Source organism: Moorena sp. SIO4G3 (assembly GCF_010692305.1).
GTDB lineage: Bacteria > Cyanobacteriota > Cyanobacteriia > Cyanobacteriales > Coleofasciculaceae > Moorena > Moorena producens_A.
In genome coordinates, this window is the sequence record NZ_JAAHIG010000001.1 from 33,220 (window position 1) to 86,193 (window position 52,974).

Consider the following 52,974-nt stretch of genomic DNA (forward strand, 5'->3'; position numbering starts at 1 on the left):
GGACCAAAGGGGTTGAGGGCAAAGTTATCTCCGGCACCATTTGCGCCATTGACTTCTACCACATCAAAGCCAGCACCCCCTTCCATGATATCGCTGCCATCACCGTTATTCCAAATCAGTCGGTCATTACCATTTGCGCCATTAATATTGTCATCACCGCGATCGCCAATCAGGGTATCATTGCCTTCACCACCATCTAGAAGATCAATACCATCACCACCGCTTAATAAATCATTGCCAGCTCTGCCATCAAGTACATCTTCCCCAGCAGCCCCTGCTAGGGTGTCATGGTCAGCACCCCCATCAAGAAGGTCATTGCCACCCAAACCTAGTAAGGTGTCATTGCCAGCACCCCCGATCAGGTTATCATCATTGTTGTCTCCTACTAGAAAGTCATTACCTGGACCGCCGATTAATGTACTCATGAAAGTTGCTCCTAAATTTTTGAGAGGTTGTAATTAGGTATCTATAAGAGCTATCCACCTCTGTTTGGATAATTATGCAAGAAGCCTAATATTTTTTTTTCCCTAGAAGTTAACTTTGTGTATATGTATACTAAAATAATGGAAAAACCTGGTAATAAACGGTTTAGAATTCCCCGGCAGGAGACAGTTCCATGATGGAGTCAGTGATTGGATCTACTGTAGACACTACTGGTTCAAGGTTAGAACCCAGACTGAGTTGATTCTGTTCACGGTACATACGGGCAAGAGCACCAGTGAAGCCAGCGTTGTAGTCAAGAGCGACTTCATTAATGGCATAGTTAGTTCGATCATCGACATAGGCATTATCGTCTGGTTCAGAGGGACCACCTACCAATGCACCATAGAGAATGTTGAGGTTGTCCGTTGGTGATTCGATGTCATTGGTGGTGGAACCATGGGCTCCACGATGGTGGGGATTCTTGGGAGAATTGTGGCCAAAACCCACGACATAACTGAAATTATTGGGATTATCCCCAAGAATGTAGTCAATTTGATCAGCTGCGAAATCGGAGTAACGACCATTACCATCATTAACGGTATCACTATAAATACCAGCAAGGAAAGCGGTATTGGCAGCATATCGTAGGGAACCCCAGTCATTGAACCAAGCTAGTCCACCCTCAGTATATTCGATCCCTTCACCACTGTCGTCACTCCAGTAGTCCAGCCAGCGTTCTACTTCGATACGGTACCTATCCTGGTCAGTTTCCTGAGCAAGGAGGATGCCAGTACCATAGACTTTTTGATCCCAGGATTGAGTCTGAGTCGGATCAATACCTAGATAGTAACTTTCGGCTTTATCCAAGTAGGTCTGGTCACCGGTTGCTTTGTACAGCCAACTTGCAGACCAGGCTAGTTCGTCTTCGTAGCCACTCCAAGAATTGTAGAAAATAGCAGCATCGGCGATAGAGTCAGAGTAGTTACCCTGATAGGTCTCGGCAAAGTCAAATAGGGCTTTGGCGTTTGTGAGTAGTTCATTAGCGTAGCTGCTGTTTGTGGATTGGAAGGCAATTGAGGCAGCAGCTAAGGCCGCAGCGGATTCACCAGCTAGGTCAGAACCTGGATTTAAAGGATCAATTTTGAACGCTGGTCGCGCCATGGTCATGGTTTCCGGCGGTGCCCAGACGCTGTGGTCGATTTCACCGGATCCCACCTGTCCCCAGAACTCTTGGGTTTGACCGTTACTGTCTGTGATGTGGGCTTTGAGTATGTAATCGGTACCCCACTTAATGGCATCCAACGCCTCATCCCATTGACCCATTTGCTGGTAGGCATCTTGATATTCGATTGCCCCCCAAGCTAGCATAGTCATGGCAGCAGCCATGGGGAAGCCGAACTTGACGTGGTCCCCAGCATCGTAATAACCGCCAGTGAGGTCAACTCCTACATCAGCACCATCGTTGAGGCCAGAATCCCCGCGCCATCGGATGCGATTGTCCTCTGGAAGTTTACCAGAGCGCTGAGCTTCATAAAATAAGAAGGACTTTTCGACAGCGTCACCATAGTTAAACTGTGTTGATACATTGGTTGATAAATTGCTGCTGATGATACTAGGTACAGTCTCACCATTTCCATTGGATGGGTTTATTTTAACAGGAGTAGATGCATTCATTAGTAATTAAAATTTAGTAAGTTTTTAGTAATTGTTGAGAACCAATCAAGTCAAATCACCCCTGTTTACTACTGGAAAAATAAAACAGGTCACATTACCATTTATTGTGCTTTATTCTTTTGTTTGTGACTATAAAAATAACGAAACAGGGTAAATCATACCTGTGTAATAAAGGGAAAAAGAACTAGTCTCTAAGTCTCCGTCAATAAAGGAGATAATAGGTCATTCTATTTGATTTACAAAGGCACTTTAAATTTGAGTAGTATTACTCTCAATGGCGACACCGAAATAGTTTTATTTGGTAACGATAGCTAATACTAGTTTACAACTGTCAAGATATTAGTGTTAAAGAAAATTAGAAGATATTGTTAATTTTTAGTAAAGAATTAAAATGCCTAACACACAGTATCTTGAACTAATCAGTTTTAAATTAGGTGAGGTACATTTTTATAGGGAACAGGGAACGTAAGTATTCAGCTATCAGCTATCAGTTATCAGCTGTCAGCTTATGTGCTACGCACACGGGTGCGCGTTCAGCTTTCAGCCATTAGCTTATGGGCTATGGGCACGCTACTTTACGAATAGCTTTTGAATACAATCAGCTGACCACTGACCACTGACCACTGACGGCTGAATGCTTACCAGGGAACAGGGAACTTCGGATCAGGGAACAGCGGATCACCGGAACAGGGAGCAGTGATGCAGCGCTATACTTTATTAACTCTTGCCTCTTGGCTCTTGCCCTACTTTTCGGTATCTCCCCATCTCCCCATCTCCCCATCTCCCCATCTGGTTAATCTGGGGGACAGAGGAAATTTTGGAGTTTTTCCGGCATTTCCTCAAAATTCTCTAGAAGGAAGTCTAAGGGAAGGAGCCAGAAGCCAGCGCCAGTTGTCGAATCTTCGCGCTGGCTTCTGGCTCCTTCCTTTTGTAATAATACAAAAAGTATAAATAGGATAAAAACCTTAAAAAACTTAAAAAACTAATTTGGGAGTTTGTAGGGTGGGCAAAAAGCGATGCAGCGCCTTCATGCGGGGGTTTCCCCCACTCGCGCTTTGCATCAAGACACAGTTTGGTTCAAATGAGTCTTCTAGATAATATTACTTTGCCCACCCTACTTGAATTGGTATTTTTTTTTACACGCAAGTCCCTTAGTTGTTCATATGACGGTGTCTTACCTACTGAGTCGCCTAGTTTGTAATATGTGTGTAATACAATAAAGTTGTGAAAATTTAATCAATAAAGTTGTGATCTTATCAACTTGTTGAGGTCACTTAAACGGCGGTACGTTAAGCATAGTAAAGCGATGCAGCGCCTTCATGCGGGGGTTTCCCCCACTCGCGCTTTGCATCAAGAAGCGTTGATAGACTTTGGTACTATCTCAAATATAATTCCTTAAAATGCAATTTTTAAATAAAGCTAAATTTTGACAATAAAATAGGTTTTGCTATATGGTATTTAAGGCTCATATTGTTTAAAATTTTCATTGCCTTGACAACAGTATAAGATTAGTGTTATAGACATTGATTAAACTTGTGATAACAAGTTTTTACTCAGATTTACTTATGTTGTATTAGGAAACTATTTTCTCTATCTAAATAAAATTTAATCATGGAAATATCTATGAAAAAAAATTCTATTTTGTGAGTATTTATGACAATCCTCTGGACGTTGAGCCAATGGATATCATTGATATCAAGGTGCAGGAAACTATTTTCAGAGGCAAGACTATTTTCCCAGTTGACTAACCAAAGTAATTTAAACTATGCTCAATTGCAACAGATTAGGTTGTTTGTGCCAGACCAGCGTATCTCTGGGTAAGGTTCAGCGGTTGAAGAGAGTGATCATCTTAATCACAATCTTTGCTGTACTCGAAATGGTTGTCGGCTTTGTTAGCCACAGTTTAACTCTCAAAGCTGATTCGGCTCACATGCTGGCAGATATTGTAGCAATGAGTATTGCTTTGCTTGCTGCATGGCTGGCTCAAGGCTCCTCGAAGTCTCGAAAGCAAATGAGCAATCAACCAATTGAGGTTTTGGCTGGTCTGATCAATAGTATCGGTCTAGTGGCTATGTCTGTATGGATTGGGCGAGAAGCGATCGCCCATCTGCAAGGGACACCTGAGGAAATCCTCAGTTTGCCGATGCTAGTCACTGCCTTAATTGGCGTAGTGATCAACAGCATTAACCTCTATTGGCTAGGGGAAAATACTGAGCAAGACCTCAATCTGCGTGGTGCATTTTTGCATGTACTGGCAGACGTAGTTGGCTCAATCGGCACTATAATAGCTGCTTTGGCGGTTGGAATTTTCAACTGGCCTCAGGCGGATGCGATCATCAGCTTTAGTGTAGCTATTTTAATTGGCTTAAGTAATCTTCCGCTGCTGGGGCAAACCCTGCAACTAACTAGGAGGAGGGCGATAGAACCCCCCCCTCATGAGTTAGGCTGGCTAGAGTTAGGAAAGACCGATTTAGTGTCTTTGATAAAACTCAAAGAGGATTGAAAATTACTGGAGAGCTATTGATTTTGAAATGATAGTTTTCGGTAATTTTTAGGTAACCATTTAGTGGTCAGCGGTCAGCGGTCAGCGGTCAGCTAATGATACAACCACTACTAAACCAGAGTGCGATCGCATAAATTATGCCATCGAAGTCCCGATAGTTGGATAATCCTGCTAAGTTGCTGACCCAATGGGGAGTCCAAAGCCTAGCACTAATACCAACTAACCCGGAAATAATACCTAAACTACAGAAGCTGACTGCCGCTGCAATTCGCCCCTGTCTCTGCTTCTGGTCTTGGCAACGAGACACACGGAAGTGTAGCTGAAAGGGGTAGGTTTTTTACCTCAGGGTCAAACGGTTCCACAACTTGGCTTCTGATTTGGCCTACCCATTTCTAATTTCTTCCGGATCGAGACAGGGCCATGAAGGATTAAGAAATAGTAGATGCACCCTGACTGATCCCTCAGCTACTCGCTGGGGATTTTTTTTTGTTCAATTTTGTCTCAAGTTATCTATTAGTTATATGTGGGATAGCCATCTTGGCTGTCTCCTTGGCATAAGCGTTTTTAATTTCTTCCGGATCGAGACAGAGTCATGAAGGATTAAGAAATAGTAGATGCACCCTGACTAATCCCTCAGCTACCCGCTGGGGATTTTTTTTGTTTAATTTTGTCTCAAGTTATCTATTAGTTATATGTGGGATAGCCATCTGGGCTGTCTCCTTGGCCTAAGGGTTTCTAAATTCTTCCGGATCGAGACAGAGTCATGAAGGATTAAGAAATAGTAGATGCACCCTGACTAATCCCTCAGCTACCCGCTAGGGATTTTTTTTTGTTCAATTTTGTCTATCTTTTATCAATGGGTAAGGGTTTCTAATTTCTTCCGGATCGAGACAGAGTCATGAAGGATTAAGAAATAGTAGATGCACCCTGACTAATCCCTCAGCTACCGGCTGGGGATTTTTTTTGTTCAATTTTGTCTCAACTAATCTATCAGTTCTATGTGGGATAGTCTCAATTTAATTCTCTCGAAGACATTCCCAACTGATATCCCAGAGCCTTTTTCTTCATGGTCTGGAAAATGTTGTAAAATCCATTAGCGCGAGAAGGGGTTAAACTAGCATTCAATCCGATGTCTTGAATAAAGTCAGGAGATAGGTTGACAATCTCTGTTGGCGTCAGTCCATTCAAGCCTTCAATTAACAACGCCACTAATCCTTTAACCAATTGGGCATCTGAGTCTCCCTGATACAAGACTTTGCCATCATCCAAGTTAGCGGTGATATAAACCTGGGACACGCAGCCAGGAACTTTGTTTTCTGGTACTTTATCGGTTTCTGGCATTGCCTGAAGCTTCTTGGCGTACCACAGCAACTGCTGATACCGTTGCTTGGGGTCTTTGCGCCGCTGAAAACGTTCTACAATCCGAGCAAGAGCTTCTGGTAAAGGGCTTGAGGTGGCTGACATACCCAATGTTTAAAAAGGATTAACCATTTTATTTATAGCAGTTATCAATACCGAATTGATAACTGCTATAAATGCATATTAGCTGATCAGGTAAGACCCAGAGGAGCACAGAGTTTGTGAGCCAAGATAAATCGTCAACCTTTGATAAACAAAATCCTCGCCAGTTAGCATTCCTAGCCCTCCGGGATATTCATCGGCGGGGTGCTTTTGCTGATATTGCCCTGAATCGAGTGCTACACACTGCTCAGTTAACTGGTGTTGATCGGGGCTTAGTGACAGAATTAGTTTATGGTAGTGTCCGACGACAGCGCACTCTGGATGCTCTACTTGACCAGTTGGGCAAAAAGAAAGCGAATCAACAACCTCCAGATTTGCGCACTATACTTCACCTTGGACTATATCAGCTGCGCTATCAAGGCCGAATTCCTGCTTCAGCAGCGGTCAATACCACGGTTGAGCTAGCGAAGAACAATGGTTTCAAAGGACTGGCAGGGGTGGTTAATGGTTTACTACGAAACTATGCCCGTTTAGCTGCCAATTCCCCTGACCCTTTGCAGTTGCCAGAAGGGGATATCGAGCGTTTGGGCATTTTACACAGTTTTCCCGATTGGATGATCGAGCTGTGGTTACAACAGCTGGGAGCAGAGGAAACAGAACAGCTGTGTCAATGGTTTAACCAATCTCCTACCATTGACTTACGGGTAAATCCCCTCAAGGTGTCCATGGAGGACGTGGAGGCAGGGATGCAATCTGCTGAACTGGCTATTCAGCGGGTACCTCCCTTGGTCTCGCACCAGGACGAGGAGAATGGTGAGATTATCCCTATGTTCAGCAACCCAGCTCAGCTCCCCCAAGCACTGCGGGTTGTGGGTGGTGTTGGTGCCATTCAAGAGCTACCGGGATTTAAGGAAGGTTGGTGGACTGTTCAAGATTGTAGTGCCCAGCTGGTCAGTTATCTGCTGGACCCTCAACCTGGTGATGTGGTGATTGATGCCTGTGCTGCACCGGGGGGCAAGACAACTCATATTGCGGAATTAATGGCAGATCAGGGCAAGATTTGGGCATGCGATCGCTCAGCTTCCCGCCTCAAAAAAGTCCAACAGAATGCCGAACGGTTACAATTACAATCGATTCAGATCAGTACTGGTGATAGTCGGGATTTACCTGAATTTACTAACATCGCTAATGCTGTGTTATTAGATGCTCCCTGTTCGGGTAATGGTACCCTTCACCGACGTCCTGATATTCGTTGGCGCATGACTCCAGAAAAAGTCCAGGAACTTACTGTTTTGCAAAAAGAATTGTTAGAGCATACCGCAACTTGGGTCAAGTCCGGAGGTGTGTTAGTCTATGCTACCTGTACCTTAAATCCTAAAGAAAATGAGGCGGTAATACAATGGTTTCTGGAAGGTCATTCTCAGTGGCAAATTGAACCCCCTACTCTTTCCTTTCTTAAGGGGTTTTCAACACCGGAAGGTTGGCTGAAAGTTGTGCCCTATCGAGACCAGATGGATGGTTTTTTTATGGTGCGGTTGAAACGAATGGTATAGCCAAGGGAGTAGGGAGTAGGGAGTAGGGAGTAGGGAGTAGGGAACAAAAATTATCACAATTGATTTAGTTACCCTATAGCTACCTTTAGTTAGAGTGCTCTTGCAGCCAGTTGAGTAAGTCCTCACTGGTGTTAAAATCCCAGATGGCTTTTGATAAACGGTCTAGGTCTTGGTTGGTCAAGGCTTCGATTAATGCGATCGCATTCCTGGTTAGTTGTCCAAAACGGCTCTCAAGCAGTCCCAATAGTAAATTTCTTTTCCCTTCTAGTCTGCCTTCTTCTCGTCCTTGTTCTCGTCCTTCCCTTTTCGCGAAACTCCATGCACGTCGCGCGTCCTCCAAGGCCATCTCCTGTTTGCGGAGTTTTTCCACTTCTGAGACACTAAACCCCGCTTGATTCGCTATAGTTAAAGCTTTTTCTAGCTGTGGGATTTCTTTGAGCTGGTCAGGAATGATTTCTAAGTTGGGTGCTTCTTTGATAAAAAAGATCCACTTATCGATCACACTTTCCAAGTCTTCCAGTTGCTTAGTAAATTTAGGGAGTTCCACAAACACCAACTTTAATTCATTTTCCTGATAAGGCAAGTGGTCTTCTTCCTCTTGAAAGTAAAAACAGCTAATGACTTTTTCGGTTGAGGGGAATAACTTAAAATCCGTGATGGTTAAAGCAATGACCGGATTGAGATCGAAATATCCCTGTCCCGATTTAAGTTGATTTCCATAGGTTTTGCACAAGTTATAAACCACTCGCTTCTCGAAAGCCTCCACATTCCAGAGTTGCATCTCAATGATGACAGTCGTTTTATCTTCTAATACTGCCTTCACATCTAGATAAGTGTCTTTTAAATCTACTACATCCCCGGCGCTATAAGGGTCAATAATTTCTAAATCCTGGATGACGGAATTACCAGAGTATATCATGGCATTGAGAAAGGAAATCAGAATATCCTTACTCTGATCTGAGCCAAAGATTTTCTTGAAAGCAAAGTCAGTTTTCGGGCTGATGAATCTCATGGTTTTACAGGTTTATATAGGGAACAGGGAGCAGGGAATAGGGAATAGGGAGTAGGGAGTAGGGAGTAGGGAGTTGCGTAGGGTGCGTTAGGGGCGGGCTAGCCCTAATTTTCCGCCTCTTCGTTCCTGCTTGAAACAGCCCGCCCCGTAACGCACCATCAGAGCTTGTAGGGTGGGCAAAAAGCGATGCAGCGCGGTCTTGGGGGTTTCCATCATGAGCGACTGCATCAAGACACAGTTTTTTTTTTATTATTAATGATTATACTATTTTGCCCACCCTACGTTAATTGGTATTTTTTTGAACTTTTTATTAATCTGTTAGGACAACTGATTAATTTCATCGATACTCAACCCCGTATATTGAGCAATATCACTCAGGGGTAACCCAGCGGCCTTCATCTGTTTAGCAATCTGGTATTTTCCTTCAAGTCTACCTTGTTCTCGTCCTTCTAGCCTTCTTTCTTGTCGTCCTTCTTCTCGTCCTTCCCTTTTCGCAAAATTCAATGCACCTCGCCAGTCCCACAAGGCCATTTCCTGTTTCCAAATCTTTTCCAATTCTGACTCACTCAACCCCGCTTGATTCGCTATAGTTAAAGCTTTTTCTAGCTGTGGGATTTCTTTGAGCTGGTCAGGAATAATTTCTAAGTTAGGCGCTTCTTTGATAAAAAAGATCCACTTATCTATCACACTTTCCAATTCTTCCAGTTGCTTAGTAAATTTGGGTAGTTCCACAAACACCAGCTTTAACTCGTTCTCCTGATAAGGCAAGTGGTCTTCTTCCTCTTGAAAGTAAAAACAGCTAATGACTTTTTCGGTTGAGGGGAATAACTTAAAATCCGTGATGGTTAAAGCAATGACTGGATTGATATCGAAATATTTCTTTCCCGATTTAAGTTGATTTCCATAGGTTTGGCTCAAGTTATAAACCACTCGCTTCTCGAAATCCTTTACATTCCAGATTTGCACTTCAATCAGGACAGTTGTTTCATCCTCTAATACTGCCTTAACATCCAGATAAGTATCTTTGAAATTTACCAAATACTCGTCACTATAGGAATCAAGGATTTCTAAATCCTGGATGACTGACTTACCGGAGTATATCATGGCATTTAGGAAGGAAATCAGAATATCTTTACTCTGATCTGAGCCAAAGATTTTCTTGAAAGCAAAGTCAGTTTTAGGGCTGATAAATCTCATGGTTTTACACCTTTACGAAGTTTATACCGTTTCTCATAGCTATGAGGTACACATTATTTTCTCACTCTTGCCTATTGCCTATTGCCTGTTCCCTATTCCCTATTCCCTATTCCCTTGTCTATACTCAATCAAACTCCGGTGCCCACACTTCAACAATAGGTAATTCCCAACCAGGAAGCAATTCTGGTACTTGCAGCACATCCCCATCCCCCAGCACAACTTTATCCTGATTGAGGCGATAAACTTCCATGGTGCGAGTTCTCGGATCCACTAATACCCCAACTGTAGTTCCCAATTCCAGAAATTGCTGTATCTTCTGGCGCAATTTTGGTAGGCTATCGCTCTTAGATTTAACCTCAAATGTCAAATCAGGGACTAATTCGGCGTAATCTTCTGTAGTGCGAGGTAGACGTTCAGCTAAGATAAAAGACGCATCCGGGGCGCGAACATCCCCATCTTTATTGGGTAAGCGAAAACCACCACTAGAACCAGAAACTCTTCCTAATTTGCAGGGTCTTACCCAGTTACGAAGTTGAGCAGCGATTTCTATTGCTACTTCATCGGATTCTAACCCTGAAGGACTCATAAAAATAATTTCTCCCTCTATTAATTCCATCCGATAATCAGGATGCTGTGCTTGCAGCGTTTCTAAATCTTTGACCGTTAAATTAGGCATTATTAAAATCCTCCATCTACAGTTTTTTTTAGGGAGTAGGGAGTAGGGAGTAGGGAGTAGGGAGTAGGGAGTAGGGAGCAGGGAGCAGGGAGCAGGGAGCAGGGAGCAGGGAGTAGGGATTATCGCTTTTTGAATTAGGCAAAAAATCTAATATATTTTTTGATTGCTACACTAAATACCCTACCCATACTAACCACATTACTCTCTTATTTATGCCCTATTTACTATTATAGCAATTTTAAATTTCGTAATAAAAAAAAATTCCTAAACCCCTTGACTATTGATTAATTTATTTATATATTAATAATATACACCATTTAAGGATACTGTTGAGCATGACAAAAAACATTCCGCCTAACTCCGATGACAATCAAACTCCTGAAAACCCTGGTCGTAAACCTAAGAAAGTCAAGTACGTTTTGATCGGTTCTCCTGAACAAGTTCGGAATACGATTAATGCCATCTATGGCCTGAAATACGCCTATCCCGACGAGTGGAGCACTCCAGAACCTACTGAAAAGCCTGGTGAGGTTATGACGTTTTTGATTCGATATTTCTATGTAGACTAGGATAGGGTTTTGCCAGGGTTTTGACGCCCTGGCGACCAGGAATTGTGGAGGTTATGTTTAAGCTATCAGCTTATGGGTTAGGTCACAGGCTGGAAGCCTGTGCCACAAAGCTGACCACTGACCACTGACCACTGACCACTGAGGAATTTATTCGTTGATCAACAGTATCTAGATTTGAGCTCCGCTGTATTTGTGGTGGCTTACACAATAGAATTCGGTCAAGTATTGGGGTTAACCACAACTTGACCGATTTTTTTTATTGGTATAGTTAGAGGAGTTATAATTTGGTAGGGAGTAGGGAGTTTGTTACACTCTTTACCCTATTGCCTTTTTCGGCCTAAGTCTTGTCATAAATCATGATTTTACTGTCCAATTAAAAAGAATGCTCCCCAGTAGTAGGGGCTTTGGAAGGGTTGCTCATCGGGTTCAAACAAATCCAGTGATGCTTTAATCATTCTGATCGAAGATTTGTTTATGGGTAACTGCTTACTCCAGGCTAACAACTGAGACACGGTAATATCCCGGAGCCAGAATTGCGCTCGATTAAGGGCAACTGCTAAAGACATCTGCTCTCGCAGATTCTGATAAAATTTAATCATCAACAACGTTGTAGACAATTCGTTTACCGTCCACAAGCTACTAACTACCGCTGGACTACCGGCAACTATAAAACCACTGGCTAAACTAATGTATTCATCGCTGGTGTTGGTGTAATCTATTAATCCTGTTTCGGAAGCAGAAAGAGTGACAAGGCGACATTGGTCTAATTTCAGGGCAAAGATGTCATCTAAGGTGAGGCATTTGTCTAAGTCAATCACTTCACCGTTATCCAAAGGTAGATGTTGTTCTGGATTGAGTTCAGCCGGTGTAGGGCTATGGAGAACATTTGCCAGGATTAAGGCGGATTTCTGAGGCTGGTTAAGGTTAAAGTAACCGTGACAGCTAAAATGTAAGCAGTGGTAAGTGTTGAGCAGTTTGCTATCTATGGCGGCTTTGGTGGCAGCGTATTCCACAAGAACCTCTGTATCTGGTGGTGGATTGAAGTAGCTTTTGATTACTTCTACTTCCATGTTGGTATAACTTAAGTCACCTGTGGGGTTTTGAACCGCAAACAGGTGAGTAAAGTCCGGACGTCTTCTGGTTTGAACCAGTTGGAGTAGTTGACAGCTAGGGGCATAACTTACTCCTGCTGGAAAGTGATCCATTAGAATTCCAGATTTACCTTCTCCCTGCTGACTGTTGATAGGTAAAGCATGAAGTGGAAACAAATGTAAATACAAATGGGGGATTAAAATTAAGCGATCGCAATTTCTTGGAATTTGCTGAATGATGTCATCAATATGAAGAATTTGACTCAGCAACTGTAGGCGGTTACTCAGGTCGTTCTGCCAATCAGATTTATTGGTGTGGTAGCTTTGAAGATATTCATTTCTCCAATTTACCAATTCGTCTAAGTCTTGTGGAGCAGATTGCAAAACTATTGGCTGTTGAGTTTGGCGGGTAAAGATGAAAGTGAGCAGCTTATCCCCTGTAATGTAAAACTCTACAATGGCAGTGTGGTCATCTAAATTGTTCTGAAATTGCTGAAAGTTAAAACTAGAACCAATAGGTAAATAGTGGTCTCGTAAATCATTCCGCTGCTGTCGCAATTGTTGGAGATGTTGTGCCAGGGCGGTTGAATTGCCAGCTTTGCTATGTTGGATTTGATATTGACCTGCTGCTATTTTATCCCTGTATTGTTCTAATTGAGTGACAATATCTGGAGGAAAGATGGTGTTCAGGTCACGGCTGAGGATCTGTTCAACTAAATTGCGGGTTTTGCTCCGTTCAACATATTCAATTGCTTCTCTGATATTACCTAATTCTAAACAGACTTCCACCATGCCTTGATAGACTTTATTCCATTCTTCAGCTAGTTTGGTCTTGTATTCTTCCACTCCAGAACCAAAAATCATTTCCTCGCGCAAGTATTCTACTGTTTTAATGGCATCATCAAAAGCATTGTAAGCTTTAGGTAAATTTTGAGCATCTTGGTACGCGAAAGCCAGGTTATTTAGAGTATCTAGATAGTCTCGGGGAAAAGCTTCACGGGTGTGAACTTCTAAAGCCAATTGGTAGCAAGCGATCGCATCTTCTAGATTCTGTGCTTTGGGACCTGTGATTCTGTCAGAGTAAGCACTACCGAGATTTTTTATAGTCGATGCCCATTCATAGGGAAAATCTTCACGGGTGTAAACTGATAAAGCGGATTGGTAGTAAGCGATCGCATTTTCTAGGTTTTGTGCTTTGGGACCTGTGATTCGGTTACGGTAAGCATTACCGAGATTGGTTTGAGTCTGTGCCCAATCCATAGGAAATGCCTCAAAGGTTCTGAATCTAAGAGCCTGTTGGCAATAAGCGATCGCTTCTTCTATATTCTGTGCTTTCTCACCTATGATTCGGTTACGGTAAGCAACACCGAGATTGTTTTGAGTCGTTGCCCAATCCATAGGAAATGCTTCATAGGTATAAACTCTAAGAGCCTTTTGGTAACAAGCGATCGCATTTTCTAGGTTTTGTGCTTTCTCACCTTTGATTCGGTTACGGTAAGCATTACCGAGATTAGTTTGTGTTCTTGCCCAATCCATAGGAAATGCCTCAAAGGTATAAACTATAAGAGCTTCGTGGTAACAAGCGATCGCCTCTTCTATATTCTGTGCTTTCTCACCTTTGATTCGGTCACTGTAAGCAAGACCGAGATTAGTTTGTGTCATTGCCCAATCCATAGGAAATGCCTCAAAGGTTCTGACTATAAGAGCCTGTTGTAAACAAGCGATCGCTTCTTCTATATTCTGTGCTTTCTCACCTTTGATTCGGTCACTGTAAGCAAGACCGAGATTATTTATTGTCATTGCCCAATCCATAGGAAATGCCTCAAAAGTATAAACTATAAGAGCCTGTTGGCAACAAGCGATCGCCTCTTCTATATTCTGTGCTTTCTCACCTTTGATTCGGTCATGATAAGCAAGACCGAGATTAGTTTGTGTCGTTGCCCACTCAATAGGAAATGCCTCAAAGGTTGTGACTCTAAGAGCCTGTTGGTAACAAGCGATCGCCTCTTCTATATTCTGTGCTTTCTCACCTTTGATTCTTTCTAAGTAAGCAACACCGAGATTGTTTTGAGTCGTTGCCCAATCCATAGGAAATGCTTCAAAGGTATAAACTATAAGAGCCTGTTGGCAAAAAGCGATCGCTTCTTCTATATTCTGTGCTTTCTCACCTTTGATTCGGTTACGGTAAGCAAGACCGAGATGGTTTTGAGTCTCTGCCCAATCAACAGGAAAAGCTTCACGGGTAAAAACTGTTAGCAACTGTTCGTAACCAGCAATGGCGATTTCTATGTTACTGGCTTTATTACCGAGAGTAAAATCTCTGATCAGGTTACTTAATTTTTCAATAACTCTAGCAATGCTTTCTTTTGTTTCTGATTCCACTTCTGAGAATCTATCACTTGCCCAGGTTTGCAGGACATCGATCAAGTTATCATCCAGTTTATCTAGGTTGGCTTCCAGGAGTGGGTAGACAACTTTGGGGTCGCCTTTGCTGTTGTCAGTTGCTTGCAATACTTCCTCTAAGAATTGCAAATAGTCTTCGGATGAAGGATGATATGAAGTAGGACTTTCTGATATACTAGCAGCAGTTTGATTATTCTCACTATTGTCTTCTTCTACTAACTCTTCATTTTTGAGCAGTTGTTCAGCCAAACGAGCATACTCCCCTCCTAATCGCCCTAAAACTTCAGCCTTTATCTGTGCAAAGGGACGAATTTTTTCTTCTAACCAATCATTACTTGCAGTTGCCGGTTTAAGTAAATACGCTTCAAAGTCCTTTACTGATAACCCTAATTGATTAGCAATAAACTCAGATACCTTATCAATAACTGAAAGGGTTTTACTAATGGGTACAGAATCTACTAATAACTCCCTTACCCCTCGCCTAAATTCGTACTCAATATAATCGGGATAATCGGGATTTGAATCTTGGTATACAGGGGTTATAGACTGGAGCAGTCCACTCATAAACACCTCCGCTACATGAATTTGTGCGGATTTTGGTAGCAGGGTTTGCTGAATTAGTTGCACTACAGGTAAACTAACCGGAGCAGCTGCCATTAATCCAGCTAACCGACGCGCCATAGGAGAAGCCGTAGCACGAAATCGACTAACTAATGCTGGTGCTTCGAGTTGGGGACTGGGTTTACCATCTACCGCTGTTTTCTGTGGTTGGGGGTCTTGGGATACATCAAAATTAAACCCCACTGTGGTAAGATTTCCTTGACCAGCTATTACCTGTGACCAGGCCAGTAGCGGGTAGGGTTCTAACGTAACGACGGGAACATTGACAGAGGAAGATTTATTCTGAATAGACCTACTGTCATCTTCATCCCAAAGTTTAACAATCAACTGACCATTGACAACTTCACGACGAGGAGGATCCCGTTTCACTGGTATTACTGGTATTTCTGAACCTAAAGCCGTGCGTTCCCAAAGCCGTTCAGGAAGTAGCTGAAGGATAGTCACTAAACCATTGCGTCCCCACAACTCTAGCACTGGATGAATTAATTTTGTGCGCCAAGCCACAGAAATACAATCACTCACCAAGAGAATTAAACGTTTTTTATTGGTATCAATTAATACCCGGGGAGGATAGGGAGTGGAATTATAACCTCCCGTGCTAGTTTGAGGAAATAAGTCTACTTTTGTTTTAGTAATCCTTAATTCCCACGTGCGTACATCCCGAAATGCACCAAGATGCTTGACTAAATGTTGCAGTTCAATGATTGTCTGTTTCCAAACCGCAGTTGAACTAGTTTTTTCAACCACCAATGCTAACTCTAACCATCGTTCGGAAGCGGGTTTCAGAACTGGCAGCCAAATCTTTGATTTTGATTCGGCAATTTGGTAAACAGTAGCTTCTACATCCAATATCTTTTCTGTAGCAGATGGAACTTTCCGCATTAACGGACGAAGTGCCCGTCCCAACGCCAGACTATTTCTCAATGCTACCGCTGCTGGCACTTTAATCGGAATTGCTTCTCCACTTTGTTTGGTCTTTTTAGGTTTGGAAGAGGCAAGAGCAACCTCAGCACCAGGTTCTTTGACTTCAGCTAACGGTGATTCTTCGGTATCTGGTTGGATATCTGGAGTTTTATTTGGGGGTTGCTGTGATTGGTCTTGGGATACCCTTGATGGTCGCGATGGCGGCTGTGGTTGCTGTGATTGGTCTTGGGATACCCTTGATGATTGCGATGGCTGCTGTGGTAATGGCTGCTGTGCTTCCTCTGACTGCTCTATGGACTGGTCTAGATGAACAGCCAACCAGAAAATTTCTGCTATTTCCCGAGCAGTTAAATCAAATCCTGCTTGTTGTAGAATAGCGATCGCTTCTTCAAGCATATCCCTTAGGTACTACTGAGGTACTGCAGCAATCGGTCAATTAACTTTGCTTTTTTCTGGTCTTTGTCTTCGTCTTGAGAGTCAACCATGGGATCATCGTCTGTATTAACTGTGTTAGTTAATATATAAATGGCATTGAGCAATTGGTCTGTAGCCAAGTCTCCTTTCTGCCGTCGCTTGAGAAACGTTTTAATAATCGGTTCTGCTTGTTCAATACTATCCCCTAAATGAGCTTTGACAATCGCTTCTAATTCGTCAGGAGTTGGTTCCGGTAAATCTAATCGTAAACACCGTCGTAAAAAAGCTGGGGGAAATGCCCTCTCTCCGTTACTCGTCAGAACTACAAATGGAAATGCTTTACAGTTCACCTTTCCGTTGCGGATGGCTGTGCTTTTATTATCCCAGGTTTTGACAACCATGCCTGGAAACTTGTCACTGATTCGTGTTAATTCCGGGATTTCAAATTCTCCTTCTTCAAAAATAGTCAATAAATCATTGGGTAAATCAATATCGCTTTTATCCATTTCATCAATTAATAATACCCTGGGCTTAGTTGAAGATAGTAACGCTGTTCCCAAGGGACCCAATTGAATATACTTACCAATTTTCGCTAAATTATCCTTGCCGCTTCCTTGAGCATCTTGTAATCTACCAATGGCATCATAACTATAAAGTCCTTGCTGTAAATGGGAGCGAGTGGTAATATTCCAACGTAACACTTCTCCTAATTGTAACTCTTGAGCAACTGCATAGGCCAATGATGTTTTTCCTGTGCCTGGCTTTCCGGTTACTAATAAGGGACGACGCAGATATAAAGCTGCATTGACTAAGTCTATTTCCTCTGGCCTGGTCTGATAGGTTGTACCCCGTTCTTTTCTGTCAAATTTCCGCCAGCTAGGAGGCTCAGGAAGGCGTTCAATGCCATTGTGGGGTTGTTCGGGAGTTCCGCGAAATATTTTCCAAGATTTATTATTCATGGCGTTGTACCGTCATTCTGGGGTGGTAGTAGGTCATTCTGGGGTGGTAGTAGATAGGGGTCTTCCCACAAAAGAGCAATATGGTGTCCGATATGTTCTTGTTTCTTCTTTGCTTTGGGAAAAGCTTGTAACCGTTGTTGTTTTACCTTTTGAGGAAGCTCATTTATTTGACAATTCAGTAATTGCTCCAGAGCCTGTTTAAAATTGATAGTTTTAAAATCATTCTTCCTCAGCCATAAAACAACTGGTATTGCCGTTCGGTCAATCATTCCCAATATCTGCTCACATGGGGGTTTATGTAATTTTACCCCTATCGCATTTTTTTCTTCCCAATCAGCATATAATTCTTCCCAAGTCTCACAATCACTAAAAGCAAAATTATTTAAGCAGGATATAGTTGTATTATTATTTTGGAGCTGTTTCCATTTTATTAACCATTGGCCTTGATAATATTTTTTTTCCAAACGTTTAACCGATCGAAAAATAACACAATACTCGCTACCAATAGGAATTGGTGAATTATCATCATCTTCAGTCTCAATTCTTTCAAATGCATAGTTAAATAGTTGATAAGGTAAAAAAAATACAATGATTGGTTTATGAAAAAGTTTAATTATTCCTTGAAGATAAAATCTCTTGACCTCTTCGTTTATAATTGACTTAGACTGTTTTATCAAAAACAATATTAAATTTGGTAAGTCTTCAATAGAGAAGAGATGTTGTTCAGATTTATCATCATTTTGTGGAGTCTTTAAAATTTTACAGTCTTGATGATTTCGTAAGTAATTATAATTACTTCTGTCAGCAATGAACCAAGCCTCGACTAGATAACTTTGACGTTGTTGGTGATATTGCTTACTGGATTCTAGCTTGACAAGCAGATAAGGTTGTGCGTCTAAGTTTGTTTGCTGATCATTTTGAGAGTCACTGCTAGTCTTAGGTAATAAATCAGAAGGGTTATTAGGATTTTTTTTTATCCATTGCTTGAGTTTATCAGCAGTTTGGTCAGGAATATCTCCAGTTGCTAATAAACGAGCGACAAATTTTACAATAATTTCTTCATCCTCATTTGCTTGAGGTATATCATCTAAATTTCCTAGAATTTCAAATAAAGTATCAGGGAGTTCATCTTCCCAATCATCCAAAAATTCATCGGGACAACAAGCTTGATAAGCCTGTTGCATTTGGTTGATAAATTTTTTTTCTAAAGGAAGCAATATCTTGAGTAAACAAGTCGTAATCTTAAACTTTATCTGGATTGCCTTTAAGTCAGGATTATCTGAATTTTCTTTAAGGGCCCCATTAATTAAATTTCCTAACTTCTTTTTATTATCAAAATCTAGTAATAAATTATAAACAATTTGATTCAAATTGCCACCAATAACAAGCTTATTAAGATTTATATTGAATTGATATCGTAGCATCCTTGCTAAGTCATCATCACTAGGGAAAGCACTACACAGTGCTGACTCTATCTGCGCGAGGAGATAACCAGGGGTATTTCCACCATTCATTTACGATTACTTCAATACTTGTGAAACATAGAACTTAATACTCTGACTGCAATTAAGTATCTACACCCTGATGATACCTACTTCCGTGAAGTTTCCTTTATTTACTGGTATTTGGCAACCTGGTGCTGGCTTACAGCTTTGCACAAGCATTCACTACATTACTTCACCCTTACGTAAATCTGTCAATAACCCTTGCTTCTCTAACCGCGCACAAATAGCACTGAAAGGACTACCAGCATTATAACTAGGATTCCAGCTTGGGTCACCACTATGATGCAGCGCTACTAAATTCCAGTTAATATCAAAACATGGAGAACCAGAGGAACCGGGTTCGGTATTGGTTTTATACTTAACCATGGTACCATTGTCATTAATAGTAATAATAGCCTCGGTGTCAAAGGCTAATTTTAAAGGTTCGGCCTTGGGATGCTGCAGGATAAACAGTGGAGTATCGGGCACAAACTGATAAGGCTCTTGTGGTAACTCAATCCACTGGCGCTGTGGAGAATTGGGATCGGGATTTTTCCCAATTGGTTCTTCCCCAGGAACTCCATCTACTCTCAGCAAGGCATAATCCAATTCGTCAGGGGTTGGTAATGGATTGTTAGTATAAGGACTTTGATCAATTAACCAGTCATCCTCTACTAAGCGATACTCTGTACCAGGATTTATAACTTTACCATCCCCTAACCGCTTGTAGTCAAAACGCAGGATAACATTGCTAGACGTTGCTTGTTCTAAAATTACCGATTCCACCACATGGAAATTAGTAATAACCACATTGGGCGCAATCAGAAAACCTGTCCCAAATTCAGGACTATTATCGTTATTCGTAACTTCGACACGACAGACTTGCCCTTCAATTTGACCTAACTTCTCCCGCCACCGATTTACGTCTAAAAAAGAATTGGTTTTCTTAATAAGTTTTTCTAATCCACCTCTTGCGGATAGGGGGTGAGGCAGAGTAATAGCAAGATTCAACTCCAGAGCAATGGCGAATAACTTTGGGTTACCTGGATTTGATTGATGGGCACGGTGAATTAATTCATCAACCCATCCTTCGGCTTCTGCGGTTTCAATTAACCTAAACACTATTGCTTGTAAATCATTACCCATTGCTATGGCATTCAGGTTTTTATTAAACCTGAATCTTACTACTTCAGCCAATCTTTGCTGATTGGTAAATGCATCAATTAAAGCATTCGTTAATTGTTGATATTGCTGTCCAGTTAGTTTCATTTAGCATTTACATGTGAGTTGTGAACAGAATCCCTTAGGAAAAGACAAGAGGCAAAAAAAACTCTGTACCTAATTAACCTTATAAATTTTATAGCAATTCTGATCAATGTTTTTTACACAACAGCATCTTGACATTACTATTTTATGAATATATAGTTATAAAATATAGTAGGTAAGGATATGTCCCCTCAACACTAGGGTTTTTGACCTACAGCACTTTAAATTCTTAACTACAGTAAAAAAAGTTAGCTTAAGGACAGACAGCGATGTCAATTCGTCAACTGTTTGATCAAGACACCTGGACATACACCTATTTGGTAGCTGACTCCAGCACAAAGGAGGCTGTTCTGATTGACCCTGTTCTGGAGCAGGTGGAGCGTGATTCTCAGCTAATCCAAGAACTCGGTCTCACCTTGAGATTTTGTCTAGAAACTCACATTCACGCCGATCACATTACTGGAACTGGAAAACAAAAAATTAACGAGCGAGAGTTAGCCACCTAATTTATTGGGTGGGCGTGGAGCGAGCCGGGATTTATCCCGGCTTTTGTGTTATTTGCCTTTTTGATTCTCTATATACCTTTTGACGGTTTCTGTGAAGCGCGTTTCCGGTGGTTGAGCAAAAATAACTAGGAGACCAAAGGGTTGGGAGTTTTAGCAATTCAGGGAACTCTCTTCTAAGATAATGGGAAGCTCGCCCTTTTACTATGCATGATTATTACTGACGGAGCAAAAGTAGGATCGACTTCCAAGAACATGTGAACGTGATCTGGCATTATCTCGCTTTGCGATCAGTCGCCAGTTGTTTTCTGTGCATAAGTCAAAAATAATATCTTGTAGTCTCATTTTAATTTTTCCAATGAGTACAGATTTCCTCCTTTTAGGGCACCAGACGAAGTGGTAATTCAGCAATGTCACCGAGTGTGGATTCGTCCTGAAAATATTTTCAGATATCGTAGTCATAGGCGTTGACAGCGGGTGTATATTCAATATATACTATATACAATGAGGAAGTAATAAGATGTACGGATGTCAGCAACACCTAATAACTACGACGCCAGAGAATCAGGCAGTTATAGAGTTTATATGCTCAGAAGCCAATAAGCTGACTAATTGCGGTTTGTATTACTGCCGTCAAATGTTGTTTAAGAACGGTAAATACCTCAATAATGCTGATCTCGACAAAGTGATGAAGACAAATGTCCACTTTAAAGCCATGAGGTCTGCCTGTGCTCAGCAAACACTGCACGGAGTTGTTGAATCTTTTAAGTCTTACAAGGCCCTCAAGAAAAAGTACGACAAAGGGCAGTTGACAGACAAACCTAGAGTACCAAAGTACCGCAAGAAGGGAGGTCTGGCTGTAGTTAGTTATCCCGCTCGGTGGGTAAAGCTAGTAAAAGGTCAACTCAAATTTACCTTAGGGAAACAGATCAAAGTTTGGTTTGGCATCGACCATTTCTTGTTGCCCATGCCATCCAACATAGACCACAAGTCAATTAAAGAATACCGTTTTGTTCCTAAAAATGGTTGCTTTTATATAGAGTTTGTCTACGAAAGGCCAGCTCCTGAAGCGGTAGAAGTAACAAACAATGTCTTAGGGATCGATCCAGGTCTCAATAACTGGCTGACTTGCGTCTCTAATGTGGGAAAATCTTTCATTATAGATGGCAAAAAAGCTAAATCCCAGAATCAGTGGTACAACAAGCGTGTAGCTGCGATAAAGAAAGGTAAATCTCAAGACTACTGGGATGAACAATTGGCATCTTTGACTGAAAAGCGCAACCGGCAGATGCGTGACAACGTGAACAAGGTTGCCAGATTGGTTATTAACTGGTGCCAAAGAAACTTAGTCAGTACGATCGTATTCGGCTGGAATAAGCGGAATAAAGACAGTATTAACATTGGCAAAAAGAATAACCAGCAGTTTGTACAAATCCCTACAGCTAAATTAAAAAGTAGGATAGAACAACTGTGCATTGAGTACGGTATTAAATTTGTTGAGACCGAAGAGAGTTACACCAGTAAAGCTAGCTTTTTAGATCGTGACTTCCTACCTGTGCTCGGCGGAAAACCTGAGGGGTGGGCAGCAAGCGGAAAAAGAGTAAAGCGTGGACAATATCTGTCAAGCAAAGGTAGTTTGATTAACGCCGATTGCAATGGGGCTGGTAACATCCTCAGAAAAGTAGAGACACAGCTAGGGTTTCCCCTAGCCAAGGTCTGTAGAGCAGCTTTGAACCTGCCACAACGATACAGATTGGACTCTTTATCTAAATCGTATCGTGAAGCAACTTCACGGAGCGCGGTTTTAACCCGCGAAGTGAAATCAGCTTAGAATCCCTGTGTTTTTAAACCAGGGAGAGTTCAATTCGAGAATTGACTGGGTGCAAGGGGATGGTTCCAGAAAATGCAACTGCTGCTTGTGCAGATGGACATGTTAAAGATGGTGAAGTTTTACAGGTCGGCAGCTTAGAAATTAAGGCAATTGAAACCCACGGTCATACCGATAGCCACATGGCCTACTTGGTAAACCAGACTCACCTGTTCACAGGAGATGCCTTGTTTATCCGAGGCTGTGGTAGAACCGATTTCCAAAATGGTGATGCCGGCAAACTTTATGATAACGTCACCCAGCGACTGTTTACATTGCCGGATCACACATTGGTTTACCCAGGACATGACTACAAAGGGCATACTGTATCCACCATCGGTGAAGAAAAGCGTTTTAATCCTCGTTTTGTAGGTAAGGATCGCAATAGCTTTATCGAGTTTATGAACAATCTCAATTTGCCAGATCCTAAAAAGATGATGGAAGCTGTTCCAGCCAATGAAGAATGTGGGCAACTTCCACAAGTTGTATAAGATGCCTGGTCTCTAGGGATACAGCACATATGACAGTTGCTCCCCACCCTCCCGATTCCCGATTCCCGACTCCCGACTCCCTATTCCCTATAGCCTATTCAAAAAATAGCTTTCAGGAAAATATTCACTAATCATCATCACCGATTGGCGATTAGAAAAGACGCAATAGGTACGAAAAAGTAAATTTGCTTCCGGTTCAATATCGAAATAATCAGCTAATTCCTTAGCAGGCTTTTTTCCAGTATCCACAATTTCTTTAAAGGTCTCGAATCTCTGCTCTCGCCAGATTTTGCCGATGGGGCTTTTAGTTTTTAGTAAATCTTTTTGAAAGTAATCATCTAGACGATCAATAACAATAATTGACTCAGCATAGATATAATTCTTGCGACTTATTTTACCCTGTAATAGTATTTTCCTATCAAGTACTGAGCTTCCTTTATCTAATTCCATTGGGTCGATATTATCAGTTGTTGTCACCAATTCCTCAGACAACTTAACTAGACGAATTTGTTCAAACAGATAGGCTTCCAACATATCGGTTACTGTGCCATCTGTCGTTAATAGAATTCTTTGGAAAATACTCAGAGTCGAGGGGTCTATATAACTTCGACTTAGGGATTGCTGTAGATCATTTCTCATGGTTTATAGCAATTATTATTTGGGTGAGGTATTAATTCTTGGGTTTTAGGGAGTAGGGAGTAGGGAGTAGGGAGTAGGGAGTAGGGAGTAGGGAGTAGGGAGTAGGGAGTAGGGAGTAGGGAGTGGGGGGAGGGTGAGAAGTGTCGGTAGCAACAGTTGTGAAAACCCCCTTTGGCCGACTGCATCGCTTTTTTATAACACCAAAAAATTATCCAAACTCTTTCCTACTGCTCCCTGCTCCCTGCTCCCTGTTCCCTTGATAGAAACGCTATATATCCAGCGCCACCTTTAGCTATTTGCGATTTTACAAATACTTCTGCAACAACAACTCCAACTTCTCCTTAGTTGCTTCTGGAGCTTGATCTAAGGGAGTGAAAATAGCATACTTCAAAGCAGAGTGGGCTTTAGAAACCGGTGGATTTTCAACTAACCGGCGCACTGTCTCTTGAATCACCTTCTGAGCATTAATCGCATTGCGATTTAGATTATCAATTATCATCTCCACGGTGACATGGTCATGCTCTGGATGCCAGCAATCATAATCGGTAACTAGGGCTAGGGTAGCATAGGCAATTTCTGCCTCCCGTGCTAACTTGGCCTCTGGCAAATTGGTCATGCCAATTACTTTTGCGCCCCAACTCCGGTAGAGATTAGATTCGGCCATGGTGGAAAATGCTGGCCCTTCCATGCACAGATAAGTCCCACTGTTATGTACGGTCACCTCTGGTAACTCCAAACTTGCGATCGCATCCACTAAAATTCCGGCCAGTTGGTTGCACACCGGGTGTCCAAACCCAATATGAGCCACAATCCCGTCCCCGAAAAAGGTCGAAACCCGATTCTTCGTGCGGTCAATAAACTGATCCGGTACCAGCATATCTAAGGGTTTGACCTCTTCCTGGAGAGAACCCACTGCTGAGGCAGAGATGATATACTCCACGCCTAACTGCTTCATGGCATAGATATTGGCTCGGAAGGGTAACTCGGAAGGCATCAAATGATGATTGCGACCATGACGAGCTAGGAAAGCTACAGTAGTTCCTTCTAAGGTTCCCACCATCAAGGCATCGGACGGAGGACCAAAGGGGGTGTCAATCGGTACCTCCTGCACATCCTGGAGAGCAGCCATTTTGTAAAGTCCGCTACCGCCAATAATCCCAATTTGTGCTTTTACCATGGTGTTTGTGCTTGCTGTGCCTCAGTCCAACGCTTTGTTATTTTACCTGAAACAGTATAACTGTATGAATTTTTGTTAAGAGATTTTAAAATACAGACTGATGTTCCGATGAAATAGTTGTGCCTTATGTCTCACCAACCGCTTGGTAAACCCCGTCCTCTGGTAAAAGTGATCCTGCTATCGGTAGCCACATTAACGCTGTATTACGGTTGGTACAAGTGGATCATTCAGGAAGAGTTGCGAAACTATAACAGCTATGGCTGGTCCGGTACCCTTTGCTTACTACCTTTTGTTTTAGGTGTCGCCGTTCCACAAGCGCTATGGATATTAGATCCCGATGTGCCTGGGTGGTTTGGTTGGTTTTCCCTGGTCGGTATCGTTTGGATTTACATTGTGCAGTTTAGGCTTTACCGCACAGTAAACGAACTGTATCGACGAGAAGGACTCACAGAACCTCTGGTAGTGTGGTGGATTTTTATACCTGGCTTAAATTTAATAGTGGGATTAAAGCAAATTCATGTCCTGAGCAAGTTTTGGGCAATGAAACAGGAAACTATACCGGACGGGGCTATTTTGAATTGAAGCAAACAGGGGGAAGAGTTTGCGGAGAAGGGAGGCGTAGTTTTCGCTCTGTGTTGACAACAACGATAGACAACAACGATAGACAGACATCAGCCATGTTGGTAATCGTTTATTACTAGATTCAAGACTTCCGAGCAAATATTCCCTGTTCCCTATTCCCTGTTCCCTATTCCCTGTTCCCTATTCCCGACTCCCGACTCCCGACTCCCGACTATTGAAACTAAAATCTTAGACCAAATCCACCTTGAACAGAAGCAGCGACGCCGCCACCCTCCCGATAGGCATCAAAAGCAATAATCGCATTACCAAACAAAACCGTTTGGCTATTAGGGATCATAAAATCAATACCAGGTTGTATAGCAAAACTGGTTTTATCTCCTACTGGTGAGGGAGAGTGACCGCTAGCAAATACAGCCCCTGCTCCCAAGTAAGCATCGGTTTGCCAGTTAAGGGGGAAATCGTAAGAAATTGTTGGCACAATAGCAGTGCCAGCACCAATCAGGGCTTGTGTCCGGAAGGAAATGGGGATTTCTAGGAATTTGTAGCGAAACGCAATTACCCCACCAATTTGCTGACCGTCTCCATCATCATCCTTAGTAATACCAATCGTAGGACCAATTCCCACATAACTTCCGTAGGCAGCTTGAGCAAATGCTGGTTGCGACTTAATCATTAAACTAGCCAGACTCCCCAGCACCAGCGTTCCTACTGTGGACAATAATCCAATAGTATTACCCATTTCCTCAACTCCTCAATACCTAAATCTAATGATGGCTGCTTTCTCGCTCATATTAGCTTAATTGCTGCGGTGAAACTAATATAGCAAAGGGAACAGGGAACAGGGAACAGGGAACAGGCATGCTAGCAATAGGCATGCTAGCAATAGGCAATAGGCATGCTAGCAAGAGAGTAAAAATTATTTGATTAGAATAGAAACCGCTATATACAGGTTGATGTTTTGTTCACTGTTGATAGTTAACTTTAAATTAAGGCAATCCATTAAGCAATCTATTCTGGTTAAGCGGGTTTTAAACTGAAGTCAACTCGAAGATAGTGAATCGACTCAGTAGCTTTTTAATTTATGGGTTTGCGTAGCGGATCTTTCAGAGCATAGCTAATTTTTTGACAAGAGAAAAAATTGAGCCTACTTTATTTTTTACCACTTCTTTCTTCCCACTTGTTTCTTACTTGCTGGGTGCATCTCCTAAAAGCTTTTTGATCCGGTGGGTGGAACGGGCATCTTGCCCGTTACAAAATGACGGCGAGCCTTTTGGTGGTGCGTTACGGGGCCGACTATCCCAACGCTGGCTACGAGGCGAAAAATAAGGGCAAGTCCGCCCCTACGGACTTTCTAAACTCGCGAAGAGGCGGAAAATGAGGGGGAGCCTTTTGGTGGTGCGTTACGGGGCCGACTATCCCAACGCTGGCTACGAGGCGAAAAATAAGGGCAAGTCCGCCCCTAACGCACCCTACGCACTTCCCACTTGTTTTTTCCTTGTTCCCTATTCCCTATTCCCTATTCCCTATTCCCTATTCCCTATTCCCTACTCCCTACTCCCTACTTAAAATAAAATTACAAACATCTAGGATGAAGTCCACCATAGGTACAAATATAGCGAAGTTGCTGCTCATCTAAATTTTTAACATTGGTAAAATCAACCCCCCTAATCCTGGCTAAATGCGATTTAGGTGGAGGCAAAGTAATAAATTGATTAGCCTTGGTCTGTTTAGCCATAGCAAAGGTAACTCCCTTAAAATCTGCTCCAGCTAAATTAGCCCCTCGCAAATCTGCAGCACTTAGATTAGCGTAACGTAGCTTAGCATTGTACAGCTTGGCATTGCGTAAATTAGCCCCTACCAATTGGGTTGAATTTAAATCAACATTTTTGAGATTAGCATTACTCAAATTTGCCCTAGAAAGATTCGATCCTTGCCAGCTTGATTGACTTAAATCAGCAGAAGAGAAATCACTCCCCACAGCACTAACTTTGCCCAAACGAGCACCATGAAGACTAGAGAGACTGAATTTTGCTTCACCCAAATTGGCTCCTGTGAGGCTAGCATTTTCTAAGATAGCTCTACGGAAATCAGCATTAATCAGCTGAGCACTGCTGAGATTCGCACCGATCAGGCTGCCGTTATAAAACCTTGCTCGGTTCAGGGTTGCCCCAATTAAATTAGTGCGATTCATCAAGACATTATCGAGAATAGCGCCAGTCAGGTTAACTTCCCTGAGATCAGCTCCGCTAAAGTCGCTGACCCAATCATCAAACGTGCCAAAATGTTCATCTTCACCAGGGCCATAGAAGCGACTACCCTGCAAATTAGCACCGGACAAATCAGCGTAGCGGAAATTAATGCCCGACAAATTCAGGTTATCCAGAATGGGATTAAAATAGCCATAACCCTGATTAACCTTACTGAGGTTAATATTACTCAGGTTAGCATTATGCACTTGACCGTCGTAGATAGTCAGAATTTTCGAGATAGCTTGCTTAGTTGCTCGGTGCCGCACCGCTAGCACTTCCCCAACCCCTGGTTTACCTTCCCTGGTTAAGGTTTTCTGGTCGTTTGCCAAGGATTGATTCAATACTCGTAAATGGGGAAGCGGTTGAACGCCTTTACTGACCAAGGTTTGTTGGAGGGTATCAATTAAGCTAGGGGTATTTTCCTGACCCAGCAAATCCACCAGAAACGGTACAGCACGATGATCGTCTATCCTACCTAGAGCCAGAATTGATCCCAAACGTTCTTCTTGAGCCGTGCTCTCAGTGGAGCTTAATTGTTTCACTAAGGTCAGAAAGACCTGATTCTTCTGCTGATTGAACGCTCGCCAATTTGCTTGACTTTGAATATAGATTTGGGTTCCCACAAACGTGCCAAGTACAGAACCCATACCACCAAAGGTAACAATTACCAGAGTAAGACCGGGATGTCGGCGCATCCACAACCAAAGATTGGGGGAGTGCTGTTGAGATTTTGAAATCAGGGTAATGGTAGTAACTGTTCCGCTACGGTAACCCGAGGTAGCTTCCTGGTGATTAGACCATTGCCCATCAGTGTCCTCCTCTAGCTCAACCTCTTCATACTCTTGAGACCATTGCTCATCAGTGTCCTCCTCTAGCTCAACGTCTTCATACTCTGGTGAGGGGGAGGATTCAAAACTTGACCAGTACGGCAAGAGCAACCGAGAGGAATCCGAGACATAAGTTCCGGCTATGTAGTCGTGGAGGCTGCGATGTTGAGGATTTAATACAGAACTAAAACTCTCTGCCAATAGCATCAATCCTGCCAATCCCAACAAAATTAACAAGTCAGGAAAGGCTCCAGTGTAGCGCCAGAGTAAATAAGCACTTCCCAGTGGTAATCCCCAGCGTCCCACTGCCTCACGCCAAAGCGCACCCATCAAACCAGGCGGTTTTCCCGAGGTGGTAACCACTCGCACTCCAAACCAACCTTTGGGAGTAGTTTGACCAGTTTTTCCCAGCAGATAAAGTTGCCATAGGGTTACTCCTACTGGCATCACTAAGGAAGCACACCAAAAAAAATTGGTCAGGGGAGTGACTCGCTTGGTTAGTTGTAGGCGCGGGTAAGCTAGAGTTTTTGCGATCGCATTCTGGGTTGCCCCCAACACTGGGTTAAGGGGAACCGGTTCTGCCTTCGAGTATTTTTCTGCATACAAACCAATCCCGTAAGGGAGCAGGGCACTGGTAGTTACCAGCGAGACTTCCAAAAGCGCTGCCACGCAACGCCTAGTCACCAGTGGCAGAACCAAGTTCAGTCGCAGCGGAAAATACCAGCTACCTTCTCGATGTTGACCTGTTTTTAGAGTGGGGCTAGCCATATTCAATGCTCAGGCTGCGATTTGTGGCTTTTTAATGACTGTGAACACTGATTTCAAGGAGCAGTAAGCAAATTCCCCGAGATTATAGCAGATTTTTGTTGATACCGTTTTTTGGGCAAACACCTGATGACTATGTTTAACTATGTCTAGACTTAACCGGTTGAATACCGGCAATAGCACTGAACTGCTATGAAATCAGCCTCATTATTATATAGCAGTTTTAAATTGGGTGAGGTACCCCGCCCTTGGGGTTAATGGGAGTAGGGAATAGGGAGCGATGTAGCGATTTTAAAGTGAAACAGTAAGCATATGCGCTACTTCACAGGCTAGAAGCCTGTGCCACGCACGCTACTTGAGGTGCCGTCAGCCGTCAGCCCTCGGCCATTGAATTATAGTTACTAACTGATAGCTGATAGCTGATAGCTGATAGCTGATAGCTGATAGCTTACCCGAAACAAATTTAATTCGAGATAGTCAAGTAATCTAGAACAAGTGTATTAGTAATAGATCACAAGACTAATGGGGATGACAATGACTAAACTATTCCCACAGTGGATGATTGTTCCGATCACCCTAGCTGTAAGCTTAAGTAGCGCTGGTGTCGCCAGCGCCGAAACCATCAACCTTGAGCCTGAATTCCAGCCTGATCCGATCGTAGTGACTGGAAACTCTGGAGGCTCAAACAAGAGCCAATGCGGTATGATTAGTATCCAGCCCAATCATGTCATTAATTTGAACCAAGATTTTACCTACTTGCGCTTCAACCTAGAAAGCCAAGGCCAGCCCACTCTATTGATTAAGGAGCCAAATGGTACCTCATGTACACAGGCCGATAATTTATCTGGGGGGAATATTGTTAAAATCGGGTATTGGGAGCAAGGCAGCTACTCATTCTACGTCGGCGATCGCAATGGTGAACAGCATCCTTACACCTTATCGATCACTAAAACTCCCTAATACCGGCGTCCAGAATTAAAAGTTCAACAGTCAATTATTAAAGTCAATTATGATTGTATGCAAGCCTTTTGTCTGACAACTGCGGCGAAGTCTATGGGTGATTAGTAAATGCTCTAATCTTCAATCTGCTCAACGGATACCTCAACCGCTTCCACATCAATGGTGCCTGGAGCTGCTAAGCGGTTAAAACGACCCTGTTCTATCTTCAAAACTTCCCCGCAACTGGGGCACTGACACTGGGTATTGTTAAACCCAGTAAACTCATAGGCACAGACTGGACATTGATCTTCTACTAGATTACGTCTGAGCCACCAGCGAACTCCGAACCAGGCAATCACTGGTGAGATGATTAAAAAAGCAATCAAAATCAAAAAACCATTGACTACCCATCCCAAGCCAACTGTGCCTAGCAAGAAACAAGTTAAAAAGAACGCTAGCCAACAGCCCATACCTGACAGGTTGAACTGAAACTGTCTGGGGGTATTTTGATTCACAGTTTTCTTTTAAAAATAACAAATATGATCGGGTAGTTATATCCTAGTTCAGATTCGTCTTAACTTGAATAGAAATTACCCCTCGCTGCTTATGCTCCACGAGGGGCTTCTGACCCAAAGCTGAAAACCGATAAACCAAGCTTTCCCTATTCCCAGGCTTGATTCTGGCTTTATTACTAAGAAGGATGGGGATGTACGGGAATCAGAACAATGTTTACGCAAAATCGAGGAACTCTTTTAACTGCTTTGTCAGAGCCTCTTTACTAAATAACCCTAGGGATTGTTTTCGTAACCACTCACCATCACAGCGTTGATCCTCTCCCTTAAGAATTTCAATACAAGCCGCAGCCACTGCATCGGGGTCTCGATAGGGAACTTGCCAACCAAGCTGACCATCTTGCAACGGATCAGCAGAACCATCAGAATCCCCAGAAAGGACAGGTTTACCACAAGCCATGGCCTCTAGGTATACAATCCCAAAGCCTTCTTGGGAGGGCATGACGTAGGCATCAGCCACTCGGTAGTGTTCCACTAATTCTGGTGTAGGGACAAAACCAGCAAAGACCACCCGATCCGCAACCCCCAAATCTTTGGCTAGCTGTGCCAGTCTGGGTTGATCATCACCACGACCAATAACTAGATATTTAACCTCTGGAAAGATTTTTGCGATCGCAGGAAGTGCTTGAATGGTAACATCTACTCCTTTATAAATATCCCCAGACCACAGACGGGCAACGGTCATCAGCACTTTAGCACCAGCCAGACCATACTTTTCGATTAAGGCTGGTGATTTCGGACCAGGAGTAAACCTATGCCCATCAACAGCACAAGGCAACATCTTTACCTTTTCAGGATTTAGCTTATTGGCCGCACAAGCGCGATCGCGACTGTAACGACTAATAGTCCAAATTGCTGCTGCCCGCTCTAGGGCATTACGTTCTTTGAGGGGTAAAGGTTTCCACACCTCTTTGCCATAGGTCAAAACTGTATAGGGAATCCCCAGACTATTGCACAACAGCTGAGTCAGGGGAGCCAGTTTGATATGACCGCAGAAAACGTGCTTGGGACGTTTTTGCCATAAATAAAACCCCAGCGCTAGTGTTAAGCGAACACGCCCTAGCACAGGAGGCTTGGTTTTCAGGTAATGGAATCTGAGTGGGTAGACATCAAAGGGATTGTCACAACCTAGACGATCCCGCAGCAAAAATACTTCAGCCCTAGAACTGGTAACAGTCTTAGCAGCAACAGACAAATATGCCTCGAAAATATCTTTGACGTAGGATTGGATGCCCCCTTCACACTCAAAAATCTCTAGAAAAATGAATACGTAGTTAGATGCGGTTTTCTGTGTGTCGCTCAAATTCGTTAGTTTTGAATTCGATTCACCTATCTTAGCCTCGAAGTATTTCTAAAAGCATTAGGGATATTAGGGAAAAACAACGAAGAATTTGTAGGCATGGCAGACACGGTTACGATGCTTGGCACGGATAAAATTCTTTAAAATTCCTATCAAGCAAAAATCCCACGGCTCAAAGTACGTGGGATTTTCACAAAAGCTTTTTTAAACGACTAATCACTAACCACTGGAAATCCCACAAACTCTAGTTAAAACTCTAGTTGTAGGATCAGCCTGAGGGTTAGGCTTATCTTAAAACAGACCCCAAGTCAAAGACTGATCAATGGGTAAGGTAGCACCAACACCAAGCCAGATGGTGACTAGGGTACCAAATAAAAATACCGTAGTTGCCACTGGACGGCGGAATGGGTTCTGGAATTTGTTCACACCTTCGATGAAGGGAACCAGCATCAGACCCAAGGGAACTGATCCCATAGCAGCAATTCCCAAAAGTTTATTAGGGAGAATGCGCAAAATTTGGAAAACAGGATATAGATACCATTCCGGGAGGATTTCTAAAGGTGTGGCAAAGGGATCTGCTGGCTCACCAATCATAGCTGGATCAAGCACAGCTAAACCAATGCATAGAGCAATGGAACCCATGATTACCACTGGGAAAACGTAGAGAAGGTCATTAGGCCAAGCTGGCTCGCCATAATAATTATGACCCATCCCCTTGGCTAGTTTGGCACGTAAAATGGGATCGTCTAGATCCGGCTTTTTAAGAACTGACATTGCTTAAATTCTTCTCCTTAATAAGTAAAGGTAAGCAGGTGGCAGCAGGAAGGTTTGCATTTAGTTTTAACACTTTCCTGACTTTTAGTCAGTACAGATTTACAACGGACCAGAAATGCCCTGTTTGCGAATCATCAGGAAGTGCAGCAACATGAATACAGCGATAAACCAAGGTAGAACAAAGGTATGTAGGCTGTAGTAGCGACTCAGGGTACCCTGACCTACACTAGTACCACCGCGCAGCAGTTCAACGATTAAAGAACCAACTACGGGAATAGCTTCAGGAACACCAGATACAATCTTGACCGCCCAGTAACCAACTTGGTCCCAAGGCAAAGAGTAGCCAGTCACACCGAAGGAGACGGTAATTACTGCTAAAACTACCCCTGTCACCCAGGTCAGTTCACGGGGCTTTTTGAAACCACCAGTCAGATACACCCGGAAGACGTGCAAAATCATCATCAGCACCATCATGCTGGCAGACCAGCGGTGAACAGAGCGGATCAGCCAGCCAAAGCTCACTTCAGTCATAATGTACTGTACAGAGCTAAATGCTTCAGCGACCGTCGGCTTGTAGTAGAAGGTCATGGCAAATCCAGTGGCGAACTGGATTATAAAGCAAGTTAGAGTAATTCCACCCAGGCAGTAAAAAATATTAACGTGGGGAGGTACGTACTTTGAAGTGATGTCATCGGAAAGTGCCTGAATTTCCAGACGCTCCTCAAACCAGTCGTATACTTTCGAGTCAGTGATTTGCTTAGAAAACATGAGGCCAGAGTTTCCGAAAGGATTTTGCCGTCAGACGTTGAATGTCGGAGTCTTCAACTCCCTAAGTTACAACGAATACAGCCTATATGTTACATGATGTTAATTTTAACATGACTTGCTTCATTAATTTGCCGTAAACTCTGGCGGTTACAGCCCTAATATTATACCTGATAGCGGTTACAGGTAATATAACTTAACAAGTACTCTAATAATTTTGATCATGCACAAACGATCCTTGTGGGTTGGACTCCTACTAACCTTGCCAATCATGCTATTGTCTGCCTGGTGGACACCAACAGCAGCTGCCTTCTCTCAGGAGCAAAGGCTTTTTTCCCAAGCTTGGCGGATTGTCTCTCAATCCTACGTTGATGATACCTTTAACCATCAGAATTGGTGGTTGTTACGTCAGAAGACCTTGAAAAAGCGGCTGCCTAATCGTGAAGCTACTTATACTGCCATAGAAACAATGTTAGGGAGTCTTGGGGATCCCTTCACACGATTGCTCAGACCCGAGCAATATCATAGTTTGCAAATCAGCACCTCTGGTGAACTCTCTGGTGTCGGGCTACAAATTGCAATTGATGTGGAAACTGGTGAGTTAGAAGTAATCACCCCAATTGCTCAATCACCAGCAGATTTAGCCGGTATCCGAGCACGGGATCACATCCTAGAAATTGATGGCATGCTGACTAAGGAAATGACTCTCGATGAAGCGGCAGCAAGGATGCGTGGAGCAATTGGTACAACGGTTACCTTGAAGATTCAAAGCAAGAAAGAACAGCCAAAATTGGTGGAAATAGTGCGCGATCGCATTTCCCTAAACCCAGTGTATGCAGTGCTCGATACCCAGGAAAATAGAGACCCAGTCGGTTATATTCGTCTGTCTCAATTTAGTGCCAACGCCCCAATGGAAGTTGCCCACGCTGTTGCTCAATTCAAGGAGATGGGTGCCCATGGCTATATTCTTGATCTGAGGAATAACCCAGGGGGTCTATTGCAGGCAGGTATTGAAATTGCTCGCCTCTGGTTAGATCAAGGCACTATTGTTTACACCGTTAACCGCCAAGGCACCATTGGTAGCTTTGAAGCCTATGGTGACGCTCTTACGCAAGACCCCTTGGTCGTATTAGTTAATGAAGGCAGCGCCAGTGCTAGTGAGATTCTAGCTGGGGCTTTACAGGACAATGGTAGGGCAAAGCTAGTAGGGGAAAAAACCTTTGGCAAAGGGTTAATTCAGTCGTTATTTGAACTAATCGATGGGTCAGGATTAGCAGTTACCGTTGCCAAGTACGAGACCCCCAATCACCGGGATATTAATAAATTAGGGATTGAGCCAGACTTGGAGGTGCCTTTAGAAGCAATTACTATGAGCCAAGTGGGAACAAAAGCAGATACTCAGTATCAGGAAGCAATCAAGTTGTTGAGTTCTGATACTTTTCTAGCTAAGGCAAGTTAGGTGGTCATTACATAATGGCCTCAGAGCATCAGGCCGTCAGGGCGTCAGATATATAGCTCTTCTGGGTTTTTCAACTTCGCGCTCACTTCTGATAAACGCTCTGTAGCTTGGTCAATCACGCCTTTGCCTCGCAAAAAACCAGTATTGGCACCAGGACAGATAAATTGAAGAGTCTCTGGGGTAAAACCCTTAAGCAAAGATTGCACATTCCGAATCTGTCTTGGCCAATGAAATGTTTTCGGGGTTCGCAGGGGCAACAGTTCTCCTTGTTTACTAGGAAGCAAATGACGCCCAGAAAATAGCACACCCCCGGCACCAGTGTAGTAAAGACAAGAAGAACCAGGAGAGTGACCAGGAGTCCAAATCACGTAGCAGCAGGGATTTATAGTCAACTCCTGGTGAAATGTAACTACCTCCAATCCCGGCAGTAAGTAAGCCTCTTGTTCTTGAATCAGGACTTGGCATCCCATACTCTCCTGAATTTCCTTTGCTTTACCAATACCACCGCGATGGGTAATAAACAGTAATGAGACTCCCCCTTGCTCACGCAAAAATTGTTGGTTAGTCTCATTCCAGGCAGGACAATCAATCAATAGGTTGAAGGAATTTCCTACAATAATATAAGCCGTACCACCTAACGTATCTCGATTGGGTGGAAAAGCGAAAATGGTATCTAGAACAAGGCGTGGTGGCTTGGATGCAGCAGGTTGCTGATTAGAAGATGCGCTTGGCGTAAGATTAAAATCGCCTTTTGCTGGAGTATCGGGTTGCACAATGCTTGTAGTTTAATTGTAGTTTTTAGTAGACGGTGTGATCTTTCATCATGGAACTCTGGCTACTCCCATTTATTTTACTCGCTGTGATCACTTACTTCGTTATCCAGCGAAGCGTTGCTAGCCTCACTCGGACACCAGTCTGGTTACTGTGGCTGGTAATGATGACTCCACCACTAGTCTGGATTGGTTGGACTCTGTTCAATGGTGAGAACACACCAATACCACCAGCCCTATTGCTCGGTCCATTTGTCATTTGCTTGCCATTGTACTGGCTGCTGATTCAATGGGGACGCTCAGATCCCAATTCAACCATGACCAAAGAGAATCCTACTAAAACAACTACCTCAGACCCGGTCGCCAAAATTTCATCGGCAACTGAAAAGTCAAGCCTTCGTCCTATAACTAAAGAAGAAGAAAAAGACCTCAGAAATTGTTTTCCCTGGGGAATCTACTATCTCCAGAATATTGAGTACCGACCTCAAGTGGTGTTGTGTCGCGGCAAACTGCGCACTAACCCAGAGCAAGCCTACCGTACCGTGCGGTCAAATATAGAAGCCGAGTTTGGCGATCGCTTTTTCGTAGTCTTTCAAGAAAGCTTTAGCGGCAAACCCTTTTTTGCTCTAGTGCCCAATACCAAAAAATCAACCAAACCTTACAGGGGGTCTCAATCATTAACGCGACCTGGTTTAGCATTGGGGCTGATGGTGATTACCTTGTTTACCACCACCTGGATGGGAACTCAGATAGCTGGGGTGTCGGAAAATCCCCTTACTGACCCAGCGCTTTTACTGCAAGGATTGCCCTATGCCGTGGCCTTAATGGCAATTCTCAGCATTCATGAACTCGGTCATTATTTTGCCGCAATGGTTTACAAGGTGCGTACAACTCTGCCGTACTTTATCCCGATACCCTTTTTATTCTTGGGAACATTGGGAGCATTTATTCATATACGGTCTCCTGTTCCTAACCGTAAAGCCTTATTTGATATAGGCATTGCTGGTCCACTAGTTGGCTTCGTGGTTACCCTACCAATCCTAATGTGGGGATTAGCCCATTCCACTGTAGTGCCGTTGTCTGACTCTTCAGGAATCTTGAACCTAGAATCCCTCAATCCCCGATTTTCCCTTTTGCTAAGCTTACTAAGTAAATGGGCATTGGGCAGTGAATTTGTCTCGAACACAGCCATTAACCTTCATCCTGTGGCAGTCGCTGGTTATGTCGGTTTAGTTGTTACTGCTTTTAATTTAATGCCAGTGGGACAACTGGATGGTGGGCATATCGTCCATGCCATGTTGGGTCAAAGAACTGGTATGACCATTGGTCAAATTACCCGGCTGTTAATGATGCTCCTAGTATTTATCCAGCCAGAATTACTCCTGTGGGCAATTATTCTTTTATTCATGCCAGTGGCAGATGAACCAGCCCTTAATGATGTTTCAGAACTTGACAACTGGCGAGATTTGTGCGGAATTATAGCATTGTTGATTTTAGTCAGTATTATTTTGCCAGTACCAGGAACAATCACTCAATTGTTAACTATTTAGTCAGATACTGCCCCGTTAAAAATTCAAATTGAGTAGTGAAAATTGAGACTATAAAATTGTTAATTGTAAATTTGATAGTAACAGTTAAAAATTAACAATTAACAATTGAATAAAGTGGTTGTAATAGTAATGAGGTAGACAGGATTTTTATCCTACTCCCTACTCCCTACTCCCTCAGGGCTATTTCATTCTCATGAAAGCTAATAAATGCTAGGCTTACAAGTTAGCTGAGAGTTTCATGAGTTACCATGCGTTTGTCTGCCCAATCTGCCCCTGCTGTCTCAGTTCCTAGGCTCGCCCCATGCCCCCCTAGGGCGTGTTTTCAAAGTTTGTCGCATGATTATGATCCCCCCCAGCCCCCCTTAAAAAAAGGGGGGAGCCATACTCAAAGTCCCCCTTTTTTAAGGGGGATTTAGGGGGATCTCCGAGGCAAGAAAACACACCCTAGCCCCCCAATTCTGGGGGGAACAAAACAAAAAGAGCGATGCAGCGCGGTCTTGGGAAGGCAGCGCGGTCTTGGGGGTTCCCCCCATGAGCGACTGCCGTGGTTTCCCCCACTCGCGCTTTGCATCAAGACAAGTCCCCCAGAATTGGGGGATTTAGGGGGCTTAAATAAAACCATAGGTAAACAATTCAAAATTAAAAATTAAAAATTGAAACAATTCAAAGTTCAAAGTTCAAAATTATAAAGGATCGAACCGCTGAAAACCCCGTCTCTTTAGAGCGGGGATGAAAGCGAATAGCGGCTTTAGCCGCCTTGAAAGAATATTGAACTAGGATTTGACATTTTAGTCTGGTAGTGCTAGACTAAAATAGTCGCGGTTAAGGTCGAAGCTGATGATTATTTTAGAGTTCAAAGCCAAAGGAAGAAAGCATCAATATTCTGCTATTGATGAAGCTATCCGGACTGTAAAGTTTATTCGCAACAGTTGCCTCAGGTACTGGATGGATAATAAAGGAGTTAACAAGTTTGACCTCAATAAATACAGTGCAGTCCTTGCTAAAAAATTCCCTTTTGCTAATGAGTTGAACTCTACGGCTCGCCAGTCTAGCGCTGAAAGGGCATGGTCATCAGTTGTTCGATTCTTTGACAACTGCAAAAAGAAAGTACCTGGAAAGAAAGGATTTCCCCGTTTTCAAAAGCACTGTAGATCGGTTGAGTACAAACAGTCAGGGTGGAAACTATCCCCTGACAAGAAGTCAATCACCTTCAGTGACAAAAAAGGCATAGGAAAGCTCAAACTTAAGGGTACTTGGGATTTATGGCGCTTCGATAAGAAGCAAATTAAACGGGTTCGGATAGTCAAGAGAGCAGATGGTTACTATGTCCAGTTTTGCGTCTCAGTTGACGTACTTCATGAACTGGAACCGTCTAAGACTAATGTCGGATTAGATGTAGGTCTAAAAGAGTTTTACACTGATTCTGACGGAAATTCTGAACCTAATCCCCGGTTCTATAGGACTGGGGAGAAGCGATTGAAGTTTTATCAGCGCCGGGTTTCCCGGAAAAAGAAAGGCTCATCCAACCGTAGGAAAGCCATTAATAAATTAGGTAGACAGCATCTTAAAATAAGTAGGCAACGCGAAGAGCACGCAAAGAGACTTGCGCGCCGTGTAATCCGGTCTAACGACTTGGTCGCCTATGAAGATTTAAGAGTTAAAAACTTAGTTAAAAATCACTGTCTCGCCAAGTCTATTAATGATGCAGGTTGGTATCAATTCAGGAAATGGTTGGAGCATTTTGGCACTAAATTTAGTCGAGCCACTGTTGCGGTGAATCCTGCCTATACTAGCCAGAACTGTTCTGAGTGTGGTGAAGTGGTTAAGAAGTCACTATCAACTAGGACTCACGTCTGCAAATGTGGTTGCAAGTTAGATCGTGACCATAATGCCGCTATCAATATTCTGAAGAGAGCCTTAGGTACGGTGGGGCACACCGGAACCTGGATCTTAGATCCAATGAACGCTTCGGGAGATCTGACCTCTACTGTTCTTGGTTCCGGCCAGGTTCAGCAAGTCGGGTCGTTGATCGAAGAATCCCCGCGTCTTTAGACCGGGGAGTGTCAACCATTCCAAGTTATAGCGTTTATCATAGTTAGGAGGTACACAGGATTTTTTACGACTTCCGACTTCCGAATTCCCTGCTGGCGTTGCTGATTATGCGTATGGTTTTGCCCCCCTAGCCCCCCAATTCTGGGGGGAACCAAACAAAAAGAGCGATGCAGCGCGGTCTTGGGGAGGCAGCGCGGTCTTGGGGGTCCCCCCCATGAGCGACTGCATCAAGACAAGTCCCCCAGAATTGGGGGATAATGGGGGCTTAAATAAAACCAAATGATCGCGCATTCATTCCTTAATTATGCAACGCCTCCCGATTACCGATTCCCGATTCCCGATTCCCGATTCCCGATTCCCGATTCCCGATTCCCGATTCCCGATTCCCTGCTCCCTTCAAAAAATAACAGGAAAAGATGAAAATGAACGTAAATCTGAGGATAAATGAGATAGTAATAGGGGAAGGGGTTGACTTACCCCGCAGTATGCGTCGGGTATGGCAAGGTGCTGTGGAAGCGGAATTAACCCGCCTGTTGACAGAAAAGGGCTTGCCCCAAAATCGGCTAAAAGATACTAGCATTCCTGGTATGCAAGTGGACCTGGAATTAAACGGGAAAACAAGTCCAGAACAGGTGGGGAAGATGGTGGCTCAGTCGATTTACGAACAATTAAAGAGTTTATAGGGCAAATGAGGTACACCGAATGGTTTTACTATTGGCTATTGCCTTCCACTCCAGGATGGGGTTAAGGCGTGTCTTAAAACTCGGAGATCCCCCATTATCCCCCTTAAAAAAGGGGGACTTGGAGAAAGGCTCCCCCCTTTTTTAAGGGGGGCTGGGGGGGATCTAATATCTGGCGTAAAACTAGGAAAACACGCCCTAGGGGTGGGTTCCTCTTCCCTGCTTCCTGCTCCCTGCTCCCTGCTCCCTAAAACCCAGATATTTGTACCTCACAAGTAGATAAATTGCAAAAGGAAAAAAGGAAAGTAAAAACATGACACGTAAAATCTATGATGTGCGCCGAAGCAATGAGTCCCCCCAGAAGAAGGGTTCCGATGACTGGATACTCCAAAGAAGTGGAGTGCGACAGCTACCGGCTTTACCGAAGACACCCCAAAACAAAACACCTGATTGGGTAGTGGGAACAAATCAAATCGACAAGACGCAGAAACCAGTATGGAATTACTCAACTAATCCTTACCCTAGGCAGGCAAAAGCCAAAGAGCCCAATCGACATGAAGAGGAAACGGAATCACAGTGGATGCAAGGAAAAGTCCCACCATGGGTAGTAGGAGAGGATAAGGTGGAGAATCCGCCGACGATGGGAAGACATGGGCAGGTGCAACAGCACCGTACAAAGGGAATGCCCTATGCCCCACGAGAAGGAGGAAGGGACGTACGGGAAACCCCAGTCCAGCGCATGGAGGAATATAAGAAACCTGAAAACAAGACTGGGCTGCCCGATAGACTCAAGGAAGGGATAGAAAGCATGTCAGGCTATGACCTCTCAGGGGTGCGGGTGAACTACAACTCCCCCAAACCTGCGCAACTCAATGCCCATGCTTATACCCAAGGTCTGGGGATAGAGGTGGCACCGGGACAGGAGCGGCATTTGCGTCATGAAGCGTGGCATGTGGTGCAGCAAATGCAGGGAAGGGTGAGAGCTACAAAGATGAGGAGGGGGGTAAAGGTAAATGATGAAGAAGGGTTGGAGAGAGAAGCAGAAGTGATGGGAGAGAAAATAAGAAAAGAGAATAGCGCTCACCGGCGAAAAAAGGGAGCAGAGGAAAATAACCCATCCAATGTCCTCAGGGATACCAAGTACGAATCATCGGAAAGAAAGAAGGAATCACAAGAAATAGCAATAGGAGAAAGAGGAAAAGAAAATGGGGTAGTCCAGAGGGTGATCATAATAGAGGAAGAAACAGAAGCGAAGACAGAGATAACAGATAGTTATCTGGAAAACATAGATGATGATGAGAAGAAATTCATTGAAGATGCATTAAGGAATAATGATTTAGGTAAAACCCCGGAAAGAACCCTGGAAAAAGCAAAAGAAGATTCACGTATTTATTGGATTACTAAGGAAAAAGATGAAAACGATAAAATAATAAATTACGAAGTCATAAATGTCGTAGAAAATGAAAGTAGGGAACAAGGAACGGACACAATAGTTGGAGACAGTACCCCCCGAAGGGTAATGAAGCCTGAAAAAGGAAAAGTACTACTAGAAGTCAAGGGATTGTTAGAATGTATAGGAGTGATAATCGAGGGAATAGGTAACAATGACGAAGTAATAGGAGCCGCCGGTGGGCATTTTGTCACAAAAAATATGTTCGATAATACGTCGAATCGTTTGACAGAAAACGGAGAACAATTTATGACTCAAATGAGAGAGGAAGTAAAACAAATAGGAGGAAAAGAGAATCAATTCAATATTTATATAGGTACCGGCACGGAGAGAGATGCAACGATAGCAGCAAGACTAGTGATAAAACAATACCTGGAACAAAAGGGATATAAGTTCGAGAATCTTAATGAGGGGTACTATCAAGTCAGATATCAGTTGTCAGCAGAAAGGGGATACCCCGAGGTATCAGGTGTGAACGTTGAGGAATGAGAGAAAGAAAGCAAAAAACATAAGGAAGAAAGAGGAGCTAAGGAGAAAGAAAACGAATGAAATGGCGGCAATTCGAAACCCCCAATCCCCAATAGTGCAGAGAGGTAGCCGAGGCGGAAAGCAAAGAGAGGCGAGAGCAGTTTAACGTACACAGAGAAAAGAAATAGTGCGTACGCCGAACTAGTAGGGTCCGTTACCAACGCGATACGCACGGACTACCGAAAGAGGGAAAAACCAAACGCTCAAAACCCGACCGTACGCCAACCCCAAAAACCCCATCCAAACCCGTCCGCACCCAACGCCCCCAAAGGAGAAGATAAGACAGAATGCGCCCACTGGACGCCCCTTGCTCGTAAAGCCGTCTTACCTTCTCCAGCATCCTTTCTATGGTTTTACCAGCCACCGATAACCCCAGTGGCGAAAACCAATTTGTCAATTCAAAATTCAAAATTATAAATTCAAAAACCGGAGCAATTTTGAACTATGAATTCATAATTTTGAATTGGCTCGATTGCGTTTGGTTTTAACAACAATCGATGCTATAATTTTAATCAGTTCTTCTGATTCAGTCAAAAGAGGACGCAAACGACTTTCTGGAAATAATTCAACAGCTATTAATAAACGCAACCAATATCGCGTTTCTCTCGCTTCCTTGAGTGCAATTTCCAACTTATGAACAAAATCAGCCGTGCTCTGGGCAGCTTGGGACTCCGACCCATTAGCCCCAATAGACGTACCCGAACGAATGAGTTGTTTAGAAAGCGTTCGAGCTACCCCTACCTTTTCTTCCATTGCCTTGCAAAGATTAACAATCCGTACCGCAAAATCAAATGTCCGGTGCGTAATTGGGCTTACTTCATTCATTTTGAATTTTGAATTCTGAATTTTGAATTGAAACCGAATTTTGAATTTTGAATTTTGAATTTTGAATTTAGCACCGACTACCATCACCGAGTACAGACTTATTCAGCAAGCCCTAAATAGAATGTTCCTGTAGCCACTGAAGCAAATCAGCGCTAGTCTGAAAATCCCACATGGCCTCTGCTAAATTATCTAAATCCTGGGAATTCAACCCAAGGATAGCTGCTCTGTGTTGTGATGCTATTTCTGGGAAACGGCGCTCCAACTGTTCTAATAGTAAGCTTCTTTTTCCTTCTTCCAATCCTTCTAGTCTTCCTTCTTCCCTACCTCGAATTTCTGCCTGTTCAATCTGTTCGATTTGCCATTGCGCCTCAAATTCTTGGGTACTCAAGATACTGGCTTCGTAACTTTTGTTATCCATATAACGCTTGTATGCTGCTCTTTCTTGGTCTGAGAGATTATTGACTCTTAGGGTTTCCTTGGCTTCCACCATGCCTTTGGCTTCAAATTCCTCCTTGATATCACTGTTTTTGAGATAATAGATCCATTCGTCTAGGTGGTTTTTCGCTGTCCCCTTAAAGTTCTTTACTTTCAGCAAGTAGTATTCTGGAAAGATATCTGCTACTTTTTCAATCGTATATTTTCTTTCTTGAGCTAGGGATGGTTCGATGGATATCTCCTTGATTCACTCCCATGAACTCCGAGCGGAAACGATAAATATAGTCATCTTCCTTAGAGGTTGTCTGAGAAGTCTCATTTGCTACATCCAAGCCCCCTAAATCCCCCAATTTTGGGGGACTTTTAGAATAAAATTGACTCTTTTTCCCCCCAAAGTTGGGGGGCTAGGGGGGCAAAATCCAGTATAAAAAAACTTTTCAGATATCCTCTTCCCGAGGTTAAAGTAGACGATATTCACTGAGTAGATTTTCCTAATTTTGCCGTACTCTTCTCCTTGTTCAAGATATTCCGTGACTAGCTGGGAAACTCCGTAGAGCATCCGATGAAAATAATCGAGTTGGGAGTTATTTTGCACTTCGATCAGGACTAACTCGGAGTTTTCGGTTTCGGCAAGAATATCAACACGGTTGCTTTTATCTTCCTCTGTCTGTTGATTGCCGACCCTTTCGAGAAGAGTTTGGATTTTGATTTCTGTATGTAATAACTCGCTTAAAAACCCTTCCAAGACTACATAATTGGCTTTATTACGCAGTAGTCTTTTGATGGCCCAATCAAAGCGTATATGTCTGGTAGCCATGGTTGGTTTGTTTGTTTGACTAAATTTATTTTAGAGGATATCTGAAAAGTTTTTTTCTACTGAATTTTGCCCCCCCTCCCCTCTCACAGGGGTAGGTTTTTAACAAAGACCTCAGGTGTGGGGTGTGGGTTGTGGGGTGTGGGGTGTCTGACAAAGGTACATCTCCTAAAAGCTGTTTGACACGGTGGTGCGTTACGGGCAGCAACATAACCCTGACTAGGAGGCGAAAAATGAAGGCTCCCCTAACGCACCCTACTGGACTTCTAACTTCTGACGCTAAGGGTAGCGCTCTCCCGATTCCAAATTTCACAGGGTCGAAGCCTGTGCTACGGAATTACTCGGAAATCAAAAAAAAGTAGAAACTTGGCACCAGGCATCAGCAGTTTCAGTACCTGCACATAGGCCTTAGCTTCAGCCGGGTTCTCGAACCGAGCGAAAACAACTGGTGGCTTCGGTCGTAACAACCGAACCACCACCCATGTCTTGATGCAGTCGCTCATGGGGGAAACCCCCAAGACCGCGCTGCATCGCTGGGTATAGGTGTAGACTATCAGACATAAAATTAAGTTATCTCCTGTAAAGGGGACCAAGAGCCAGCCTGCAGCCTTGGAAAACTCTAAGGCTGGCTCTTCCCGTGGATTTTATTTTGTCCACTATTTCAGTATATCACAAAAATTTGCATATTATAGCATATTTTAAAAATTTTTGTAACAAATTTTTTTTTGAGGGAGTAGGGAGAGTGGTTAATATTGTGAGTTTCCCCCTCTTCCCTGCCTCACAGGGGTAGGTTTTTTACATTTGGGTCGGGAGTCGGGAATCGGAACCCACCCCTAACCCCTCCCAGGAGGGGAACGGGAATCGGAACCCACCCCTAACCCCTCCCAGGAGGGGAACGGGAATCGGGAAAAGCGGGAAATGGGGAGAATTATCACGGAAAATAGTGTGTATTTTGATACATATTTTTAGTAATTTATACGTAGCGATGCATCGCTTAAGAGTTTTGTTCCCCCCAGAATTGGGGGGCTAGGGGGGCGAAACCATACCCAGAATCAGCAACGCCCCCTTGTAAGCTCTTCCCTGCTCCCTGCTCCCTGCTCCCTGCTCCCTGCTCCCTGCTCCCTGCTCCCTGCTCCCTGCTCCCTGCTCCCTTTAACACAGTTTTTTGTACCGTAGAATTGCTATAATAAAAGGACTGCCGCACGTTAAGCTTTTTGCGATTAGGCTTGTGCTAAAGATTTATTAGAAGTAGATACCAAGAGAATGGCTGGAAACAGAATCAGGGTTGCTAAAGATAAGGCGGCTTTGGTGAAAGACCTAACCGCTTCCGATGGAAAAACTGGACCGTTTCAGACTTATGCTGATGTGATGGTGTTTGCAGCTGCTTTAGGAGTAAAGCGTAATAAGCGATCGCCCCTGAAGGTAATTTCTAAACGAGAGCCTGGTCCGATTGGATTGGAAATTTTTGTGTCAAGGGGATATGAGGTAGTAATTAAGTTAATTGCGATCGCTGAGATTAAGGATACTAAAATTCTTTCCTCTATCGATAAAGAGTCTGAGGACAAACGCATCTATATTTTTGAGGAGTATGCCAATGGAGGGCTTGATATTTTGCGCCATGAGTTGCGGGGAGCAGTAGACTATTCCGAGCGACTTTTGTTAATTTTAAATAATGATAGGTATAAGAAGAAAGAATATAAAGAAAATGAGCAACAGGAGTTTGATTTGAGTCGATTTTTGTGACAGCTAGCGCCTACACTTACGCGATAGGGAAGTGTAGGCGCTGTCACTAATTCTGTTATAATTGAGGTGGTAATCCTACCTCCTTCAGTTTCACAAATTTACCTTCAAAGCTAATCCCTTGATCTTTGCCAACACTCCTGGCATTAGCCACAGCGATGCGCAGTTGAGCACGTTCCATACGTTCTGTCACACCACCCAAAAGATATAACATCACTTTGGAGGCTAACTCTCGTCCAGAAACTAGCACTCGCTTTCGATTTGGGTCATACAAAATGCCGTACCAAGGGGATTGTGGGTGATCTATCTGACTAAAGCCACCCGAACCATCGTATTTTTGAAGTTTCTCGAAGATAGTTTTGAGGGAGAAATCCTGGTGACATACTAGGATAGCCAAAGCTTGAACGAGGGCGATTTGTCCTACTGGACGGAATAGCATGTTTCCTTCTCCTCCACCCCTTTCATGGTTAAACCGACGCAGCTGTGGTGTTTCTTTTCCATGGTCGAGTTTTTGATAGCTGGGTAAACTAGCGAGATAGTCGAACAGCTCTGTCAATGTTTTAGTTCCCATTTCTAGCTCTTCATCTTCAGGACGCATGGGAATTAGACCTTTCTCACAAGGTTTCCAGTGACAGAATTGGTAGCCCAAATACAGCTCAGATATATGTTTGAGAGCTTGTAAAGTTGTCAATACTGTTGACTTAGCTGAAACCGTAGCGCTATCCCAATTAACCCGAGGATTACGATTTTCCATCTCCCTCAGCAGAGGATGAGTCATGGCAATTTTTCTAGCAACAATTGAGAAGCCATCGTCTTCATTGAGCAACGCTAATTGTCCTTTGCTCAACCTTACTGCCATCAGGTTGACGTGAGCAAAAATCGATCGGATCCGTCGCCGTGCTTCTTCACGGGTTTCTCCCTGAACGACAGCAGGAATAAACTCAATACCAATTTTTTCTGTCGCTAGACTTTGCAGATAACCTGGCGAGATGTGATACTCCTCAATCAAGTCATCAACTGTAATCAGGGAGCCGATTGGCTTTTTACCTTTGCTATATTTCTGGAGCGTACCAATTTTAATCAATTCCATCAGAGCCTGGATTCCCATCAGTCGATGCTGACCGTCTAAGGCAAAAATTGAAACATGGTCTGAAACATCAAGCAGTCCGACTGTGCGATCTTTATCTAAACTGGTGAACTCAGCTGCCGACTGCCGAGCGCGTTGATTCTTATCCCACTGAGCAGCTTGGGCATTATCTACCCACCCAGAGCTAAGCACTACTAGGACTGGGGGAAACTTGTGAGTTTTGCGGGCTGCTAGATATTGAGCCAGAGCAGCTTGACGTGACCAATCAAGGGGACGCTGCTGAAGCGCTTCGATGGTATCGGCATCCCTGACGATATTGTTCGTTTGTTGATCAAACTTTTGTTGAAATAGCGGCAGTTGGGAGGCGTAGCGGACGCGAATCGCTAACCATTCCAGAGTGACTGAGCCAATAAATGCCTCTGTAGTGCCCATGTGAGTTTTCTGCACCAAGATTTGATCGTTTCTCGCCAGATGCCTATCGAGCAATAACGCCAACGCCTGTCGATCTTGGTTTTCTTGTTCAAGTATTTGCTTGGCGAGGTCATTGGGATGATTTTCAGTTTTGATCACCATAGTTTTAAACCCATAATGCTGCGTTGTAGAAGCTATCGATAACTATTTTGGTTCTTCCGAACGAAGTATGTAAAAAATCTCTGAAACCTATGCTGCGTGGTGTTTTAGGCTAAAACTGCTCAAAACTGACTTCAAATCTCGCAATCAATTAACAGATGACGGCTACAGGGTTTTATCCAGCACACCAGGTTCCGAAGAACCAATAGTTTTAACACTAGCACAAGTTTTTAACAATCAAATTAGCTGATTTCCCTATACTCGTGGTTCGATAGAGTAAAACTATCAATCATACCAATTTAGGAAGAAAAACGTTAGATCCACTGTCAAGAAATTTTTTTCAAAACTTGGGATAAGCTCGAAAAAAGGACCAATCTGCCAAGCCTTGTCTTAGCAGAGAGTCAACGCCCCGCTCTTGCCTAGAGGGGGTTTCCCCACTCCCGTGACGTCAGATGAATCAGGTAAAACTCTCAGAAAATAAGCCAAAAAACCGCACTGTGGCTAAGCTGGTGGAAGATATCACTGCTCTGACCACTGAAATTCAACAGTTGTACTGCTTAGACGCAATTCCCTGGGTGATAGGGTATAGTGGTGGCAAGGATAGCACCGCCACTCTACAGCTGGTATGGAATGCGATCGCAGCTCTGCCACCAGAACAGCGAACTAAGACTATCTATGTCATCACTACAGACACCTTAGTAGAGAATCCCATTGTTTCAGCTTGGGTTCGCAATTCCCTAAAACAGATTAAGTTAGCGGCTGAAGCTCAAGGATTGCCCTTTGAACCCCATCTCTTACAACCGGAGGTTAAAGAAACCTACTGGGTAAGTTTAATTGGCAAAGGTTACCCAGCTCCACGGGGAAAATTTCGCTGGTGTACGGAACGTTTGAAAATTAAACCGTCTAACCGTTTTATTCGGAATGTTATCCGATCGAGTGGAGAAGCTATTGTTGTTTTAGGGACTCGCAAAGCTGAAAGCCAACAACGGGCAAGACGGATGAAAAAAATGGAAGCTAAGCGAGTACGTGATCGTCTAACTCCTAATATGAATTTACCAAACTCTTTGGTTTATAGCCCCATTGAAGATTGGCAAAATGATGAGGTTTGGCTCTATCTCATGCAATGGCAAAATCCCTGGGAATACAGCAATAAAGATCTATTTGCTATGTATCGAGGGGCTAGTGCTGATAACGAATGTCCATTAGTTGTGGATACCTCTACTCCTAGTTGTGGTAGCTCTCGTTTTGGTTGCTGGGTTTGTACACTGGTGAGTCAGGATAAATCCCTGACAGCGATGATTGATAATGACGAAGAAAAAGAATGGCTGGAACCTTTACTGGATTTGCGCAAGGAGTTGGAGCCTGGAGAAAACCGTGAGCGACGAGATTTTAGACGTAGCAATGGTAATGTCCAACTGTATGAACGGAATTTAGATGGACAAATTTCTGTTGAGCCAATTCCTGGTCCTTATACCAAAGAAGCACGGGAGTATTGGCTGAGAAAATTGCTTACTGTTGAAACTGACGTTCGTCAGAATTGTCCAGAAAATATGCGGGACATTACGTTAATTAGTCAAGAGGAACTTAGTGAAATTCGTCGCATCTGGCTAGAAGAAAAACACGAATTTGATGACAGTTTGCCCCGTATTTATCAAGAAGTTACTGGCGAACCCTTCAAAGACATCCGTCCTGGCGCTGAAAACCGTCTGCTTGGTGGTGATGAGTGGCAGGTCTTAGAAGAAATCTGTGACAATGATGCTATGCATCTCGAACTAATGGCAAAACTGCTAGACACAGAACGCCAGTATGTGACTAGGTCTCGTCGTATTGGTATCTATGAGGCTTTGGAGCGGTGCTTTGATACTAGTTCTCGGTCTAAAGAAGATGCGATCGCTAATGCTCACTTGAAACGAGATTTAAAAACAGCTGCTGATGAAGGGGATGTTGACACTGTCAAGCAGCTGGCTTGGGCAAACTTGAAATTTCCAGTCAAAAATTCGTAATCATTTAAACTAGAGTAATATCAGGTTCGGATAATTAGTTATAAAAAACTTTATCCCTTGAAACCTTAGAGGATATCTGAAAAGTTTTTTTATACTGAGTTTTGCCCCCCTAGCCCCCCAACTTTGGGGGGAACAAGAGTCAATTTACTTCTAAAAGTCCCCCGCCCCCCTAACCCCCCAATTCTGGGGGGAATTAGCGGATGCTTCGCTTTTTTACAGATGGGGATTTAGGGGGCTTAGATGTTGCAAATGAGACTTCTCAGACCACCTCTTACTCTTTTACTTCTGCCTTCTGCCTTCTGCCTTCTGCCTTGCTTTTGCGCTTAGTATAAGTATTCAACCGGACATGATATAACTTATGATACAGGCTTTGGATAGATTTCATCAGATATTAAATTTCTGGTTTGGTAAGCCGGACGAACCCGATTATGGCAAATCCCGAAAAGTCTGGTTTACTAAGAACCCAGACTTTGACCAAGAAATGCGTTCGCGTAGCGTGACCTTCGGTCAATCGCGTTTCCTCGACATCTATCAACAGGCGGCGGCTGGTGAGTTAGATAACTGGCAAACATCACCCTATAGCTGCCTAGCGCTAATTATCTTACTTGATCAGTTTCCTCGCAATATGTTTCGGGGTCAACCCCAAGCTTTTGCTACTGATTCCAAAGCATTGTCTACTGCCCAGTATGCTGTTAACCAAGGCTTTGACAAAGAACTGTTACCAGTCCAGCGTTGGTTTATCTACTTACCATTTGAGCATAGTGAAAATCTCGAACATCAGCGCTACTGTGTTGAATTATTCTCGACTCTTAAAGATGATCCCGATAGTGCCAGTACCATTAATTATGCCTATCGTCATCTAGAAGTGATTGAACGTTTTGGTCGCTTTCCCCATCGCAATAAAATCCTTGGTCGGGTTAATACTCCAGAAGAAGAGGAATTTATAAAGCTGCCCGGTTCATCATTTTAGCGTTAATTATTTACAGTTAAGTAGTCGGACAAAAGTCAAATTAACTGTTGAAATAGGGAGCAGGGAGCAGGGAGCAGGGAGCAGGGAGCAGAGATACTTTTGCAAACTTTATATAAGTTAATATAGTGAGGTTTATTTTTATATAGGTACTTAATCATTGAGATTTAACGGTAAACGATTAACAGCAAATATAACGTTTATCATAGTTATGAGGTACACATACTTTTTTCTCTTTTCCCGATTCCCGATTCCCGATTCCCGATTCCCGATTCCCGATTCCCGATTCCCGATTCCCGATTCCCGATTCCCGATTCCCGATTCCCGATTCCCGATTCCCGATTCCCTGTTCCCTGTTCCCTGTTCCCTATCAAATTCCTACTTGATAAATCCTGTGATTTTCCTTGAACTTGTCCTAGAAAACTTTGGCCCCTATCTGGGGCGTCAGGTGATCAATCTCTGTCCAAAAAGGGATGATAACTCTCGACCTATTATTCTAGTCGGTGGTATGAATGGTGGCGGTAAAACCACTATGATGGATGCGATTCGTCTGGCTTTATATGGACACCGCGCTCAATGTTCCACCCGTGGCAATTTGAGTTACAGCGACTTTCTAACTCAGTCAGTCAATCGCAATGCCTTACCCATTGACAACACCCGAGTGGAATTAGTTTTTGAACATATCGATAACGACCAGCCTATGGAGTATCGGATTGTACGCACTTGGACAAAAAAACCGAAAGATGGTAAGGATAACTTAGGGATTTTAGAGGGAGACTGGCTGGATTCTGCCCTAACCAATACCTGGGACGAGTACATTGAAAATCTGTTGCCCTTAGGAATATCAAACTTATTTCTTTTTGATGGGGAACAGGTTAAAGAACTAGCAGAAGTGGAAGCACCACCCCCAGTTGTTGTGGAAGCGATTCGATCATTACTTGGTCTAGAACTTGCTGACCGCTTAGCCATTGACCTTGATATTTTAGTGACGCGCAAACGCAAATCTATGGCGAATCAACAGCAACTTGCTAATTTAGAAGATATCGAAAAAAAGCTTTCCTCTCAACAATCAGACTATGAGCTAGCTAAACAAGAGTTATGTAGTATTCAAGAACAGCTAGAACAAACCAGGGAAAAACAGCAACAAGCGTTTGATAAATTTGTCTGTGATGGTGGTAAAATAGCAGCCCAACGGAACCAACTAGAGAGTCAACTAAATCATTACAATACTAAAGCTGAACAAATTCGTGAACAGATGAGGGAATTAGCAGCTGGTATTTTGCCTCTATCGTTAATTGAACCCCTACTCAACCAAGCCCAAGCTCAAGCAGAAAAAGAATCGCAGGCATCACAGGCCAAACTAGCTAGAGATATTTTACAACAGCGTGATCAACGTCTGGTAGATTTATTGAATTCCCTGAAGTTGCCTGCTAAAAAATTTGATAAAATTAAAGTGTTCTTGGAAAAAGAAAATCAACAAATAGAGCAAGAGGTTGGAGATGGTCAAGACGCTTGGTTAGGAGCTGAGGAAGAAATGTTTCATTCCCTAACTAATCTACTGACTTACTACCAACCAACTCAAAAGCAATTAGCTGAAGAGCAATTAGCTAAGCGCAAAAATATGGAAGGAGATATTAATGCCACTAAACGACAACTAGCAACAGCTGCTCCTCCTGAATCCTATCAAGAACTCGAAGATGCACTAAAACAGGCACAAACGGAATTGGCTCAAGCTCAAGCAGCTTACGAAATCGCCAAGCGCCGCTGTGATAAATTAGGATATGCGATCGCACAAACCAAAAAAGACTTAGCCAGGTATGGTGAAGAAACTATCGACCGCAAAAATGATCAGCATATGCTTGCCGCATCTGCGAGAGTCCAACAGAGCCTTAAGGTTTTCCGGGAACAGTTAACTCTCAGAAAACTGAATAAATTAGAACATGAGGTAACTGAATGCTTCCTCTATCTCCTCCATAAATCTGACTTAGTCCATCGAGTTGCTATCGACACCAACAGCTTCAGCTTATCCCTGTACGACCTACAAGGAAAACTTGTACCGAAACATCGTCTATCCGCTGGGGAAAAGCAATTATTAGCGATCGCATTATTGTGGGGACTCGCCCGTGTTTCTGGACGTAATCTACCCGTAGCCATTGATACCCCCCTCGGACGATTGGACTCCTCCCATCGCAGCAACCTAGTATCCCCTTACGATTTTTGTGATTTTTCATCAAAAATAGAAAATAGAATTTTTTTCATTTTGTCAGACTGTCTACATCATAAATAAAGTATTAGATCCTTTTTGGACTCATTTTGAGACCATTCGACAGAATACAGGACACTTCTGAAAATGTACCGGAGAGG

Annotated in this window: 48 protein-coding genes and 3 pseudogenes; 20 read left to right on the plus strand and 31 right to left on the minus strand. The window is 43.3% G+C overall.

The features are described from left to right. The 3 genes from F6J99_RS00185 to F6J99_RS00195 all read right to left on the minus strand — a co-directional run. Nucleotides 1–425, minus strand: a 425-nt coding sequence (locus F6J99_RS00185) for a calcium-binding protein (protein WP_293111168.1), incomplete at its 3' end; no start/stop codon positions are given. Nucleotides 426–588: 163 nt separating this feature from the next. Next, nucleotides 589–2,097, minus strand: coding sequence for a glycoside hydrolase family 9 protein (locus F6J99_RS00190; protein ID WP_293111170.1), 1,509 nt, complete (start codon nt 2,095–2,097; stop codon nt 589–591). Nucleotides 2,098–2,695: 598 nt separating this feature from the next. Then, entirely contained in the window at nt 2,696–2,878 is a 183-nt protein-coding gene (locus F6J99_RS00195; RefSeq protein ID WP_293111172.1) for a hypothetical protein, read from the minus strand. Nucleotides 2,879–3,862: 984 nt separating this feature from the next. Here F6J99_RS00195 and F6J99_RS00200 point away from each other — a divergent pair. Further along, nucleotides 3,863–4,600 carry a cation diffusion facilitator family transporter gene (locus F6J99_RS00200; protein WP_293111174.1) on the plus strand — a complete coding sequence of 246 codons (738 nt, stop codon included), beginning with the start codon at nt 3,863–3,865 and terminating at the stop codon, nt 4,598–4,600. Between the two features lie 88 nt (nt 4,601–4,688). Here the strand turns inward: F6J99_RS00200 and F6J99_RS00205 are convergent, their stop codons facing one another. Continuing rightward, complete coding sequence (locus tag F6J99_RS00205; RefSeq protein WP_293111176.1) at nt 4,689–4,907, minus strand: hypothetical protein; 219 nt, start codon at nt 4,905–4,907, stop codon at nt 4,689–4,691. A gap of 704 nt (nt 4,908–5,611) precedes the next feature. Then, nucleotides 5,612–6,064: a SufE family protein gene (locus F6J99_RS00210; protein ID WP_009149117.1), complete on the minus strand. Its 453-nt coding sequence runs from the start codon at nt 6,062–6,064 to the stop codon at nt 5,612–5,614. A 116-nt stretch (nt 6,065–6,180) separates the two neighbouring features. Between F6J99_RS00210 and F6J99_RS00215 the strand changes: the two genes are divergently transcribed. Then, on the plus strand, nt 6,181–7,614 hold the full coding sequence (locus F6J99_RS00215) for a 16S rRNA (cytosine(967)-C(5))-methyltransferase (protein WP_293111178.1): 1,434 nt from the start codon (nt 6,181–6,183) through the stop codon (nt 7,612–7,614). A gap of 85 nt (nt 7,615–7,699) precedes the next feature. Here F6J99_RS00215 and F6J99_RS00220 read toward each other — a convergent pair whose 3' ends face one another. The 4 genes from F6J99_RS00220 to F6J99_RS00235 all read right to left on the minus strand — a co-directional run bounded on the left by F6J99_RS00220 (nt 7,700) and on the right by F6J99_RS00235 (nt 10,499). Next, entirely contained in the window at nt 7,700–8,626 is a 927-nt protein-coding gene (locus F6J99_RS00220; RefSeq protein ID WP_293111180.1) for an Rpn family recombination-promoting nuclease/putative transposase, read from the minus strand. 87 nt (nt 8,627–8,713) lie between these two features. Next, nucleotides 8,714–8,842, minus strand: coding sequence for a hypothetical protein (locus F6J99_RS00225; protein WP_293111182.1), 129 nt, complete (start codon nt 8,840–8,842; stop codon nt 8,714–8,716). Between the two features lie 102 nt (nt 8,843–8,944). Further along, nucleotides 8,945–9,823: an Rpn family recombination-promoting nuclease/putative transposase gene (locus F6J99_RS00230; protein WP_293111184.1), complete on the minus strand. Its 879-nt coding sequence runs from the start codon at nt 9,821–9,823 to the stop codon at nt 8,945–8,947. A gap of 124 nt (nt 9,824–9,947) precedes the next feature. Continuing rightward, nucleotides 9,948–10,499: a Uma2 family endonuclease gene (locus F6J99_RS00235; RefSeq protein WP_293111186.1), complete on the minus strand. Its 552-nt coding sequence runs from the start codon at nt 10,497–10,499 to the stop codon at nt 9,948–9,950. 335 nt (nt 10,500–10,834) lie between these two features. On the opposite strand from F6J99_RS00235, the gene F6J99_RS00240 reads away from it, so the two are divergent. After that, on the plus strand, nt 10,835–11,068 hold the full coding sequence (locus F6J99_RS00240) for a hypothetical protein (protein WP_009149134.1): 234 nt from the start codon (nt 10,835–10,837) through the stop codon (nt 11,066–11,068). A gap of 362 nt (nt 11,069–11,430) precedes the next feature. On the opposite strand, the gene F6J99_RS00245 is transcribed toward F6J99_RS00240, so the two are convergent. The 4 genes from F6J99_RS00245 to F6J99_RS00260 form a co-directional block, all read right to left on the minus strand. After that, complete coding sequence (locus F6J99_RS00245) at nt 11,431–16,503, minus strand: SAV_2336 N-terminal domain-related protein (RefSeq protein ID WP_293111188.1); 5,073 nt, start codon at nt 16,501–16,503, stop codon at nt 11,431–11,433. A 5-nt stretch (nt 16,504–16,508) separates the two neighbouring features. Next, a complete protein-coding gene (locus F6J99_RS00250) occupies nt 16,509–17,480 on the minus strand; it encodes a MoxR family ATPase (protein ID WP_293111190.1) in 972 nt (323 codons plus the stop codon). Continuing rightward, nucleotides 17,477–18,994 carry an effector-associated domain EAD1-containing protein gene (locus F6J99_RS00255; protein ID WP_293111192.1) on the minus strand — a complete coding sequence of 506 codons (1,518 nt, stop codon included), beginning with the start codon at nt 18,992–18,994 and terminating at the stop codon, nt 17,477–17,479. The genes F6J99_RS00250 and F6J99_RS00255 overlap by 4 nt, the downstream gene beginning before the upstream one ends. Before the next feature lie 153 nt (nt 18,995–19,147). Then, the gene (locus F6J99_RS00260) at nt 19,148–20,233 is read right to left on the minus strand and encodes an effector-associated domain EAD1-containing protein (RefSeq protein WP_293111194.1); all 1,086 of its coding nucleotides are present in this window, start codon (nt 20,231–20,233) and stop codon (nt 19,148–19,150) included. Between the two features lie 266 nt (nt 20,234–20,499). Here F6J99_RS00260 and F6J99_RS00265 point away from each other — a divergent pair. Further along, nucleotides 20,500–20,703 (plus strand): annotated as a pseudogene (locus F6J99_RS00265) (MBL fold metallo-hydrolase); the annotation flags it as partial. A 64-nt stretch (nt 20,704–20,767) separates the two neighbouring features. On the opposite strand, the pseudogene tnpA reads toward F6J99_RS00265, so the two are convergent. Next, a pseudogene (tnpA, locus tag F6J99_RS00270) lies at nt 20,768–21,195 on the minus strand (IS200/IS605 family transposase). 58 nt (nt 21,196–21,253) lie between these two features. Between tnpA and F6J99_RS00275 the strand changes: the two are divergent. Continuing rightward, nucleotides 21,254–22,564: a transposase gene (locus F6J99_RS00275; protein WP_293111196.1), complete on the plus strand. Its 1,311-nt coding sequence runs from the start codon at nt 21,254–21,256 to the stop codon at nt 22,562–22,564. A gap of 32 nt (nt 22,565–22,596) precedes the next feature. Further along, nucleotides 22,597–23,091, plus strand: a pseudogene (locus F6J99_RS00280) (MBL fold metallo-hydrolase); the annotation flags it as partial. Nucleotides 23,092–23,178: 87 nt separating this feature from the next. Here the strand turns inward: F6J99_RS00280 and F6J99_RS00285 are convergent. The 3 genes from F6J99_RS00285 to F6J99_RS00295 all read right to left on the minus strand — a co-directional run bounded on the left by F6J99_RS00285 (nt 23,179) and on the right by F6J99_RS00295 (nt 24,907). Beyond that, complete coding sequence (locus F6J99_RS00285) at nt 23,179–23,730, minus strand: chorismate pyruvate-lyase family protein (RefSeq protein WP_293111197.1); 552 nt, start codon at nt 23,728–23,730, stop codon at nt 23,179–23,181. Then, entirely contained in the window at nt 23,727–23,915 is a 189-nt protein-coding gene (locus F6J99_RS00290) for a hypothetical protein (protein WP_293111199.1), read from the minus strand. Before F6J99_RS00290 ends, F6J99_RS00285 begins: the two co-directional genes overlap by 4 nt. Nucleotides 23,916–24,034: 119 nt before the next feature. Beyond that, entirely contained in the window at nt 24,035–24,907 is an 873-nt protein-coding gene (locus F6J99_RS00295; RefSeq protein WP_293111200.1) for an S-methyl-5'-thioadenosine phosphorylase, read from the minus strand. Nucleotides 24,908–25,033: 126 nt separating this feature from the next. On the opposite strand from F6J99_RS00295, the gene F6J99_RS00300 reads away from it, so the two are divergent. Beyond that, the gene (locus F6J99_RS00300; RefSeq protein WP_293111202.1) at nt 25,034–25,489 is read left to right on the plus strand and encodes a hypothetical protein; all 456 of its coding nucleotides are present in this window, start codon (nt 25,034–25,036) and stop codon (nt 25,487–25,489) included. A gap of 220 nt (nt 25,490–25,709) precedes the next feature. On the opposite strand, the gene F6J99_RS00305 is transcribed toward F6J99_RS00300, so the two are convergent. After that, nucleotides 25,710–26,228: a hypothetical protein gene (locus F6J99_RS00305; protein ID WP_293111203.1), complete on the minus strand. Its 519-nt coding sequence runs from the start codon at nt 26,226–26,228 to the stop codon at nt 25,710–25,712. A gap of 383 nt (nt 26,229–26,611) precedes the next feature. On the opposite strand from F6J99_RS00305, the gene F6J99_RS00310 reads away from it, so the two are divergent. Continuing rightward, nucleotides 26,612–26,815, plus strand: a complete 204-nt coding sequence (locus F6J99_RS00310; protein WP_293111205.1) for a hypothetical protein — start codon at nt 26,612–26,614, stop codon at nt 26,813–26,815. Nucleotides 26,816–26,863: 48 nt separating this feature from the next. Beyond that, entirely contained in the window at nt 26,864–27,055 is a 192-nt protein-coding gene (locus F6J99_RS00315) for a hypothetical protein (protein ID WP_293111206.1), read from the plus strand. A gap of 7 nt (nt 27,056–27,062) precedes the next feature. On the opposite strand, the gene F6J99_RS00320 is transcribed toward F6J99_RS00315, so the two are convergent. Continuing rightward, entirely contained in the window at nt 27,063–29,333 is a 2,271-nt protein-coding gene (locus F6J99_RS00320; RefSeq protein ID WP_293111207.1) for a pentapeptide repeat-containing protein, read from the minus strand. 519 nt (nt 29,334–29,852) lie between these two features. On the opposite strand from F6J99_RS00320, the gene F6J99_RS00325 reads away from it, so the two are divergent. After that, nucleotides 29,853–30,290 (plus strand): hypothetical protein, encoded by a 438-nt coding sequence (locus F6J99_RS00325; RefSeq protein WP_293111209.1) that lies wholly within the window; start codon nt 29,853–29,855, stop codon nt 30,288–30,290. Between the two features lie 113 nt (nt 30,291–30,403). Here F6J99_RS00325 and F6J99_RS00330 read toward each other — a convergent pair whose 3' ends face one another. The 4 genes from F6J99_RS00330 to petB form a co-directional block, all read right to left on the minus strand. After that, nucleotides 30,404–30,784 (minus strand): hypothetical protein, encoded by a 381-nt coding sequence (locus F6J99_RS00330; RefSeq protein ID WP_293111210.1) that lies wholly within the window; start codon nt 30,782–30,784, stop codon nt 30,404–30,406. A 214-nt stretch (nt 30,785–30,998) separates the two neighbouring features. After that, nucleotides 30,999–32,144: a glycosyltransferase family 4 protein gene (locus F6J99_RS00335; RefSeq protein ID WP_293111211.1), complete on the minus strand. Its 1,146-nt coding sequence runs from the start codon at nt 32,142–32,144 to the stop codon at nt 30,999–31,001. Between the two features lie 288 nt (nt 32,145–32,432). Next, a complete protein-coding gene (gene petD, locus F6J99_RS00340) occupies nt 32,433–32,915 on the minus strand; it encodes a cytochrome b6-f complex subunit IV (protein WP_009149162.1) in 483 nt (160 codons plus the stop codon). A 99-nt stretch (nt 32,916–33,014) separates the two neighbouring features. Continuing rightward, nucleotides 33,015–33,683, minus strand: coding sequence for a cytochrome b6 (gene petB / locus F6J99_RS00345; RefSeq protein WP_070391575.1), 669 nt, complete (start codon nt 33,681–33,683; stop codon nt 33,015–33,017). A 220-nt stretch (nt 33,684–33,903) separates the two neighbouring features. Between petB and ctpA the strand changes: the two genes are divergently transcribed. After that, nucleotides 33,904–35,139: a carboxyl-terminal processing protease CtpA gene (ctpA, locus tag F6J99_RS00350; RefSeq protein WP_293111212.1), complete on the plus strand. Its 1,236-nt coding sequence runs from the start codon at nt 33,904–33,906 to the stop codon at nt 35,137–35,139. A gap of 44 nt (nt 35,140–35,183) precedes the next feature. Here the strand turns inward: ctpA and F6J99_RS00355 are convergent, their stop codons facing one another. Continuing rightward, complete coding sequence (locus tag F6J99_RS00355; protein WP_293111213.1) at nt 35,184–35,912, minus strand: MBL fold metallo-hydrolase; 729 nt, start codon at nt 35,910–35,912, stop codon at nt 35,184–35,186. A 50-nt stretch (nt 35,913–35,962) separates the two neighbouring features. Here F6J99_RS00355 and F6J99_RS00360 point away from each other — a divergent pair, with 50 nt between their 5' ends. From F6J99_RS00360 to F6J99_RS00380, 5 genes are all read left to right on the plus strand, one after another. After that, nucleotides 35,963–37,459 carry a site-2 protease family protein gene (locus F6J99_RS00360; RefSeq protein WP_070391572.1) on the plus strand — a complete coding sequence of 499 codons (1,497 nt, stop codon included), beginning with the start codon at nt 35,963–35,965 and terminating at the stop codon, nt 37,457–37,459. An 837-nt stretch (nt 37,460–38,296) separates the two neighbouring features. After that, the gene (locus tag F6J99_RS00365; RefSeq protein WP_293111214.1) at nt 38,297–39,511 is read left to right on the plus strand and encodes an RNA-guided endonuclease TnpB family protein; all 1,215 of its coding nucleotides are present in this window, start codon (nt 38,297–38,299) and stop codon (nt 39,509–39,511) included. A 304-nt stretch (nt 39,512–39,815) separates the two neighbouring features. Continuing rightward, entirely contained in the window at nt 39,816–39,959 is a 144-nt protein-coding gene (locus tag F6J99_RS00370; protein ID WP_293111215.1) for a hypothetical protein, read from the plus strand. After that, entirely contained in the window at nt 39,928–40,194 is a 267-nt protein-coding gene (locus F6J99_RS00375; protein ID WP_293111216.1) for a hypothetical protein, read from the plus strand. The genes F6J99_RS00370 and F6J99_RS00375 overlap by 32 nt, the downstream gene beginning before the upstream one ends. A 310-nt stretch (nt 40,195–40,504) precedes the next feature. Further along, nucleotides 40,505–42,130 carry a DUF4157 domain-containing protein gene (locus F6J99_RS00380; protein WP_293111217.1) on the plus strand — a complete coding sequence of 542 codons (1,626 nt, stop codon included), beginning with the start codon at nt 40,505–40,507 and terminating at the stop codon, nt 42,128–42,130. Between the two features lie 489 nt (nt 42,131–42,619). Here the strand turns inward: F6J99_RS00380 and F6J99_RS00385 are convergent, their stop codons facing one another. From F6J99_RS00385 to F6J99_RS00405, 5 genes are all read right to left on the minus strand, one after another. After that, nucleotides 42,620–43,078 (minus strand): four helix bundle protein, encoded by a 459-nt coding sequence (locus F6J99_RS00385; RefSeq protein WP_293111218.1) that lies wholly within the window; start codon nt 43,076–43,078, stop codon nt 42,620–42,622. Between the two features lie 28 nt (nt 43,079–43,106). Then, nucleotides 43,107–43,589 (minus strand): DUF4351 domain-containing protein, encoded by a 483-nt coding sequence (locus F6J99_RS00390; RefSeq protein WP_293111219.1) that lies wholly within the window; start codon nt 43,587–43,589, stop codon nt 43,107–43,109. A 31-nt stretch (nt 43,590–43,620) separates the two neighbouring features. After that, on the minus strand, nt 43,621–43,779 hold the full coding sequence (locus tag F6J99_RS00395) for a hypothetical protein (protein ID WP_293111220.1): 159 nt from the start codon (nt 43,777–43,779) through the stop codon (nt 43,621–43,623). Continuing rightward, nucleotides 43,767–44,246: an Rpn family recombination-promoting nuclease/putative transposase gene (locus F6J99_RS00400; protein WP_365972327.1), complete on the minus strand. Its 480-nt coding sequence runs from the start codon at nt 44,244–44,246 to the stop codon at nt 43,767–43,769. The genes F6J99_RS00395 and F6J99_RS00400 overlap by 13 nt, the downstream gene beginning before the upstream one ends. 411 nt (nt 44,247–44,657) lie before the next feature. After that, the gene (locus tag F6J99_RS00405) at nt 44,658–44,804 is read right to left on the minus strand and encodes a hypothetical protein (protein WP_293111221.1); all 147 of its coding nucleotides are present in this window, start codon (nt 44,802–44,804) and stop codon (nt 44,658–44,660) included. Nucleotides 44,805–45,506: 702 nt separating this feature from the next. Here F6J99_RS00405 and F6J99_RS00410 point away from each other — a divergent pair. Further along, nucleotides 45,507–45,986, plus strand: coding sequence for a DNA phosphorothioation-associated protein 4 (locus F6J99_RS00410; RefSeq protein WP_293111222.1), 480 nt, complete (start codon nt 45,507–45,509; stop codon nt 45,984–45,986). Between the two features lie 55 nt (nt 45,987–46,041). Here the strand turns inward: F6J99_RS00410 and F6J99_RS00415 are convergent, their stop codons facing one another. Continuing rightward, a complete protein-coding gene (locus F6J99_RS00415) occupies nt 46,042–47,643 on the minus strand; it encodes a DGQHR domain-containing protein (RefSeq protein ID WP_293111223.1) in 1,602 nt (533 codons plus the stop codon). A gap of 449 nt (nt 47,644–48,092) precedes the next feature. On the opposite strand from F6J99_RS00415, the gene dndC reads away from it, so the two are divergent. Both dndC and F6J99_RS00425 read left to right on the plus strand, forming a co-directional pair. Continuing rightward, nucleotides 48,093–49,643 carry a DNA phosphorothioation system sulfurtransferase DndC gene (dndC, locus tag F6J99_RS00420; RefSeq protein ID WP_293111224.1) on the plus strand — a complete coding sequence of 517 codons (1,551 nt, stop codon included), beginning with the start codon at nt 48,093–48,095 and terminating at the stop codon, nt 49,641–49,643. 358 nt (nt 49,644–50,001) lie between these two features. Further along, nucleotides 50,002–50,613 carry a DUF924 family protein gene (locus tag F6J99_RS00425; RefSeq protein ID WP_293111225.1) on the plus strand — a complete coding sequence of 204 codons (612 nt, stop codon included), beginning with the start codon at nt 50,002–50,004 and terminating at the stop codon, nt 50,611–50,613. 35 nt (nt 50,614–50,648) lie between these two features. Here F6J99_RS00425 and F6J99_RS00430 read toward each other — a convergent pair whose 3' ends face one another. Next, complete coding sequence (locus F6J99_RS00430; protein ID WP_293111226.1) at nt 50,649–50,771, minus strand: hypothetical protein; 123 nt, start codon at nt 50,769–50,771, stop codon at nt 50,649–50,651. Nucleotides 50,772–50,821: 50 nt separating this feature from the next. On the opposite strand from F6J99_RS00430, the gene dndD reads away from it, so the two are divergent. After that, nucleotides 50,822–52,897, plus strand: a complete 2,076-nt coding sequence (gene dndD / locus F6J99_RS00435; RefSeq protein WP_365972332.1) for a DNA sulfur modification protein DndD — start codon at nt 50,822–50,824, stop codon at nt 52,895–52,897. Nucleotides 52,898–52,974 lie beyond the last annotated feature (77 nt).

Bases quoted from the DNA above. Each gene is read 5' to 3' on its own strand.
- F6J99_RS00220 (WP_293111180.1), bottom strand. From the start codon at position 8,626: ATGAGATTCATCAGCCCGAAAACTGACTTTGCTTTCAAGAAAATCTTT.
- F6J99_RS00190 (WP_293111170.1), bottom strand. From the start codon at position 2,097: ATGAATGCATCTACTCCTGTTAAAATAAACCCATCCAATGGAAATGGT.
- F6J99_RS00415 (WP_293111223.1), bottom strand. From the start codon at position 47,643: ATGGTGATCAAAACTGAAAATCATCCCAATGACCTCGCCAAGCAAATA.
- F6J99_RS00410 (WP_293111222.1), top strand. From the start codon at position 45,507: ATGGCTGGAAACAGAATCAGGGTTGCTAAAGATAAGGCGGCTTTGGTG.
- F6J99_RS00230 (WP_293111184.1), bottom strand. From the start codon at position 9,823: ATGAGATTTATCAGCCCTAAAACTGACTTTGCTTTCAAGAAAATCTTT.
- ctpA (WP_293111212.1), top strand. From the start codon at position 33,904: ATGCACAAACGATCCTTGTGGGTTGGACTCCTACTAACCTTGCCAATC.
- F6J99_RS00250 (WP_293111190.1), bottom strand. From the start codon at position 17,480: ATGAATAATAAATCTTGGAAAATATTTCGCGGAACTCCCGAACAACCC.
- F6J99_RS00295 (WP_293111200.1), bottom strand. From the start codon at position 24,907: ATGGTAAAAGCACAAATTGGGATTATTGGCGGTAGCGGACTTTACAAA.
- F6J99_RS00425 (WP_293111225.1), top strand. From the start codon at position 50,002: ATGATACAGGCTTTGGATAGATTTCATCAGATATTAAATTTCTGGTTT.
- F6J99_RS00430 (WP_293111226.1), bottom strand. From the start codon at position 50,771: ATGATTAAGTACCTATATAAAAATAAACCTCACTATATTAACTTATAT.
- F6J99_RS00305 (WP_293111203.1), bottom strand. From the start codon at position 26,228: ATGGGTAATACTATTGGATTATTGTCCACAGTAGGAACGCTGGTGCTG.
- F6J99_RS00195 (WP_293111172.1), bottom strand. From the start codon at position 2,878: ATGGGGAGATGGGGAGATGGGGAGATACCGAAAAGTAGGGCAAGAGCC.
- F6J99_RS00245 (WP_293111188.1), bottom strand. From the start codon at position 16,503: ATGCTTGAAGAAGCGATCGCTATTCTACAACAAGCAGGATTTGATTTA.
- dndD (WP_365972332.1), top strand. From the start codon at position 50,822: ATGAGGTACACATACTTTTTTCTCTTTTCCCGATTCCCGATTCCCGAT.
- F6J99_RS00260 (WP_293111194.1), bottom strand. From the start codon at position 20,233: ATGAAACTAACTGGACAGCAATATCAACAATTAACGAATGCTTTAATT.
- F6J99_RS00315 (WP_293111206.1), top strand. From the start codon at position 26,864: ATGAGGGGGAGCCTTTTGGTGGTGCGTTACGGGGCCGACTATCCCAAC.
- F6J99_RS00225 (WP_293111182.1), bottom strand. From the start codon at position 8,842: ATGATGGAAACCCCCAAGACCGCGCTGCATCGCTTTTTGCCCACCCTA.
- F6J99_RS00290 (WP_293111199.1), bottom strand. From the start codon at position 23,915: ATGCAGTCGGCCAAAGGGGGTTTTCACAACTGTTGCTACCGACACTTC.
- F6J99_RS00365 (WP_293111214.1), top strand. From the start codon at position 38,297: ATGATTATTTTAGAGTTCAAAGCCAAAGGAAGAAAGCATCAATATTCT.
- F6J99_RS00380 (WP_293111217.1), top strand. From the start codon at position 40,505: ATGACACGTAAAATCTATGATGTGCGCCGAAGCAATGAGTCCCCCCAG.
- F6J99_RS00255 (WP_293111192.1), bottom strand. From the start codon at position 18,994: ATGAATGGTGGAAATACCCCTGGTTATCTCCTCGCGCAGATAGAGTCA.
- F6J99_RS00360 (WP_070391572.1), top strand. From the start codon at position 35,963: ATGGAACTCTGGCTACTCCCATTTATTTTACTCGCTGTGATCACTTAC.
- F6J99_RS00240 (WP_009149134.1), top strand. From the start codon at position 10,835: ATGACAAAAAACATTCCGCCTAACTCCGATGACAATCAAACTCCTGAA.
- F6J99_RS00385 (WP_293111218.1), bottom strand. From the start codon at position 43,078: ATGGTAGTCGGTGCTAAATTCAAAATTCAAAATTCAAAATTCAAAATT.
- F6J99_RS00320 (WP_293111207.1), bottom strand. From the start codon at position 29,333: ATGGCTAGCCCCACTCTAAAAACAGGTCAACATCGAGAAGGTAGCTGG.
- F6J99_RS00200 (WP_293111174.1), top strand. From the start codon at position 3,863: ATGCTCAATTGCAACAGATTAGGTTGTTTGTGCCAGACCAGCGTATCT.
- petB (WP_070391575.1), bottom strand. From the start codon at position 33,683: ATGTTTTCTAAGCAAATCACTGACTCGAAAGTATACGACTGGTTTGAG.
- dndC (WP_293111224.1), top strand. From the start codon at position 48,093: ATGAATCAGGTAAAACTCTCAGAAAATAAGCCAAAAAACCGCACTGTG.
- F6J99_RS00300 (WP_293111202.1), top strand. From the start codon at position 25,034: ATGTCTCACCAACCGCTTGGTAAACCCCGTCCTCTGGTAAAAGTGATC.
- F6J99_RS00275 (WP_293111196.1), top strand. From the start codon at position 21,254: ATGTACGGATGTCAGCAACACCTAATAACTACGACGCCAGAGAATCAG.
- F6J99_RS00370 (WP_293111215.1), top strand. From the start codon at position 39,816: ATGCAACGCCTCCCGATTACCGATTCCCGATTCCCGATTCCCGATTCC.
- F6J99_RS00405 (WP_293111221.1), bottom strand. From the start codon at position 44,804: ATGTCTGATAGTCTACACCTATACCCAGCGATGCAGCGCGGTCTTGGG.
- F6J99_RS00375 (WP_293111216.1), top strand. From the start codon at position 39,928: ATGAAAATGAACGTAAATCTGAGGATAAATGAGATAGTAATAGGGGAA.
- F6J99_RS00285 (WP_293111197.1), bottom strand. From the start codon at position 23,730: ATGAGAAATGATCTACAGCAATCCCTAAGTCGAAGTTATATAGACCCC.
- F6J99_RS00325 (WP_293111209.1), top strand. From the start codon at position 29,853: ATGGGGATGACAATGACTAAACTATTCCCACAGTGGATGATTGTTCCG.
- F6J99_RS00235 (WP_293111186.1), bottom strand. From the start codon at position 10,499: ATGCCTAATTTAACGGTCAAAGATTTAGAAACGCTGCAAGCACAGCAT.
- petD (WP_009149162.1), bottom strand. From the start codon at position 32,915: ATGTCAGTTCTTAAAAAGCCGGATCTAGACGATCCCATTTTACGTGCC.
- F6J99_RS00210 (WP_009149117.1), bottom strand. From the start codon at position 6,064: ATGTCAGCCACCTCAAGCCCTTTACCAGAAGCTCTTGCTCGGATTGTA.
- F6J99_RS00400 (WP_365972327.1), bottom strand. From the start codon at position 44,246: ATGGCTACCAGACATATACGCTTTGATTGGGCCATCAAAAGACTACTG.